Annotated in this window: 43 protein-coding genes (1 of these 43 running past the window's edge); 15 read left to right on the top strand and 28 right to left on the bottom strand. The window is 38.1% G+C overall.

Annotation, left to right across the window (positions count from 1 at the left end):
• The 10 genes from cydB to sdhC form a co-directional block, all read right to left on the bottom strand.
• Positions 1-249: the start of a cytochrome d ubiquinol oxidase subunit II gene (gene cydB / locus DK866_RS18005; RefSeq protein ID WP_109410021.1), read on the bottom strand. The gene continues 909 nt to the left of window position 1, outside the view; only the first 249 of its 1,158 coding nucleotides appear in the window; it begins with the start codon at positions 247-249; the stop codon falls past the left edge of the window.
• A 14-nt stretch (positions 250-263) separates the two neighbouring features.
• The gene (cydA, locus tag DK866_RS18000) at positions 264-1,832 is read right to left on the bottom strand and encodes a cytochrome ubiquinol oxidase subunit I (protein WP_088493411.1); all 1,569 of its coding nucleotides are present in this window, start codon (positions 1,830-1,832) and stop codon (positions 264-266) included.
• 1,474 nt (positions 1,833-3,306) lie between these two features.
• Positions 3,307-4,176: a succinate--CoA ligase subunit alpha gene (gene sucD / locus DK866_RS17995; RefSeq protein ID WP_072070202.1), complete on the bottom strand. Its 870-nt coding sequence runs from the start codon at positions 4,174-4,176 to the stop codon at positions 3,307-3,309.
• On the bottom strand, positions 4,176-5,342 hold the full coding sequence (sucC, locus tag DK866_RS17990) for an ADP-forming succinate--CoA ligase subunit beta (RefSeq protein WP_072070203.1): 1,167 nt from the start codon (positions 5,340-5,342) through the stop codon (positions 4,176-4,178). Before sucC ends, sucD begins: the two co-directional genes overlap by 1 nt.
• Before the next feature lie 161 nt (positions 5,343-5,503).
• Positions 5,504-6,709 (bottom strand): 2-oxoglutarate dehydrogenase complex dihydrolipoyllysine-residue succinyltransferase, encoded by a 1,206-nt coding sequence (gene odhB / locus DK866_RS17985; RefSeq protein ID WP_109410020.1) that lies wholly within the window; start codon positions 6,707-6,709, stop codon positions 5,504-5,506.
• Positions 6,710-6,722: 13 nt separating this feature from the next.
• Positions 6,723-9,527: a 2-oxoglutarate dehydrogenase E1 component gene (gene sucA, locus DK866_RS17980; protein ID WP_109410019.1), complete on the bottom strand. Its 2,805-nt coding sequence runs from the start codon at positions 9,525-9,527 to the stop codon at positions 6,723-6,725.
• 243 nt (positions 9,528-9,770) lie between these two features.
• Positions 9,771-10,487 carry a succinate dehydrogenase iron-sulfur subunit gene (locus DK866_RS17975; RefSeq protein WP_006537662.1) on the bottom strand — a complete coding sequence of 239 codons (717 nt, stop codon included), beginning with the start codon at positions 10,485-10,487 and terminating at the stop codon, positions 9,771-9,773.
• A gap of 34 nt (positions 10,488-10,521) precedes the next feature.
• The gene (gene sdhA / locus DK866_RS17970) at positions 10,522-12,288 is read right to left on the bottom strand and encodes a succinate dehydrogenase flavoprotein subunit (RefSeq protein ID WP_109410018.1); all 1,767 of its coding nucleotides are present in this window, start codon (positions 12,286-12,288) and stop codon (positions 10,522-10,524) included.
• Entirely contained in the window at positions 12,288-12,632 is a 345-nt protein-coding gene (gene sdhD, locus DK866_RS17965; protein ID WP_006537664.1) for a succinate dehydrogenase membrane anchor subunit, read from the bottom strand. The genes sdhA and sdhD overlap by 1 nt, the downstream gene beginning before the upstream one ends.
• Positions 12,626-13,006 (bottom strand): succinate dehydrogenase cytochrome b556 subunit, encoded by a 381-nt coding sequence (gene sdhC / locus DK866_RS17960; RefSeq protein ID WP_162557032.1) that lies wholly within the window; start codon positions 13,004-13,006, stop codon positions 12,626-12,628. The genes sdhD and sdhC overlap by 7 nt, the downstream gene beginning before the upstream one ends.
• A 630-nt stretch (positions 13,007-13,636) precedes the next feature.
• Between sdhC and DK866_RS17955 the strand changes: the two genes are divergently transcribed.
• Positions 13,637-14,920: a citrate synthase gene (locus tag DK866_RS17955; RefSeq protein WP_109410016.1), complete on the top strand. Its 1,284-nt coding sequence runs from the start codon at positions 13,637-13,639 to the stop codon at positions 14,918-14,920.
• Between the two features lie 87 nt (positions 14,921-15,007).
• Here the strand turns inward: DK866_RS17955 and DK866_RS17950 are convergent, their stop codons facing one another.
• Positions 15,008-15,769 (bottom strand): AraC family transcriptional regulator, encoded by a 762-nt coding sequence (locus tag DK866_RS17950; protein WP_109410015.1) that lies wholly within the window; start codon positions 15,767-15,769, stop codon positions 15,008-15,010.
• 101 nt (positions 15,770-15,870) lie between these two features.
• On the opposite strand from DK866_RS17950, the gene DK866_RS17945 reads away from it, so the two are divergent.
• From DK866_RS17945 to DK866_RS17915, 7 genes are all read left to right on the top strand, one after another.
• Positions 15,871-17,001, top strand: coding sequence for a multidrug effflux MFS transporter (locus tag DK866_RS17945; RefSeq protein WP_109410014.1), 1,131 nt, complete (start codon positions 15,871-15,873; stop codon positions 16,999-17,001).
• Between the two features lie 110 nt (positions 17,002-17,111).
• Positions 17,112-19,730, top strand: coding sequence for a DUF4132 domain-containing protein (locus DK866_RS17940; protein ID WP_109410013.1), 2,619 nt, complete (start codon positions 17,112-17,114; stop codon positions 19,728-19,730).
• 397 nt (positions 19,731-20,127) lie between these two features.
• On the top strand, positions 20,128-23,856 hold the full coding sequence (locus DK866_RS17935) for a DUF4132 domain-containing protein (protein WP_109410012.1): 3,729 nt from the start codon (positions 20,128-20,130) through the stop codon (positions 23,854-23,856).
• 25 nt (positions 23,857-23,881) lie between these two features.
• Complete coding sequence (locus DK866_RS17930; RefSeq protein ID WP_109410011.1) at positions 23,882-24,991, top strand: ATP-binding protein; 1,110 nt, start codon at positions 23,882-23,884, stop codon at positions 24,989-24,991.
• Positions 24,992-25,089: 98 nt separating this feature from the next.
• Positions 25,090-27,672, top strand: a complete 2,583-nt coding sequence (locus DK866_RS17925; RefSeq protein WP_109410010.1) for a DUF5682 family protein — start codon at positions 25,090-25,092, stop codon at positions 27,670-27,672.
• On the top strand, positions 27,659-28,813 hold the full coding sequence (locus DK866_RS17920) for a VWA domain-containing protein (RefSeq protein ID WP_109410009.1): 1,155 nt from the start codon (positions 27,659-27,661) through the stop codon (positions 28,811-28,813). Before DK866_RS17925 ends, DK866_RS17920 begins: the two co-directional genes overlap by 14 nt.
• Positions 28,810-30,882: an SWIM zinc finger family protein gene (locus DK866_RS17915; protein WP_109410008.1), complete on the top strand. Its 2,073-nt coding sequence runs from the start codon at positions 28,810-28,812 to the stop codon at positions 30,880-30,882. Before DK866_RS17920 ends, DK866_RS17915 begins: the two co-directional genes overlap by 4 nt.
• A 72-nt stretch (positions 30,883-30,954) precedes the next feature.
• Here DK866_RS17915 and DK866_RS17910 read toward each other — a convergent pair whose 3' ends face one another.
• From DK866_RS17910 to seqA, 7 genes are all read right to left on the bottom strand, one after another.
• Entirely contained in the window at positions 30,955-31,698 is a 744-nt protein-coding gene (locus tag DK866_RS17910; protein ID WP_109410007.1) for a type 2 GTP cyclohydrolase I, read from the bottom strand.
• 226 nt (positions 31,699-31,924) lie between these two features.
• On the bottom strand, positions 31,925-32,131 hold the full coding sequence (locus tag DK866_RS17905; protein WP_072070216.1) for a YbfA family protein: 207 nt from the start codon (positions 32,129-32,131) through the stop codon (positions 31,925-31,927).
• 346 nt (positions 32,132-32,477) lie between these two features.
• On the bottom strand, positions 32,478-32,771 hold the full coding sequence (locus DK866_RS17900) for a type II toxin-antitoxin system RelE/ParE family toxin (protein WP_109410006.1): 294 nt from the start codon (positions 32,769-32,771) through the stop codon (positions 32,478-32,480).
• The gene (locus DK866_RS17895) at positions 32,764-33,006 is read right to left on the bottom strand and encodes a type II toxin-antitoxin system ParD family antitoxin (RefSeq protein ID WP_109410032.1); all 243 of its coding nucleotides are present in this window, start codon (positions 33,004-33,006) and stop codon (positions 32,764-32,766) included. The genes DK866_RS17900 and DK866_RS17895 overlap by 8 nt, the downstream gene beginning before the upstream one ends.
• Positions 33,007-33,161: 155 nt before the next feature.
• Positions 33,162-33,644, bottom strand: a complete 483-nt coding sequence (locus DK866_RS17890; RefSeq protein WP_109410005.1) for a DUF1456 family protein — start codon at positions 33,642-33,644, stop codon at positions 33,162-33,164.
• Positions 33,645-33,790: 146 nt separating this feature from the next.
• The gene (gene pgm, locus DK866_RS17885) at positions 33,791-35,431 is read right to left on the bottom strand and encodes a phosphoglucomutase (alpha-D-glucose-1,6-bisphosphate-dependent) (RefSeq protein ID WP_109410004.1); all 1,641 of its coding nucleotides are present in this window, start codon (positions 35,429-35,431) and stop codon (positions 33,791-33,793) included.
• A gap of 74 nt (positions 35,432-35,505) precedes the next feature.
• Positions 35,506-36,057: a replication initiation negative regulator SeqA gene (gene seqA / locus DK866_RS17880; protein WP_072070220.1), complete on the bottom strand. Its 552-nt coding sequence runs from the start codon at positions 36,055-36,057 to the stop codon at positions 35,506-35,508.
• Positions 36,058-36,517: 460 nt separating this feature from the next.
• On the opposite strand from seqA, the gene ybfF reads away from it, so the two are divergent.
• The 4 genes from ybfF to fur all read left to right on the top strand — a co-directional run bounded on the left by ybfF (position 36,518) and on the right by fur (position 39,247).
• Entirely contained in the window at positions 36,518-37,300 is a 783-nt protein-coding gene (gene ybfF / locus DK866_RS17875; RefSeq protein ID WP_109410003.1) for an esterase, read from the top strand.
• 203 nt (positions 37,301-37,503) lie between these two features.
• Entirely contained in the window at positions 37,504-37,812 is a 309-nt protein-coding gene (ybfE, locus tag DK866_RS17870) for a LexA regulated protein (RefSeq protein ID WP_109410031.1), read from the top strand.
• A 271-nt stretch (positions 37,813-38,083) separates the two neighbouring features.
• A complete protein-coding gene (fldA, locus tag DK866_RS17865) occupies positions 38,084-38,611 on the top strand; it encodes a flavodoxin FldA (protein WP_109410002.1) in 528 nt (175 codons plus the stop codon).
• Between the two features lie 189 nt (positions 38,612-38,800).
• Complete coding sequence (gene fur / locus DK866_RS17860; protein WP_006537692.1) at positions 38,801-39,247, top strand: ferric iron uptake transcriptional regulator; 447 nt, start codon at positions 38,801-38,803, stop codon at positions 39,245-39,247.
• An 83-nt stretch (positions 39,248-39,330) separates the two neighbouring features.
• Here the strand turns inward: fur and DK866_RS17855 are convergent, their stop codons facing one another.
• The 3 genes from DK866_RS17855 to glnS form a co-directional block, all read right to left on the bottom strand.
• The gene (locus DK866_RS17855; protein WP_109410001.1) at positions 39,331-40,173 is read right to left on the bottom strand and encodes a DUF817 domain-containing protein; all 843 of its coding nucleotides are present in this window, start codon (positions 40,171-40,173) and stop codon (positions 39,331-39,333) included.
• A gap of 482 nt (positions 40,174-40,655) precedes the next feature.
• Positions 40,656-42,050 (bottom strand): chitoporin ChiP, encoded by a 1,395-nt coding sequence (gene chiP / locus DK866_RS17850; protein ID WP_099075900.1) that lies wholly within the window; start codon positions 42,048-42,050, stop codon positions 40,656-40,658.
• Between the two features lie 641 nt (positions 42,051-42,691).
• Positions 42,692-44,359, bottom strand: coding sequence for a glutamine--tRNA ligase (glnS, locus tag DK866_RS17845; protein ID WP_109410000.1), 1,668 nt, complete (start codon positions 44,357-44,359; stop codon positions 42,692-42,694).
• Positions 44,360-44,668: 309 nt separating this feature from the next.
• On the opposite strand from glnS, the gene DK866_RS17840 reads away from it, so the two are divergent.
• The 3 genes from DK866_RS17840 to DK866_RS17830 are packed head-to-tail and all read left to right on the top strand — an operon-like array spanning position 44,669 to position 47,366.
• Positions 44,669-45,031, top strand: a complete 363-nt coding sequence (locus DK866_RS17840) for a GtrA family protein (RefSeq protein WP_109409999.1) — start codon at positions 44,669-44,671, stop codon at positions 45,029-45,031.
• Positions 45,031-45,951 carry a glycosyltransferase family 2 protein gene (locus DK866_RS17835; RefSeq protein WP_109409998.1) on the top strand — a complete coding sequence of 307 codons (921 nt, stop codon included), beginning with the start codon at positions 45,031-45,033 and terminating at the stop codon, positions 45,949-45,951. The genes DK866_RS17840 and DK866_RS17835 overlap by 1 nt, the downstream gene beginning before the upstream one ends.
• A complete protein-coding gene (locus tag DK866_RS17830; RefSeq protein ID WP_109409997.1) occupies positions 45,948-47,366 on the top strand; it encodes a glucosyltransferase domain-containing protein in 1,419 nt (472 codons plus the stop codon). The genes DK866_RS17835 and DK866_RS17830 overlap by 4 nt, the downstream gene beginning before the upstream one ends.
• Before the next feature lie 37 nt (positions 47,367-47,403).
• Here DK866_RS17830 and DK866_RS19885 read toward each other — a convergent pair whose 3' ends face one another.
• From DK866_RS19885 to DK866_RS17795, 7 genes are all read right to left on the bottom strand, one after another.
• Entirely contained in the window at positions 47,404-49,956 is a 2,553-nt protein-coding gene (locus tag DK866_RS19885) for a hypothetical protein (RefSeq protein ID WP_162557031.1), read from the bottom strand.
• A 57-nt stretch (positions 49,957-50,013) separates the two neighbouring features.
• Complete coding sequence (locus tag DK866_RS17820; protein WP_109409996.1) at positions 50,014-52,482, bottom strand: host specificity factor TipJ family phage tail protein; 2,469 nt, start codon at positions 52,480-52,482, stop codon at positions 50,014-50,016.
• Entirely contained in the window at positions 52,469-52,861 is a 393-nt protein-coding gene (locus tag DK866_RS17815) for an NlpC/P60 family protein (protein WP_109409995.1), read from the bottom strand. The genes DK866_RS17820 and DK866_RS17815 overlap by 14 nt, the downstream gene beginning before the upstream one ends.
• Positions 52,858-53,328: a DUF1833 family protein gene (locus DK866_RS17810; protein WP_004247776.1), complete on the bottom strand. Its 471-nt coding sequence runs from the start codon at positions 53,326-53,328 to the stop codon at positions 52,858-52,860. Before DK866_RS17810 ends, DK866_RS17815 begins: the two co-directional genes overlap by 4 nt.
• A complete protein-coding gene (locus DK866_RS17805; protein ID WP_109409994.1) occupies positions 53,328-53,804 on the bottom strand; it encodes a hypothetical protein in 477 nt (158 codons plus the stop codon). The genes DK866_RS17810 and DK866_RS17805 overlap by 1 nt, the downstream gene beginning before the upstream one ends.
• 3 nt (positions 53,805-53,807) lie before the next feature.
• Positions 53,808-57,206: a tape measure protein gene (locus DK866_RS17800; protein WP_109409993.1), complete on the bottom strand. Its 3,399-nt coding sequence runs from the start codon at positions 57,204-57,206 to the stop codon at positions 53,808-53,810.
• Between the two features lie 62 nt (positions 57,207-57,268).
• Positions 57,269-57,514, bottom strand: a complete 246-nt coding sequence (locus DK866_RS17795) for a hypothetical protein (RefSeq protein ID WP_162557030.1) — start codon at positions 57,512-57,514, stop codon at positions 57,269-57,271.
• Positions 57,515-57,671: the final 157 nt, after the last annotated feature.

Raw genomic sequence — 57,671 nt, 5'->3', positions numbered from 1 at the left:
GAATGCCGCAGCATAAACCATTGGCCATGCAGCGAATAGTGCACCACCTGCTGTGATTAACCATACTTGGTTACCATCCCAGTGAGGTGCAACAGAGTTAATCAAAATACGGCGTTCAGTGTCATCTTTCGCGATAACGCGCAATAACACACCGACACCCATATCAAAACCATCAGTGACTGCAAAGCCAATCAGTAAGATACCAATCAGTAGCCACCAAACAAATCGCAATACTTCATAATCAAACATAGTGGACTCCTGTGTTACTTACTTTGTGCAGAAGAAGCGTTCTTCTGTTCAAAGTGATAGCGACCCGTCTTCAGGCTACTCGGCCCAAGGCGACCAAATTTGAACATCAGGAACATTTCGGCAACTAAGAACAGAGTATACAGACCACAGATAAGACCCATAGATACTAGGATATCAGCCTGTGTCAATGAAGAAGTTGCTACAGCCGTAGGCAGGATTTCACCAATCGCCCATGGTTGACGTCCATATTCTGCAACAAACCAACCTGCTTCAACTGCGATCCATGGTAGTGGAATACTAAACAGTGCAGCACGCAGTAACCATTTGTAGTTACCAATACGGTTAGACAGAACAGTCCAGAAGGAAATCGCAACAACCAGTAACATCAAGAAGCCAGCGGCAACCATGATACGGAATGACCAGAACAGTGGTGCGACATTAGGAATAGTATCTTTTGCAGCAGATTTGATTTGCTCTTCTGTTGCATCAACAACCTTATCAGTATAACGCTTCAGTAATAAGCCATAGCCTAAATCTTGTTTAGCGTCATTAAATGCAGCACGAATAGCAGGATCAGTATTACCTGAACGCAGTTCGCTTAATAATTCGTAAGCTTTCATACCGTTACGAATACGAACTTCATGCTGACTCATCAGATCATTAAGACCTAATACAGGCGTATCGAAAGAACGCGTTGCAATAATCCCCATCACATAAGGAATTTGTAATGCAAACGAGTTTTCCATTTTTTCTTGATTAGGGAATGCAATCAGATTAAATGCAGCTGGAGCGGCTTCTGTATGCCATTCACCTTCAATTGCAGCCAGTTTGGTTTTTTGTACGTCACCCATTTCGTAACCAGATTCATCACCCAGTACGATAACAGATAATACAGCAGCAATACCAAAAGTAGCGGCAACTGCGAAAGAACGTTTTGCAAAACCGATGTCACGACCTTTGAGCAGGTAGTAAGAGCTGATACCCAGAACAAAGAATGCACCAGTACAGTAACCAGCAGCGACGGTGTGAACAAATTTAACTTGAGCGACAGGGTTTAAAACCAGATCAGCAAAACTCAACATTTCCATTCGCATGGTTTCAAAGTTGAAGTCTGCTGCGACAGGGTTTTGCATCCAACCATTCGCAACAAGTATCCACAGTGCAGAGAAGTTAGAACCGAAAGCAACTAACCAAGTTACCATCAAGTGCTGCTTCTTACCTAAGCGATCCCAGCCAAAGAAGAACAATCCGACGAAAGTTGATTCTAAGAAGAACGCCATCAGACCTTCGATTGCTAAAGGCGCACCGAAGATATCACCGACGTAATGAGAGAAATATGACCAGTTAGTACCAAATTGGAACTCCATGGTCAACCCAGTTGCGACACCCAGAGCAAAGTTAATACCGAATAACTTACCCCAGAACTTTGTCATATCTTTGTAAACTTGTTTACCCGACAGGACATATATCGTTTCCATGATTGCCAGCATAAACGCCATACCTAACGTTAACGGGACAAACAGGAAGTGATACATCGCTGTTAAGGCAAACTGTAACCGTGACAGTTCGACAATATCAAACATCTTGACTCCTTGCTCCTAGCAGGAAGACACCGACTTGCGGCAACCCGACTTTATTAAATTATAAAGCCTCATAACTACCAGCAATAAATGCCTCTAAAAACAACAACGAATATTAAAGACCAAAAACACAATACCTTACAAATAGTACGCTTATATTTACATATAATAAATATATTTTGCGTGACCCAGATTTGAATTCTGAGCTTAGGTCAACAATACGACTTTTAGGTTTGTAACAGCATATTTGATCGTGTGCCAATTTAAGCATATTCAGAAATTTTTGCCACAATTAATAACTTGACCCACATCAAAAAAACACTTTAATGTTAACTAGTTGCGAATAAATTACCCAATAGTTACCATTGTGTTAATGCAATGTTGTTTTTATTTTTAAGTGTAATTTATCTCCTTATATTTTCCATAATAAAATTAACTTTTTATTTTCATAAAAGCCCTAAAAATAAACACTTTTAGTTGTGTTTTATTAATTTTAATATCAAAATCATTTTTTTGCAGGTAAAAAATAAATATTTAAAAAAAATAATCTATTAATTAATAAGTTGAAATTTACAAAAGTGTAAATACAGAAAATGACATCTAGTTAATTTATCAAATAAAGATAAAATTAAAATCTAATAGTGATTATCTATTTTTAATATTAATAACTATTTATTTTGTTTCTTATTTCAGATAAGTAAACTGTAATTAATCTATGTTATATACCTAAAATACAAATCAATAATTCAATAAAATTAAAAATAACCTTTTAAATCAATTAAATAAGAAAGACATCAAACCAAGTTCACGAAAAAGGAAAACAATTTGTTTTTATTGTATTTTATTATTTTTGTGGAACATTTCTTACAACAATCATAAGTGTTTCATCATTACTCTTGATAGGTATAAAAGAGCCTAGTTTCAGCTTTAATCTCCTTTTTGATGCCCTATCATAATAAAAGAATATTTTCTCAGGCACGCTTCTTTACCTGCCCTCCTTTTCACTTATTCATTAACATGTTTAAAAAAAAATTTTTGTAGTAAAAATGTGCCTTACGGCGATGTTGAAGGGGGATTTAGGAACCATTATTACGATACTTATAGAAAAGGTATGATGATCACAACATAAAATAACTACTTACTTTTTTGTTAATCCATTTTTCATCTAAAAACATGCATTTAAAATGTTGTTTTTAACAACAAAGAATGGATACAAACAGTATTTATCGTTATTTTCAGTTTATGTAAAAAGCATATAAAAAGAAAAAAGAGCGATTTTGCATAGAGATCAATATTTAAAAAAATCAATTTAAAACAAGTAATTATAATTAATTTATATAGGATATTTAATGTGTTAATCACAATACTCGATATAGGCATTAATATTTAAATGAAGCTATATATAAAAATGCCAGCTCCTATTAAGAAACTGGCATTTAAGATAGTATCAATCTGAAATTATTAACAGTATTGTTACTTACTTGATCATTGATTTAATAGCTTCGCCAATATCGGCCAAGCTACGCACAGTTTTAACACCCGCAGCTTCAAGAGCAGCAAATTTCTCATCTGCTGTGCCTTTACCGCCCGCAATAATAGCTCCCGCATGTCCCATACGTTTACCTTTAGGGGCTGTCACACCGGCAATGTAACCTACAACTGGTTTAGTCACATGATCTTTGATATAAGCGGCTGCTTCTTCTTCTGCTGTACCACCAATTTCACCGATCATCACAATTGCTTCTGTTTGTGGATCTTCTTGGAATAGCTTCAGAATATCAATAAAGTTAGAACCTGGAATTGGGTCACCACCAATCCCAACACACGTTGATTGACCTAAGCCAACATCTGTTGTCTGTTTAACTGCTTCATAAGTTAATGTACCTGAACGAGATACAATGCCAACTTTACCTGGTAAATGAATATGGCCTGGCATAATGCCAATCTTACATTCACCCGGTGTGATTACACCAGGGCAGTTAGGGCCAATCATGCGTACACCCGCTTCATCTAATTTTACTTTTACTGTTAGCATATCCAAAGTAGGAATGCCTTCTGTAATAGTAATGATGAGTTTGATGCCCGCCTCAATCGCTTCTAAGATTGAATCTTTACAAAATGGCGCAGGTACATAAATAACTGTCGCAGTTGCACCTGTTGCCTCAACAGCTTCGCGTACAGTATTAAATACAGGAAGTCCTAAGTGCGTAGTGCCACCTTTACCTGGAGTAACACCACCAACCATTTGTGTACCATAAGCAATTGCTTGCTCAGAGTGGAATGTTCCTTGGCTACCAGTAAAACCTTGGCAAATTACTTTGGTGTTTTTATCGATTAAAATAGACATTATTTTGCCTCCGCTGCTGCAACAACTTGTTTCGCGGCATCAGTTAAGCTTTTAGCTGCGATAATATTTAATCCACTATCCGCTAATTTCTTGGTGCCTAACTCTGCATTGTTTCCTTCAAGACGAACAACCACAGGAACATTAACGCCAACTTCTTCAACTGCGCCAATAATACCGTCTGCGATTAAGTCACAACGAACAATACCGCCGAAAATGTTGACTAATACAGCACTGACATTTTCATCAGACAAAATAATTTTAAATGCTTCTGTTACACGCTCTTTTGTTGCACCACCACCTACATCGAGGAAGTTAGCGGGTTCGCCACCGTGAAGTTTAACAATATCCATAGTACCCATTGCTAAACCAGCACCATTGACCATACAGCCAATGTTGCCATCTAATGCAACATAGTTCAGTTCCCACTGTGCAGCTTGCGCTTCTCGCGGATCTTCTTGCGATGGATCATGCAGTTCACGCATTTCAGGCTGGCGATATAATGCATTGCTATCTACGCCTAATTTACCATCAAGACAAATCAGATCATCTTCTTTTGTGATAACCAGAGGGTTAATTTCAATTAGCGCAAGATCGCGCTCTAAGAAAATAGTAGCTAATCCCATAAAGATCTTAGCAAATTGGCTGACTTGCTTGCCTTTTAAACCTAGTTTAAAAGCAAGTTCTCTTCCCTGATAAGGCATAGGGCCTGTCAGTGGATCAATAATTGCGCGATGAATAAGTTCTGGCGTTTCTTCCGCCACTTTTTCAATTTCTACGCCGCCTTCAGTTGAAGCCATAAAGACAACGCGACGGGTACCACGGTCAATAACCGCACCAAGATAAAGCTCTTTAGCGATATCAGTTGCAGCTTCAACCAAAATCTGTGTAACAGGTTGACCGTTAGCGTCTGTTTGATAAGTCACTAAACGTTTGCCTAACCATTGTTCAGCAAATGCGCGGATCTCTTCTTTAGATTTAACGACTTTTACGCCGCCCGCTTTACCACGTCCACCCGCGTGAACCTGACATTTCACGACCCAAGGGCCTTGACCGATTTTTGATGCAGCTTCTTCTGCCTCGCGCGGCGTGGAGCAGGCGAAACCAGCAGGTGCTGGTAATCCATACCGTGTGAAAAGCTGTTTTGCCTGATACTCGTGTAAATTCATGATGTTCTATCCATAATCTTGTTGAAAGTCGGGCTTTCTTATTTTTTTGACTATAAGCCAGAGAAATCTGACTTCACGAACACACTGTACTTCTTTGATGCTTGTGTCTGTTGCTAAGTAGGCAGGAGGAGCATCTCCTGCCTAGAAGCGATATTTATTACCTATACATCAAGTAATAAACGGGCTGGATCTTCTAGCATCTCTTTAACGGTTACTAAGAAACCGACAGACTCACGACCATCAATTAAGCGGTGGTCATAAGACAGAGCCAGATACATCATTGGTAGAATAACAACCTGACCATCAACGGCCATTGGGCGATCTTTAATAGCATGCATCCCTAAAATGGCACTTTGTGGTGGGTTGATAATAGGCGTTGACATTAATGAACCGAAAACACCACCATTTGTAATAGTAAAGTTACCACCCGTTAAGTCTTCAACGGTTAACTTACCATCACGGCCTTTTACTGCTAATGCTTTAATGTTTTTCTCAATATCCGCCATGCTCATTGCATCTGCATCACGTAATACTGGTGTTACCAGACCACGAGGTGTTGATACCGCAATACTGATATCGAAATAGTTGTGATAAACCACATCAGTGCCATCAATAGAAGCATTCACTTCTGGGTAGCGTTTCAGTGCTTCAACAACCGCTTTAATATAGAAAGACATAAAGCCTAAACGGACACCGTGGCGTTTTTCGAAAGCTTCGCCATATTGAGCACGTAAATCTTTAATTGGTTGCATGTTGATTTCGTTAAACGTTGTCAACATTGCAGTAGTGTTTTTTGCTTCTAATAAACGTTCTGCAACACGTTTGCGTAAACGTGTCATTGGAACACGTTTTTCGCTACGATGAGATAACAGCGCTTGAGGCGCTTCTTCAACAGGTTTCGTTGCAGTTTTATTTGCAACATGGCCTTCGATATCTTGACGAGTTAAACGACCACCTACACCACTGCCTTTCACATCAGCAGGATTAACATCGTGCTCTGCAACTAAACGACGAGCTGTTGGACTTAATGCATCGTTATTGCCTTTTTCCGCAATATCAGCACTTTGACGTTGTGCTGGTGTACTATCTTGAGCTGGTTTCACATCAGCAGGAATACCGGTGCTATCACCTAAACGAATGCGACCAAGTAATTGGCGTGAACCAACGGTAGCGCCTTCATCTTCAAGAATACTTTCTAATACACCCGCTTCACTTGCAGGAACTTCTAAAACAACTTTATCTGTTTCGATTTCAACCAGCACTTCATCGCGTTGAATGCTATCACCAGGTTTTTTATGCCAAGTTGCGACCGATGCGTCAGCAACTGATTCAGGGAGATCCGGTACTAGAATGTCTACACTACTCATTTTCTATCCTTATTTATTCAACTTTCAGTGCGTCTTCAACCAGAGCTTTTTGTTGCTCCTGATGAACAGAGGTATAACCGACTGCTGGAGAGGCTGATGCCGGACGTCCTGCATAACGTAATGTTGCGCCCGTAGGGATTGCATCACGGAAATTATGCTGGCTGCAATACCAAGCCCCCTGATTTAAAGGCTCTTCTTGACACCAAACGAAATCTTTCACATGGGAGTAAGATGCCAGAATTTGCGCAATATCTTCGTGTGGGAATGGGTACAGTTGTTCAATACGAATAATGGCAACGTTGTTTTGCTCATTAGCACGACGTTGTTCTAATAAATCGTAGTAAACCTTACCTGAGCACATCACAACACGTTTTACATCAGCCGGTTTTAAATCATCCATTTCACCAATTACAGGTAAGAATTTACCGTTGGCTAACTCATCCAATGCAGAAACCGCTAATGGGTGACGTAACAGTGATTTTGGTGACATTACGATAAGTGGGCGACGCATACCACGTAATGCTTGACGGCGTAACATATGGTAAACCTGAGCTGGTGTTGATGGCACACAAACCTGCATATTTTGCTCTGCACACAGTTGCAGATAACGTTCTAAACGTGCAGAAGAGTGTTCAGGGCCTTGGCCTTCATAACCATGTGGTAGTAGCATCACTAAACCACACATACGACCCCATTTTTGCTCACCAGAGCTAATAAATTGGTCTATAACAACTTGAGCAACGTTTGCGAAGTCACCAAATTGCGCTTCCCAAATAGTCAATCCACGAGGCTCTGTTGTGGCATAACCATATTCAAATGCAAGAACAGCTTCTTCTGTTAATACAGAGTCCCAGACATTAAATTGCCCTTGAGCATTATGAATATTAGCCAATGGAACATAAACAGAACCATTAGTTTGATTATGAATAACGGCATGACGGTGGAAGAATGTACCACGACCAGCATCTTCACCAGAAAGGCGAATTGTGATCCCTTGGTCAACTAAAGTCGCATACGCTAATGTTTCCGCAGCACCCCAATCGAGCAATTTCTCACCTTCTGCCATGACAGCACGGTCAGCATAAATTTTCTCAACACGAGATTGCATCACGATTTCTGACGGAACAGTACTCACACGGCGTGCTAAATCTTGTAAACGTGTTTTCTCTACTTTATGTGGATACTCTTCATTCCATTCGTGATTTAAATACGGCTCCCATGTGTAAGAATGCAGCCCCATTGGGCGGTATTCTTCAACAACACAATCACCACGATCCAGTGCATCACGATAGAGATTAACCAGTTCAGTCACATCATTAGCATCAAGCAGTGATTGAGCAACCAGTTTATCTGCGTAAATTTTACGTGGTGTTGGGTGTTTCTTGATTTTTTGATACATCAGAGGCTGAGTCGCATTTGGCTCATCCGCTTCGTTATGGCCATGACGGCGATAACACACCAAATCAATCATTACGTCACGTTTAAAAGTATTACGGAAATCCAACGCAAGACGAGTCACAAACGCAACCGCTTCTGGATCATCAGCATTAACGTGGAAAATTGGTGCCTGAACCATTTTCACAATATCAGTACAGTATTGTGTTGAACGGGCATCTTTTGGATTTGACGTGGTGAAACCAACTTGGTTATTGATAACAATACGAACTGTACCGCCAACTTCATAACCACGCGCTTGCGACATATTCAAGGTTTCTTGAACAACACCTTGACCAGTTACCGCAGCATCACCATGAATTGTAATAGGAAGAACCATATTACTACGCGCTTCATCTAAACGATCACGACGAGCACGAACCGAACCGATAACAACTGGGCTAACAATCTCTAAGTGAGAAGGGTTAAAGGCTAATGCTAAGTGAACTTGAGCCCCTTCAGTTGCAAAATCGGATGAGAAACCTTGGTGATATTTAACGTCACCAGTTCCCAAATGCTCTTTATGTATCCCCGCAAATTCATCAAATAAATCAGCAGGTTTTTTACCGAGGATATTAACCAAAACGTTTAAACGTCCGCGGTGCGCCATACCAAGAACCACTTCACGAGTATCTTGTTTACCAGCATGACGGATTAAATCTTTTAACATAGGTACTAGTGCATCACCACCTTCTAAAGAGAAGCGTTTCGCACCAGGGAATTTCGCACCTAAATAGCGTTCTAAGCCTTCAGCAGCTGTTAGCTCTGTCAGGAAGCGTAATTTTTCTTCTTTTGTAAATTGGTCTGCAACATTAACTGATTCTAAACGTTGTTGGATCCAACGTTTCTCTTCAGTGTTAGTGATATGCATATATTCAGCACCGATTGAACCACAATAAATGCGTTTCAGGGCTTCGTATAAATCACTTAATTTCATGGTTTCTTTGCCAATGGCAAAAGAACCAACATTGAAAGTTTCTTCAAAGTCTTCTTTAGTCAGATTATGGAAAGCAGGATCTAAATCTGGAACAGATTCTTGTTTCCATAAACCAAGTGGGTCGAGGTTCGCATTTTGATGGCCTCGGAAACGAAAGGCATTGATGAGCTGCAAAACTTTGACTTGTTTTGAGTCCGTTGCCGGATCGCTTACCGAGGTATGGTATCGAGTGGATTCTTTTGCGAGGCGTCTGAAGTAGTCGCGGGTCTGAGAATGCGACTGCTCTATGCCTTGACTTGCGGGCAGTTGTTGAAAAATCTCTCTCCAACTTTCGTCAACAGAGTTTGGGTCAGTTAGGTAATCTTCATAGATATCTTCTATGTAAGACTGATTCTCTCCTGCTAGAAATGTTGATTCTAGCCAGTCCTTCATTGCGCCGTTCTGCATTATGATCCCTTAAGCTATACAGCTTTAGTTCGCCGTGGATAACTAATACCGTGATTAAACGGTGTCGATTGCAAGGTTCTCTCATGACCCGCTATCTCGCAGGTTCTTTAAATATGGAGCTTTAGCTCTCAAGGAACCTTTAAGCACTGTCTAACAGTGTTTAAAGGTGCCTTACTATTTACCGCAAACGTCTAACTTAGTTTTTCCATTAACCGCCCTAACTATTTTAGGGCGGTTATTATTTTATGCACTACGTTTTAACAACATCGACTTAATATGGCCAATTGCTTTTGTTGGATTGAGCCCTTTAGGACATACGCTGACACAGTTCATAATGCCATGACAACGGAATACGCTGAACGCATCGTTAAGATCATCAAGGCGAGATTCTGTTTCTGTATCACGACTATCAATCAAGAAACGATATGCAGCTAACAATCCAGCAGGCCCGATAAACTTATCTGGATTCCACCAGAATGACGGGCAAGAGGTTGAACAACAAGCACAAAGGATACAATCGTAAAGTCCATCAAGCTTTTCACGTTGTTCTGGTGACTGTAAGTTCTCACGAGCAGGAGGATTTTTGCCATTATTAATTAAATACGGACGAATTTTCTCATACTGTGTATAGAACTGAGTCATATCCACTATTAAATCACGAATTACTGGTAAACCGGGTAACGGTCTGATCACAATTTTCTTACTTCCTTTCTGTAAAGATGAAATAGGTGTGATACAAGCCAAACCATTTTTACCATTCATGTTCACGCCATCAGAGCCGCAAACACCTTCACGACAAGAACGACGGAACGATAAGGTAGGATCTTTTTCCTTTAATTGAATTAATGCATCCAACAGCATCATGTCACGCCCTTCAGGAACTTCGAGGGTGTAATCTTGCATATGCGGCGCATTATCAACGTCGGGATTGTAACGATAAATCGAAAATTCAAGTTTCATATTTAAGTCTCCGCAACTTCAATAACACCGCTAATTAATATGTACGCACTTTTGGTGGGAAGGCTTCACGCAGTTTTGGCTGCATATTGACTTCACGGCGTGTCATTGTTTCGGTTTGCGGTTGATATAATGTATGGCATAACCAGTTCGCATCATCACGCTCTGGGAAATCGAAACGGCTATGAGCACCACGACTTTCTGTACGGAAGTTTGCAGATACTGCAGTGGCATAAGCTGTTTCCATCAGGTTATCTAATTCTAAGCATTCAATACGCTGAGTATTAAACTCGCTTGAATTATCATCCAGTCGGGCATTTTGTAAGCGCTCACGAATAACTTTTAGTTCTTCTAAACCTTTTGCCATTGCATCGCCTTCACGGAATACTGAGAAGTTATGTTGCATACAAGATTGCAGTGCTTTACGGATCTCAACAGGATCTTCACCAGAACGATTGTTTTCCCAGCGATTTAAACGTGTTAATGCTGCTTCAACATCCGACTCGCTTGCATCACGCATCGTGCCTTGTTCCATCAGAGATTCTTTTAAGTGAACCCCTGCTGAACGACCAAATACAACGAGGTCTAACAGTGAGTTACCACCTAAACGGTTGGCGCCATGAACAGATACACAGGCAATTTCACCGACAGCAAACAGTCCAGGAATAACAACATCTTCGCCCTTCTCATTTACACGAATGGCTTGGCCTGTCACTTTTGTTGGAATACCACCCATCATATAGTGGCAAGTAGGAATAACCGGAATTGGCTCTTTGATAGGATCAACGTGTGCGAATGTACGAGACAGATCAAGAATACCCGGTAAACGTGATTCAAGGACTTCTTTACCAAGATGGTCGAGTTTCAATTTCGCATGAGGACCCCAAGGACCATCACAACCACGGCCTTCACGAATCTCAATCATGATTGAACGAGCCACTACGTCACGACCAGCAAGGTCTTTAGCGTTTGGTGCATAACGTTCCATAAAGCGTTCACCGTCTTTATTCAACAGATATCCGCCTTCACCACGACAACCTTCGGTCACTAACACACCCGCACCCGCAATACCGGTTGGGTGGAATTGCCACATTTCCATATCTTGCAGTGGAACACCTGCACGAACCGCCATGCCAACACCATCACCAGTGTTGATATGTGCATTTGTGGTAGATTGATAAATACGGCCCGCACCACCTGTGGCTAAAATAGTGGCATTAGCTTTGAAATAAACGACTTCACCCGTTTCGATGCAAATTGCAGTACACCCAACAATATCACCATCTTGGTTTTTCACGAGATCCAGTGAATACCACTCTGAAAAGATAGTTGTGTGATTTTTTAAATTTTGCTGATACAGGGTATGCAACAATGCGTGCCCAGTACGGTCAGCAGCGGCTGCAGTACGCGCAGCTTGTTCGCCACCGAAATTCTTAGACTGACCACCAAACGGACGTTGATAAATACGGCCATCATCTAAGCGAGAAAATGGAAGCCCCATATGTTCCAGCTCTAAAATTGCTTCAGGGCCAGTTTTACACATATATTCGATTGCATCTTGGTCACCGATATAATCGGAACCTTTTACTGTATCGTACATGTGCCATTCCCAGTTATCCTCATGAGTATTACCTAGCGCAACAGTAATACCGCCTTGAGCTGAAACAGTATGAGAACGAGTAGGAAAAACTTTAGAAATTAGTGCGCAAGACAAACCCATTTGGGAAATCTGTAAAGCAGCACGCATACCCGCGCCACCAGCACCAATAACAACGGCATCAAACTCTCTTACTGGCAGATTCATTACACACCCCACACCACAATTGTTCCATAAATAAGATAAACCAACAGCGCAACAACAATAATCAGTTGTAAAGTCAGGCGTAATGCCAGCGGTTTAATATAGTCCGTTAACACTTGCCACATGCCTATCCACGCGTGGATAAGAATAGAAAGCAACGTCAAGATGGTGAACACTTTGGTTAGGGATGAGCTAAAGAACCCACGCCATACTTCATAGGTAATTTCTGTGGTTGCAATAAAACCCACAAGATAAAGAACATATAAAACGATGATGATGGCTGAGGCACGCAGAAATAACCAATCCTGTATGCCAGTACGGCCTAAAGTAGAAGAATTACTTACCATACTAATACCCCCGCCAATATTGATAAAATTACTGTAATAACCATAGATGCAGCCGCTGAATTGCGACCTACAACTAAGGTTTCATCAATAAAGCCGAAGTCCATTAACATGTGACGAATACCACCACAAATATGGTATGCCAATGCCGTTAGGATGCCCCACAAAATAAATTTTGCGAAGAAGCCAGTCATTATTTCAGCAGCTTGCTGAAAACCTTCAGGAGAGGAGAGAGAGGTGCCAAGTAACCACAGTAAGATGCCAACTGCGACTAACATGATAACCCCAGAGACACGATGCAAGATCGATGCGATAGCAGGGAGTGGAAACTGTATCGTCTGTAAATCCAGATTGACAGGTCTTTGTTTTTTCACAATTTATGCCCACACAGCTTTTATAATTTTTCCTTCCTCCGGACCTGGATGGAAATCAAACAGCGAATGGGGTACAAAGGCACATTTTAAGTAAAATGTTAAATCCGTCTATTTTACAAAAATTGTGGATTCGTTACGCTGGTTCTCCATACAACAAAGGTTCCGGAGACCTGCGCGCAGTATAAGTGCTTCACAAACTTATTACAATTACCACACAACTTGTGTGCCAGACATTTGCCTCGAACAGTGAGAGGGATCACTATTTAATATATCTGATGCAAAAATGATTATCATTTTTGACACATGTACAACATTTTTATTACATTTACTGCATAATTTTAATGTTTATGTTTTTTTTGTGCGCAAACACGCTTCCAGAAACCTCAAACTTATGTAAAAGTGTTGTCAGTACTAATTCTAAGTGCATTGCATAAAAAAGCACCTAAAAAAACATAACATCAAAAGCTCCTTAACATAAGTGACACACTATAGACCTAGATATGACGGGCATAAAATAAAACCCGACTGGGTACCTTACATCAACTATAGTTTCACTATCGAAGTGCATCTTTATTCTTTATGGAGATACCCTCGACTTTGTTAGGAGACATATAAGCGCTAAGGAGATTATAAATGGCTGATAACAAAGCTAAGCTAACGATTGATGAAACATCTGTAGACTTGGACGTTCTATCCCCTACACTCGGTTCCAAAGTTATTGATATTCGTACTCTCGGCTCCAAAGGTTATTACACCTACGATCCCGGCTTTACCTCAACCGCCTCTTGTGAGTCAAAAATCACTTTTATTGATGGTGATAACGGTATCTTACTTCACCGTGGTTTCCCTATCGGGCAATTAGCGACTGAATCAACATACTTGGAAGTTTGTTATATCCTACTGTACGGTGAAGCTCCGACCCAAGAGCAATACGACAATTTTAAAACGACTGTCACTCGTCACACCATGATCCATGAACAAATCACCCGTCTGTTCAATGGTTTCCGCCGTGACTCTCACCCAATGGCTGTATTGTGTGGCGTAACAGGGGCTTTAGCTGCGTTCTATCATGATGCATTGGATGTCAGTAATCCGGTTCACCGCGATATCACGGCTTATCGCCTGTTATCCAAAATGCCAACCGTGGCGGCAATGTGTTACAAATACTCAATTGGTCAACCTTTTGTGTATCCAAAAAATGACCTATCTTATGCGGGTAACTTCTTGCATATGATGTTTGCAACACCATGCGAAGAGTATGTCGTCAATCCAGTACTTGAGCGTGCTATGGATAGAATTTTCATCCTTCATGCTGATCACGAACAAAATGCGTCAACATCTACAGTACGTACCGCAGGCTCTTCAGGTGCAAATCCATTTGCCTGTATTGCAGCGGGTATCGCGTCACTTTGGGGGCCAGCTCATGGCGGTGCGAACGAAGCGTGTTTACGTATGCTGGAAGAGATCAAAACAGTTGAACACATTCCTGAATTCATTAAACGTGCAAAAGACAAAAATGACTCCTTCCGTTTAATGGGCTTTGGTCACCGTGTTTACAAAAACTACGATCCTCGTGCAACAGTTATGCGTGAAACTTGTCATGAAGTGTTAAAAGAATTAAACCTCAATGACAGCCTACTTGAAGTGGCAATGGAATTAGAACGCATCGCATTAAACGACCCGTACTTTATTGAGAAAAAACTGTACCCTAACGTAGATTTCTACTCTGGTATTATCCTTAAAGCGTTAGGTATTCCATCCAATATGTTTACTGTTATTTTTGCGATTGCACGTACAATTGGCTGGATTGCTCACTGGAATGAAATGCACGAAGATGGTCTGAAAATTGCGCGTCCTCGTCAGCTTTATACTGGTTATAATGAGCGCGATTTTAAAAGTGAAATTAAAAAGAAATAATTGAGTTCTATTAATTATTTATCTTGATAAGCCCCGTTTTAAATCGGGGCTTTATAATTTTAGCTACTATTAGCGACTAAAAGTTAATCAGCTTTTTAAATATTCTTGTGGCGTCTGCCCTGTCATTTTCTTAAAAAATGTAATAAAGGCACTGTCACTAGCAAATCCTAATATCTGACTAATATCTATATAACGATGATGAGTAGCTAATAATTCAATGGCTTTCATTAATCGCCACTGTTGACGCCATTGTTGGTAACTTAAACCTGTTTCTTTATAAAATAAACGCGTGATCGTTTTTTCACTCGCTCCCACATATTTCGCCATTTCTTGTAACGGTGGAGGTAAATCATCAAACGATAAACGTTTTAATCGCCTATCTTTCGGCATAAATAAATGATTGGGTTGTCGTTGAGCCTGCATGATTTCGTCAAAGAAAACAGCTAATAGATTCGCATAACGCCCTTCTTCCCATTGCGTATCAAAATCAGCCACAGAAATACGCTCAAGAATTTCTCGCAAAAGAGGAGAAAGCGTAAATATCTCACTCTCACTTGGAAATTTATCATGATATTTATCGGAAATATAAACAGAACGATATCCCACAGAGGCATACATTTCGACTCGATGTTCCAATTTTGCAGGTATCCACGCAATTCTCATGGGAGGCAAAACAGAAACCCGAGAGGCTAAAGTAATTCGCATACATCCTGACTGCGTAAATAATAATTGTCCTCTATCATGAGAATGAAATCCTGAATCGTGCTTTCCCATTTCTGCTGCAATACCCACTACTGATGCAAGATGCTCTTCTGGCACAAAGTGGTCGTATTGATTAAGCCAAGCCATCACTTGTCCTATTTGAAAAATAATATGTCTTTATATTTATAACAAGACATTCATTATCTCTGTATTCTGTTCATCAAGATTTAAGGATGTAGGATAAAAAGATGAACAAAAAACTCTCTTTATGGTTAGCAATTGCGTTAATGATGTTTCCACAAATTGCAGAAACCATTTATAGCCCAGCACTTACTGATATTGCAAACGGCTTTTATGTCAGTGCAAACGAGGCTGGACAAACACTTTCGCTCTATTTCTTTGCATTTGCATTGGGGGTCATTATATGGGGTCGGTTATGTGATGTCATTGGTCGTCGTCCGACAATGTTAGCTGGGTTGTTTATTTATGCTATTGCTTGTCTTGGTGTTTTCATGACACAAGATTTTTCAGTATTACTTGGATTGCGCATGCTTTCCGCTTTTGGTGCTGCGGTAGGCTCGGTCGGCACACAAACCATTATGCGTGATGTCTATAATGGTGATGAGTTAGCAAAAGTATTCTCAGTTATGGGAGCCGCTATCGCATTAAGTCCAGCAATAGGTATGTTAAGTGGTTCATTATTAGTGAGTTATGCAGGCTACCAAGGTGTATTTAGTGGCCTGGCCCTTCTTGCTGTGATTTTACTGTTATGGAGCACTTTTTCTTTACCTGAAAGCCGTCCTGAAACAGTAAAAACAGCGCCGTTAGGAGAAACGGCAATAAAAATGCTTAAAGATAAGCAAATTGCTAAAACAGTATTATTAATTGCCTTTTTTAATATCAGCCTCTTTGCTTATTATCAGTTAGCACCTTTTATGTTTGATAAACAAGGTCATAGCGCAAGCACCTTTGGATATAGTGGCATTGTGTTAGCAATAGGTGTCGGTGTTGGCTCTTATATTAATAAAGCATTATTAAATCATCATTGGTCATGTGGAAAATTAGTTTTACTTGCCAGCTTTATTGCATTAGTCAGTGCTGTGGGTGTTTATTTTTTACGTGACCACATTAGCTTTATTATCCCGATGATGACGAGTGTTATTGCTTATGGCATTGCTATTCCAAATATCTTAGCCACGGCATTAGCACAGTATAAAGATCGTTTAGGCACTGCCGGGGCATTATTAGGCTTGTTCTACTATTTGTTAATTGGTGTCGGGCTTGCACTTGCTGGATGGGGGCAAAGCTTAGCAATCACTTTACTAATTTGTAGTCTAGGTTCATTGCTACTCTCTTTTTCTCGTCAAACGACAAAATAATAAATTCGAAAGAACTTCTTATATTCATAAGAGGTTCTTTTTATTTTGTGATATTTATATAAAATCAAAAGGAATAAACTGACTAATAAAAGAACAAATAAGGATAAAACATGCCAAATGGAATGAGTGCAACTCAAAAAAACCTTGAAAAGAAATTAGCTAAATTTAATAACGTAAATAACCTTTATCCCCTTGATGTACCTGAACTAACTAAACTTAAAGATACTTTTCTACCTGATAATACCTATGAGTACATAGTCCACTCATATAAAGAATTATTAAAAGAGATGAAACAAAAGGCAATTGACGAAAAAAATTGGAATAAACACTCTTCATTTGTTCATAAAGAAGCACAAGAGTCTTATGAAGCCTTATCTCACTATAATGAAACCAGCCTGAAAAATATTTTAAACCAGCTTAATTCACCTGAAGGTTCTCTCAATGAGTTAGATCGTGAAATTATTCAATACAAAAACATAATTACAAGCTTGCCTGAATTCACAATTTTTCATCTTATTCGCTCAATAGATGATTACCTTAAACCAAAAAACATAACGAGTTATGCAATTAATTATTATGATCCTAAGCATATTTTAGAACATATCGAATTGCGTCATATTGAAGAACTCTTAATTCAAAGAAATTACCCTAATGCAAAACGTATTATTGCCAGTTTTTTTCTTGGGCAATACGGTATAGAACATTTATCAAAATCAGAGCAAATTTGGCCTTTTTATTACCAAAACCCAGAATATATCGCAGAAGCCTTACAACTTATTCCCAATCAAGGTAATACTAATAATGACCAATTTAGCCTTGATAATGCACTTCGTGTATTAAAAACCTACCCCGTTATTCCATCACAATTTATTCCTAAAGTATTACAACTCGCTTTAGGCGATATACAAATTTATCGCTTTGATGCACAAGAGCTTATTGAAAAGCTCCCAGAGCCTCACTTATTTATTCAAGAAGGTCTGAATTTAAAGAAAAAAAATGCTCGAGTGATTGCAATTAATTGGTTAATTGAACTCAATAATCATGATGCTGTTCCTGCGTTAATCGCCTTATTAAAGACAGAAAATGACGAGGTTATTCGTACGCTTTTAATTACTGCCCTAGAACATTTTGGTGAAGATATTTCAGATTTTCTTGATCCCCTTACCTTACTTGCAGAAGCTGAAATTGGCTTAAAAAATAAGATCCCAGATAATTTATCTTGGTTTGATTTTAATGCTGTACCTCAATTGAGATGGAAAGATAATAAAGTTGTTGAGCCTAGAATTATTCAATGGTGGATAATATTAGCGGTAAAATTAAAACTTCCAACAGGTAATACGCTATTACATCGCTATATCAATTTACTTTCGTTGAAAAGCCAACAGACTCTTGCTCAGTTTTTGTTAGTTAAATTTATTACTCAAGATGTCGATACACCATCAAAAGATAAAATTTATCTAAGTTCAGGGCTATCTTATTCCGCACCTATGTCAGCAATTAAAGAAAAAGGGATGTTAGGGCTTATTTTTCCAATTGAAGGCTATATTGCTGTACCTTTATTGCGAAATTATATGCGTGACCATTATGAACGCCGAGCACAAATAGAAGCAATGATTGACGCTATTGGTGGAAGTAATGACCCAATTATTATCCAATTTTTACTTTCTATTTCTCGCCGTTATCGTGCAGCATCTATTCAAACTAAAGCTCGGCTATTAATTACCCAGATAGCACAACGTAATAATTGGACAGAAGATGAACTTGCAGATAGAACCATACCAACAGCAGGACTTGATGACTCAGGTGTACTAACTTTAGATTATGGTGAACGTACATTCACTGCAAAAATTAACGATAAATTGCAATTCGTCTTATTTAATCCTGAAGGCAAAGTGGTAAAAGCGTTGCCAGCACCTCGTGTTAATGATGACAGCGCACTGATTAAAGAGACAAAAAAATACTTCACAGCAAGTAAAAAAGAATTAAAGCAAATTATCGAATCACAAACGGTACGTTTATACGAATCAATGTGTACTCAGCGCCAATGGTTAAGTGCTGACTGGCAAGAATTTCTTCAAACTAATCCGATTATGCATAAATTAATGGAACGATTAATCTGGCAAGAGTTGAAAGATAATAAAGTCATTAATACTTTTCGTCCTGCGAATGATGGCGCTTTATTAAATATCGAAGATGAAGAAATTACATTACAAAGTGATTCATCTCTTCGTTTAGCACATTGTGTATTTTTAAATAAGGAAGAAAAATATGCATGGTTAGCACATTTTAAAGATTACAAAGTAACATTTTTATTTTCCCAATTAGATCATGACATACCAATATTAGAAGATAAACAAACTCAGATCGCAGAGAAAAAAGGTTGGTTAACTGATGCCTATACATTAAGAAGTGCAATGACAAAATTAGGTTATCAACGTGGTTCAGTAGAAGATGCTGGATTTTATAACTGTTATCACAAATATTTTTCTGGCTTAGATCTCAGTGTCATTATCAACTTTAGTGGTAACTGTGTACCTGAAGAAAATGTCACAGTCGCATTATTAGAGTTAGTTTTTGAAAAAGGCCGCCAAAGTGGATTCGATAGACATCAATTAGCTATCAAAAATATTCCACCTATTTTATTAGCAGAAAGCTATGCGGAATACTTAAAAGTCGCAGATGCTTGCACGGGCTTTTCTCCTGACTGGGAAAAGAAATTACCTTGGTAAACACTATTCATTGATGATTTTCTTATCCCGTACTAAATGAAAAGTACGGGATTGTTTCTAGCAATATTAAGTTTCGTTTTTTGCTGTTAATTCTCAATCAATTTAGCTAAGGGTTAATGCTTATTTTGTTAAACAGACAATTCTTAAATTTTTCAAATACCACAAAAAATGCCTTTATTATCACTTCTTCATTTTCAGCACTTTTTCCTGATATAGCGTTTTATATATTGCAGAATTGAATATTAATAAAGCTAGGGTAGCTTTTTTAGCGTTTATATCTATAAATTTAACAAATGATATATCTTGCCTTCGTTTCTAGCAGTGATAATCAAATTGTTCGTTTCGCTATTTCATGGTAAAAAAAACTGTTTATCCATACATAGCTTAAGGAACTGGCGTGATAAAAAAAATCTTAGACATTTTCCCTATTTTTGGGAAAAAAGACGTCGATATTACTGAGAAATATCTCCAAGAATCTCTTGTACTGCTTGCTATATTTGATGAAGGGTTACCTAAACGTGCATTAGATTATGTACTTACAGGCAAAAACCCTGAAATTCTTTTTGAATTAAATAAACTGGATGCAGCAAAAGCAGCCGTTTATTTTCATCGTGCAGGAACATTAGAATGGTGGTATGCCAGTAATGTTGATACAGGAAAATATAGTAAAGTTATCACCCAAGGTCTTAATGCCCGCCATAAGCTCTACTCTAAAGTTGGCGAAAGCTTTTCCTTAGAACAAGTCGCTCGTTATGCAAAAGTCATTGCAGCTGCATGCCAAGATATCAATATCAAAGTGACAACACCTGAAGTGCCAACTTGGGTTATTTACCTGTTAGTTGATGCGTTTTACACCACTTATGATAATGCACGTAATCTTAATTTAGAGCATCGTAAATATTGGAGTATGGAATTTATCGCTAATATGGTCGAAGCAGAGGCCAATATTTCAGGCGAAAATGCATTATTTGCAGTATTCGATAGAAAAGATATCTCTGAATATTACGCTTCTAATCTTAAACGTATTTATGAACTTCATGATTTAAAAGATTATCTACTTTCACATCAAGAATTTATTAGAACAGAATTAATCGAAAAACTGTCAGCAAATGGTTTAGTTGAGCTAATTAACTATCTAAATAAAAATACGATACTACGCGATACTTTTGCAGATATTATTGTTTTACTTGCCACCAGCAGTTTAAAAACAGTAAAAAAAGCCGCAGAACCTATTTTGAATACCTTACCGGCTGAAATTGTAAAAGAAAATTTAACTCATGTTTTAATGAATGGTACACCAAAACAACGTACACAAGCGGCTGATTTATTTGCTCGCCAAGGTGAAAACCGTGATGTACTTGAAGAAGCGTTAAAACATGAAACCTCAAAAGCAGTCATCAAGAGCATTGAAAGTGCCCTACAACGTTTTAGCGTTGTTGATAATGCAAACACTGTTGATGCCATCGAAGCGCCTGATTTTACACCATTAGAAGATACGCCATTACCTGATAGTGCCCGTGATATTATGGTCAATAACTTCAATGAGATGTTAGCTAAAGCGAAAGAAAATGCTGAACGCGAAATTGAAGAAAATAAAACATCGAAACACTCTTATAATTGGGCACAACGTCATTATAAAGATTTATCTAAGATTGATGAAAAACAATGTCGTGCATTAGTTGATAAACTCAACAGTGGGCAAGGCACTATTCAGTCGAATGAAATCCAAATTATTAAACACAAAAATCGTATTCCTAATTTGCCAGAATACACATTCTTCCATGCTATGCGGGTGATAACTAACAATCGCCAACATGCCGATCACTTCTCCTCTCACTACTTTAATGGTGATATTCCTGAGCGTTTATTTAGTGATATTGAATTACGACAAGTTGAAAATGTATTAGAAAGATGTAGCTTCAAACGCGCAGCCCGTGTCACAGCGGCACTATGCTTAGAATCTTATCAAGATGGTTTACGCCGTTTTCGTAAACCAGAACAAGTTTGGCCATTCTTCTCTCAGCATACTGATTATATTGCTGAAGCTCTAAACTTAATGCCAAACCAAAGCGAACATCGCTATCGTCAATTTGAAACATCACAAGGTATTGAAGTATTAGGTCGTTTCCCAACAATTCCTGCACAATTTATTCCGCGTATCATGGAATTGGCATTAGGTGAAAATAAAACACACCGCGTTTCTGCACAAAAATTATTAGAAACACTGCCTAATATTCATTTAAGTGCACAAGAAGGATTAACCTCTAGTAAACAAGAGATCCGTGTTACAGCCATTGAATGGCTAGCTCGCTTAAATAATCCGGATTCCTTACCTGCGCTTAATACCTTATTGAAAAAAGAGAAACGCGAAGTAGTACGAGCCTCTTTACTCACTGCATTAGAGCAATTAGGTGAAGACATTTCGAGCTACTTATCGCCAAAAACGTTATTAGCAGAAGCTGAAAAAGGCCTTAAAGCCAAAGCACCAGCAAGTCTCGCTTGGTTTAATTTTGAGGCAATCCCTGCATTAACATGGGAAAACAAGAAAGCGGTTGATCCCGCGATTATTCGTTGGTGGATTATTCTGGCAGTAAAATTAAAAATGCCAGGAGGCAACGCGCTATTACAACGTTATATCGGCCTGCTTTCTACAGATAGCCAACATAAACTTTCTAGCTTTATTCTACATACCTTCGTTGCTCAAGACATTAAAGGGCCATCACTGGAAGAAGCGATGGTAGAAGCGCAACGTGAAGCGCCGGGACGTTTAAGTAATTATCAAAATTGGGCTAAACGTTATCCTGAATATTATGCTAAATATGAAAACTTCACATTAGAACAAGTGGTTGAAGAGATTAAAAACGAGGTATTACGTCGTTATTTAGGCTCAGCAATCAGTGATAAAGGTATGCTTGCGCTTATCTGTGGTATTGAAGGTCATGTTGCGGTATCTGTACTACGCAACTATATGCGCGATCATTATCAGCGTCGTGCTCAGATTGAAGCGATGATTGATGCTGTTGCTTCAAGCAATGATCCTATTATCATCCAGCTTCTTCTTTCGCTATCTCGTCGCTATCGCACTGCATCTGTTCAGGAAAAAGCCCGTAATTTAGTTACGCAAATCGCAGAGCGTAATGGCTGGAGTGCAGATGAATTAGCCGATAGAACTATTCCAACCGCAGGTTTTGATGATACTGGAACACTAGTGCTGGAATATGGTGAACGTATTTTCACTGCAAAAATGGATGCCAAACAAAAACTTGTTCTGTTTAATCCAGAAGGTAAAGAGGTTAAAGCGTTGCCTGCTGCGCGCAAAAATGATGATGCAGAGCTGATTAAAGAAGCAAAAAAACTTTTCACTTCAAGTAAAAAAGAACTTAAACAAGTTATTGAATTACAAAGTGTGCGTTTATATGAAGCTATGTGTGCTCAACGTCAATGGTTAAGTGCAGATTGGCAAGAATATATTTTAGCTCACCCAATTATGCATAAATTAATCGAACAATTAGTTTGGCAGGAAGTTAAAGATGGCGAAGTGATCAATACGTTCCGCCCTTCTGATGATGGCGCATTACTTAACCTTGAAGATGACGAAGTCACTTTACAAAACGATTCATTTATTCAATTAGCCCACGCGGCATTAGTTAATGAAGATGAACGTAAAGCATGGATCGCGCATTTTAAAGATTACAAAGTGAAGTTCTTATTCTCACAAATGGAACATAAAATCCCAGAGTTAGATCTAACGCAAACAGAAGTTGAAGACCGAAAAGGCTGGATCACAGACACCTTCACTTTACGCGGTATTTTAACCAAAATGGGTTATCAGCGTGGCCCAGCAGAAGATGGAGGCTCGTTCTCCCACTATTACAAATTCTTCTCTAGTTTAAACTACTACGTCAACATCGGTTTCAGTGGTAGCTATGTGCCAGAGGAAAACATTCCTGCCGTCTTATTCGATTTAAGTTTTGAGAAAAATCAGCAAGATTACTGGGATCGCAATAATGTTGAGCTAAAAGAAGTTCCGCCAATTTTATTAGCTGAAAGCTATGCTGATTATCTAAAAATCGCTGAAGCTTGTGCAGGATTCGATCCTGAATGGGAAAAGAAAACACCTTGGTAATAATTAGGGATAACTAGGAAAGAATATGGCTAAAAAAGCACCCGCAGAACAACAAGCAATCAGGGAAAGTGCTGAGGTTCGATTTGCTCAAGAGTTAGAGTGTTTAACAAAAGCAGATGTAAATAATCCTAAACCACAAGGATGGCTTCGCTCTCCTCGTGCTGTACGCCAATTTATTTTAGGTGATGATGCATTAGGTATCACACCTAAGTTTTTCGGCGACGATGCCTTGGTTGATCGCGCAATTGTCACATTATTAGGCAAGCAAGGTTTAATGCTAGTTGGTGAGCCAGGTACAGCAAAATCAATGCTCTCAGAGCTTTTTGCTGCCGCCATCAGCGGTGATTCAGGATTAACTATTCAAGGCACTGCGGGCACTACAGAAGATCACATCAAGTACTCATGGAACTATGCGTTGTTATTAGCAGAAGGCCCAACAGAGCGCGCTTTAGTGGGATCGCCGCTTTATCAAGGTATGTTACAAGGTAAAATTGTTCGTTTTGAAGAGATAACCCGTTGTCCCCCTGAAATTCAGGATGTACTGGTTTCTTTGATGTCAGAAAAACAGTTAATGATCCCCGAAATGGGTGATGGTGCGCGTATTAGTGCAAAACCTGGGTTTAACCTTATCGGTACAGCAAACTTACGTGATCGTGGTGTCCACGAAATGTCTGCCGCATTAAAACGTCGTTTTAATTTCGAAACGGTAAAACCCATTCGTGATCCAGCATTTGAAATCAGCTTAATTCAATCACAGCTAGAAAATGAATTAGGCTCTTTAGCTAATGAAGTGACAGTACCTGTTGATGTAGTGGAATTACTGGTAACCACATTCCAAGAATTACGTTCAGGTAATACACAAGATGGCGGTAATATCAAAACCCCTGATGCAGTTATGTCTACCGCAGAAGCGGTGAACATTGCTTATGCTTGTGCCTTAGAAGCACATTATTTAGGTGATGGCGTAATGAATGCTGGTGCGATTGCACGCCAATTAATCGGTGTTGTATTAAAAGATAATGCTGATGATATTAAACGTATTCGTTATTACATGGACAATGTAGCTAGAGAACGCGCAAGAAACAGTAAAGAGTGGAAAGCATTCTTTGATGCATCAAAAGAGTTTTGGCAATAACACGCTGAGATTAATTGCTACACAATAAATACGTTATTTATCAATTAAAGGCAGAGTTTACTGACTCTGCCTTTTCACCCAGAAAAGGGATCGACACGGTGACGCTACCTTCAATACCTTTGCCAGAAAGAATTGACCAAGCACGACTGAAATGGACGTCGTTACAGCAACAACATCTCTATTTTGCCCCTGTACGCCATCACAGCCCCGCTTGTGCTTATGCTGTTTTATCACTAATTGATTCGGTAAAGCCTGACTATATATTAATTGAAGGCCCTGATACCTTTAATTCTCTTATTCCAAGCCTGACTGATAAAAGCACCCTGCCTCCGGTGGCTATTATGGGGCAAGCAGAATATTTGCATAATGATGGTAACCAAGAAGAGCGAGAAAAATCACTGCACTCTGCCTATTTTCCATTTTGTGAATATTCTCCTGAATGGCAGGCATTACGAGGTGGTTTACGCATCAATGCAAAAACACGCTTTATCGATTTACCATGGGCGGCTCAAGTTAATAACGAAGAGTATAGTGATTCACAAAGTCGCAGCTTACAAAAAGAACGTTATTTAGCCCATAGCCAATTTATTGCACAATTAGCCAAAAAATGTCATTGCCGTGATCACGATGATGTTTGGGAGCATCTTTTTGAGCTACGCAACATTGAAGCTTTAGCTGATTGGCAAGCCCTCTTTAATGATACCTTTATTTGGTGTGCTCTTGCGCGTCTTGATTATGAGCCAGAAGTACTTGAATCAGAAGGTTCTTCGCAACGTGAAGCACATATGCTCACTCATATTAAAACCATCAAACAACAAGAGCCCAATGCCAAGATTTTAATTGTAACTGGAGGATTTCATACCCTTGCATTAATTGAAGGTCTAGCTGATTCACAATCTCAATCTTTCGCCATTTCTAGCACAGAGCAAAAGCAATTCACTAAAATGCAAAGAATGGCCGAAAAAGAACAAGCTTGGCTTATTCGTTACAGTTTTGACAGATTAGATGCACTTAATGGCTATGCTTCTGGTATGCCATCTCCGGCTTTTTATCAACAAGTTTGGCAAAGTTTGATGCAACAACATCATGATAAATTAGAAAATAATGCTCTTGCTAAACAGCCAACACAAATTTATCGCAATAAAATGGGGATCGCATTTTTAAGCTCAGTGGCTCAATCTATTAGAGAAAAACAATTTGATAATCCACCTAGTTATTTAGCCGTAAAACTGGCTGCCGAGCAAAGTTTACGCCTTGCTTTACTTAGAGATCATGCTGGTATGGGTCGCTATGATTTGCTTGATGGTTTACAAAGTGCCTTTATTAAAGGCAGTTTAGATGATAGCCAAAGCGAGTTATGGACAGAAATTAAAACCTGTTTTTCCGGCTATCTATTAGGCAAAATTCCATTAGGTACAGCAACACCACCGTTGGTAAATGAAACCTATGAACGTGCCAGAGGTTTTCGTTTTAAACTTGATGATACATTAGCAAAAACCACTAAATGTGATGTTTACCGCAACCCTCAACATCGCTTAAGAAGTCGTTTTTTACATTTACTGGCTTTCTTAGAAATTCACTTTGCACATCGAATCAATGGCCCTGACTTTCTTTCTGGTCATCAATTGGATTTATTGTTTGAAGAGTGGCAATACGCTTGGACACCCAATGTGGAAGGAGAGCTGATTTCATTATCAGAGAAAGGCTCACAACTTGAAGCTATCGCCTTAACTAAGTTGTTATCTATGGAAAAACAGCTTGAAGAACAAGGCCAAGGTCGCTCAAGTCAAAGTGCTGTCACTTTATTAACACAAGCAGCATTAATTGGCCTCCACCAGCGCATTCCATCACTCTTTAAACTATTAGATAGCTATATTCAGCAAGATTTTCGCCTTGAGTCATTAACTCAATGTGGACATAAATTGATCCATTTATGGCGAGGTCGTCAATACCTTGATATTACCGATGAGCTAGCACTGGAAAATCGACTACATCAAGTTATCCCTCAAGCATTTTTTTGCTTAGAACAACTCGCTCAAGGTGATGAACAACAACAAGAAAGCAATTTACAAGCTTTGCTCTCTTTACGTGAACTGATTGAATTTATGCCATCACTCAATAATCCTCATGATTACAAAAGCGATTTCTATCAGCAACTTAATCGCCTTGATGGTCAACTAGATGCAGTTCCTTTATTAAAAGGTGCTGTTGATGCATTGCGCTATTTAGGCTCATATATTGATGAAACTACGCTGACAAACGCATTAAATGCCACGTTTAGTACAGGAAGTTCTCCTGAACAAGCTATTGGTTATTTTGTCGGGATTATGCGAACAGCACCAGAGCTTGTGATCCGCTTACCTTTATTGGTTGATCACTTAAATACCTTGTTACAACAATGGGATGAAGAGCGTTTCATTCAGATCTTACCTGATCTGCGTTTTGCATTTAGCCAACTTAATCCCAAGCAAAATGCAGAGCTTGCACAATATATTGCCAACGATATTGGTTTAGATACACAAGCGTTATCATTATGGCAGTCAGAATTTAGTGCCAAACAAATGATTGAAGCCACTAAACTCAATCAAAAACTGCAACAGCGTATAACGGAGCAAGGCATAATTTCTTGGTTTGATACTAAGAAAGCAGAGAAAGGAGACAATGCCTATGAGTCAGCATAATGACGATATGCCTGAAGATAAAATACAACAAGCAAAACGCTGGCGCCTGATTTTAGGTCAATATGCGGATGATGCTCTTGGGCAAGCGACTTTTAATGCTGATGATTTAAAAGTTGAACGTACACTCGACTTTCTCTATCGCCGAGAATATCAGCGCCGAGGGCTTCGCCAAGAGCGAGGACGCCATGGTTCACTCGATGCATCGCAACTTACCGCGGTAAACTGGCTAAATCAAGCACGTAAGCTATTTCCTAATAGCACCTTTGAACGTATGCAATCACAAGCTATTGAACGTTATCAAATCAGTAGCTTTCTTAAAGATCCTAATACGTTAAAAGCAATGGAGCCCACAAAAGCGTTAGCCAAAACACTATTAAGCTTACGTGGACGAATGAGCGAAGAAACACGAGATGCTGTTAAAACTATTATTCGCAAAGTGGTTGAAGATATTTTACGTCAAATTCGTAATAATTTTCGCCAATCATTAACGGGACGTCGTAATCGCTTTAGACGCTCTTTGGTGCCTAATAGTCGCAACTTTGATTGGCGCGCAACTATTGCTGCAAATTTAAAACATTACGATACCCAAAATCGTCGCTTAGTCATTGAAACACCTTATTTTAACTCACGGATGCAACAACATTTTCCGTGGGATGTTATTCTCTGCGTTGACCAAAGTGCGTCAATGTCTAGTTCCATTATGTATGCAGCTGTTTGTGCCAGTATTTTAGCTTCATTGCCTGCCGTTAATGTCTCTTTAGTGGTTTTTGATACTCAAGTTGTCGATTTATCTCATTTAGCAGACGATCCTGTTGAGGTTTTAATGACCGTACAATTAGGGGGCGGTACTGATATTGCAGGTGCAATGCAATACTGTGAAAGTTTAGTCAAAAACCCTAAACGTACCGTTATTTCACTAATCAGTGACTTTGAAGAAGGTGGCTCATTAAACCGATTATTAGATTGCACACAACGTCTTAATAGCCAACAAGTTAAATTATTAGGGCTTGCGGCACTTGATGATGAAGCTCAACCTGTTTATGACTCTGCGATTGCACAAAAACTTGCGGACAGAGGTATGCAAGTTGCCGCCTTAACACCAGAACATTTCGCACAATGGCTAGCAGAGGTAATGCAATGAGTTGGCAAACCGTTTACTTTCATTACGATGAAGATGCGCTCACTGTATTTGCTAATGCAGGATTATTAAGACGCGCAAGAAAAGACGTTGATAACGAAAAAGTATCACTCACTGATGCCAATACAGGGCAATTCAGTAGTGATGGACAAAATGTTGTTTTACACGAAGCAGGTATTCAACAAGCCAGTTGCGATTGTTCTGCATCTGGTTGCTGTAAACATATTTTAGCCGCCGTTTTATGGCTACAAGCTAATAATAATGCTGATAATTCAAATATTAATAATAGTGATGAAATATCATCAGAAACCATTACTGAGCCTGTTGAAATCATCCCTCTGTTACCCACATTATTTGCTCTTGATCCAGAAGTATTAATCAAAAAAGCGGGTAAACCAGCCTGTCGGGCAGCAATTAAATTAATTGAGCAATGGGAAAATATAATATTCAATCTAGAAGACACAGGAATTCAGTTAAAAATTCAACTTCCTGATGTAAATGAACCTGTTATTTTCTTACAAGCGAGTGGTTACGATGGCATGTTATCACCATTTTCCGACTCACAGAAAAAAGCCTTTCATCTTGCTATCGTGGCTAAATTATTTGAGCAATACTCGAAACCTTGGGCGTGGCCAGAAGATTTAATGACGGCGCAATCTTCTAAACGTCCCCTGAATGATGAAGAAATAGCGCTAATTAATACCATTGAACAATTTATTTATGATTTATTACGCCAAGGGCTATCACATATTAGCTTAAGCAGTGCCACACAGTTGCACTTATTAAATATGTCCGCTCGAGCAGAAGGTTTACCTCGTTTAGCGTCTTATTTACGAACATTAAGCACTCAAGTCAAACTGTTGGCAGAAAGACATTTCACTATGGATGAAAGCAATGTCTTGCGTTTATTAGCCCATATTTCTGCCTATCTATTCCAATTATCTAATGCGACACCAGAACAGTTAAAAGTGTTACGAGGGCAACTTCGTCGTCAATATGATGATAAAAAAAATAGCCTTTCCCTTATTCCGGTTGGAGCAAATTGGTGGACAGCACAAAGTGGCGCATTAGGAGCAACGTTTACCTTTTGGGATAGCGAAGAAAAACAGTTATTACAAGCGACACAAGCGCGCCCTAATCAGCTCGATACCTTGTTTAATCGTTATGGTGTTTGGAACAGTTTGTCATTATGGAAACAAACTGCGGATAAATTAATGCGTCGTCCTTTTTTATTACAAGAGCCTCGTATTTCTGATGAAGGAAAACTCGCCACTATTGGTGATAGTTTTGCTCAAAATCAAGCAGACTTTCTTGATATGACGGAATACAACAATTTACAAACTGAGCTAGGCATCAATAATTGGCGAGATTTACCTGATTACTTTGCCCATCAAACAGAAGGGTTTCTTTCCCCTCTTGTTTTGCATATCAAAAACTATAAACCTTTAATTTGGTATGAAGTAGAGCAATGCATAATTTGGGAAGTGTCAGATAATCATGAGAATTCAGCATTCTTGCGCCTTTATTGGGAAGGAACAACACAAAATAATCTAGAAGAGTTGCGCTTTCTTACCAAAAAAGAGTTAGAAATTGTCGCAATCACAGTGCAACCCGTTCGACGTGATCTCAATATAGACTTGTTACCAACGACTATTTGGATCAAAACAGAAAAAGGCATTGAACTGTTTTATCTCGATTTTGACCAATTTCCACGTAAGAAAAAACAATCAGGCTTTATTAGTCGTATTCAAGAATATATGGCTAAACGTAAGCAACAAACAGCAATGCATCACAGTGAACCGACTCTAGCACAAAAGTTCTGTCGCCCTATTTTATCGGTATTAGAAGCTCAAGCGTGTACTGGACGAGAATTACTTTCAGAAATGCAAAAAGAGCAATTAGAAATAAGCAAACACACCGCAGATGATTTAGGAATGACATTAATAGCTGATCAATTAGCTTATTATTTGGCGTTAACTTCCCGCGACTCACGGGCGTTATTACAGTTAATTTGGCTATGCGATAATCTGCAACAATTACAAAGTCCGTTACCTATTCAACTTAACGAGTAATTGGTATTAGCGAAAAAAGCTATCTCTCAAATTAAAGAGAGATAGCTTTTAAGATGAGAATAAATAATGGGTTTATGCTGGATTATCAATATCAACAAATGTCACATCTAAATGATGTGTTTGAGCCAGCCATTCACCTAATGCTTTAATACCATAACGCTCTGTTGCATGATGCCCAGCAGCAAAGAAATGAACGCCCATTTCTCTTGCGATATGAATAGTCTGTTCTGAGACTTCACCTGTCACAAAAGCATCTACACCTTGCTCTGCAGCATCTTGAATAAAGCCTTGTCCGCCCCCTGTGCACCACGCAATACTGCGAATAGCGTCAGGTGCATTATCACCACAATGCAATACATTGCGTTGTAACGCTTTTTCTAAACGTGCTTTTAATTCAAGAGGTGTTAAAGGTAAATCAAACACGCCTTTAGGCACTAAAGGTAATATTTCCCCTTCAACTTTAACCCCCATTTTTAACGCTAATTGAGCATTATTTCCTAAGATTGGGTGCGCATCTAACGGCAAGTGATAACCAAAAAGATTAATGTCATTGCAAAGCAATGTCTTTAAGCGATTACGCTTCATTGAACGAATAACAACAGGCTCATTTTTCCAAAAATAACCATGGTGAACTAAAATCGCATCTGCATTTAATCGTACTGCTTCATCAAGTAATGCTTGGCTGGCGGTCACTCCCGTGACTATTTTTTGAATATGAGGGCGTCCTTCAACTTGAAGGCCATTAGGTGCATAATCTTGAAAGTTTTCAATGCTTAGTTTCTCATTAATCACTCGTTCCAGATCAGAGTTCTTCATTTCATTCATCTCCCTATCATCACGAATGCCACTATTTATATAACAATCTAATAAATAGCAATAGGTTAAAAGCATCCGTTTAAGTAAACCATTATTCTTTATTGTAACGTAAAATTTGCAGATTATTTGAAGTTAAGAAAAAACGAGAAGATAGCATTACAAAAATGCTTAAAAAAGAGGGGATAAAAATAACGCCTACTTATGTAAGCGTTATTTTGATGTTCTGTTATTTGTGGCTATTTAATGCCACTTCTGATTTTGCCAGCCAAACTGGTTTATCACTTGTTTTAGACCATACACGGTGTATATAGCTATAAAATTGTGCACGTTTAGGATGGAAAACCATAACAGGAAATGCCGCAACACCTAGCGCAACAGCACCAGTACGACGGGCCAAAACATGTTTTTTTGTATATTCGTTATAAGCTGGCATAGTGCTCTCCTGTATAGAGATTAATTTGATGTTGAAATTTTACCTCATTTGATGAAATTTTACTACTGATCAGACCACTAAATTCGTGCGAAAAATCACCTTTATTTTGCTTGATATGTAATTAAATTTCATAATAGAAACAAAAATGAAACATAATTGACATGATTATTAACAAAATGAGATCGGTATTTTTACTTAATGAAAGTTGTAGTAAATAATTTCGAGGATAAATTATCAAAAAAGAAAAAATCAAATAAGAGAAGATAAGTAGGATATTCAAGAATGCGGGCTTTAGTATTAATAATATACAACTGAAGAATACATTTAGCAGTGAGTAATGAAATACTTATTCAGGGAAATCAAGAAAATCCACATCCATTGAATGATGGATAAGGCGAGCGATAAATAAGGTACCATTTTTTGGTAGATAATAAATTGAGTGTTTTTTAAACTCAAGTCGTCTCATACCGTCACATACCCAATTACACTCTCGCCCAATCCAAGATGCTCGAGCAAGTAGCTCAAAAGTCTGTTGTAACTCATTATGATATTTTTTTGCCTGAGTTACACCAAATTGCTGAATGGTATAACGTGCAATTTGATAAATATCTTCTTCTGCTAATTTAGAGAGTTTATACATTTAAGTCCTTTTCAGCTCTTGCAAAAATATCATCCATGTTGTTTTCACTCTCTGGTGAATTCACACCATCTAGTACCATTTTACGAACTATTTTGACCCGTTCTTCTCTGATTTCCATCATACGTAAAGCATCTCTGATTACCTCAGAGGTATTTCCATAACGTCCTGAATTAATCATTTCACCAACAAAACCATTAAAATGTTCACCCAAAGTTACGCTAGTTACTCGTGCCATAAATCCTTCCCACATTGTATTACTTAGTAATACAACAGTAGCAATAAATTTATTAATTTGCCAGCTAATACCATAAAAAAACACCCCAATATTGAAAACCAATTTTGGGGTGTCATCAGTAAATAGAGAATTTTATAGCTTAAAATACCCTGAACTTATTTCTTAACTACTTTACCTTTACCGCGTAGGGTTTCGGTTAACCCTTTCAGGAAGTATCTCACAAGCTGATCGCCACAGTTACGGTAGTTTTTATGTCCTGGTTTACGAAATACAGCACTTAATTCAGGCTTAGAAACACGGAAGTCAGCAAGCTCATAAATCTTTAGAATATCCACATCTTTTAATTCAAAAGCGACACGCAGTTTTTTTAGGATAATATTATTTGTGATGCGCTTTTCAACTTCAGGTGCTGGGAAATTTTCATCTTTTCCGCGACGATAAAAAATTAAACCATCTAAAAAATGTCCCATCGCATTATCATCACACTCGACAAATTCAGGTTCATCGTCTTTTTTCAGCCAACTATTGACTAATTCTTTCGTGACGGTGTAATCAGCTAGTTTCATGATTTCAACAACATGTGCATCACTTAGATCCAGCATGTAACGTACGCTGCGTAAAACAAAATTATTTTGCATTGTATTGATTATCCACTCTATTTTTAATTCTAAATCAACCTCAATGATGGATATCAATGCTGTGATCTAAAAATATTCAATAATTAAAAAAATACACTCTACCTTTGGGTAGAGTGTATTCTATATAAATAGTTTATTGCACTAACTTATTTGTTAGCAAAAACATTATTTACTATTTCAATCGCTTCTTTTTCAATTAATTCACGGTGCTCAGGGCCTCGGAAGCTTTCACAGTAAATCTTATATGCTTCTTCAGTACCAGAAGGTCGAGCCGCAAACCAACCGTAATCAGTCATCACTTTTAAGCCACCAATAGATGCGCCATTACCTGATGCATGTGTTAAACGTGCAGTAATCGGATCGCCTGCTAATGTGCTTGCTGTCACCATTTCAGGTGATAAGCGAGACAACAGCGCTTTTTGTTCATGAGTTGCTGATGCTTGAATACGATTATAGCTTGGTGAACCAAAGCGTTGTGCTAATTCGTTGTAATGCTCTTGCGGATCTTTGCCTGTTACCGCTTTCATTTCAGCAGCTAACAGACATAAAATGATGCCGTCTTTATCGGTTGACCATGGTTTGCCATTAAAGCGTAAGAAAGATGCACCCGCGCTTTCCTCACCACCAAAGCCAAACTCACCACTAAATAAACCTTGAACAAACCATTTAAAGCCAACAGGTACTTCAACAAGTTCACGACCTAAATCTGCCACAACACGGTCAATCATTGCACTTGAAACCAATGTTTTACCCACTTTTACATCTTTAGCCCATTGTGGACGATGACGGAAAAGATAGTTAATTGCAGCCGCTAAGTAGTGGTTAGGATTCATTAAACCAGAAGGTGTCACAATACCATGGCGATCGTAATCAGGATCGTTAGCAAAAGCTAAATCGAATTTATCACGCAGTTGCAATAGACCTTCCATTGCCCAAGGTGATGAACAGTCCATCCGAATAACGCCATCATGATCGAGCGTCATAAAACGGAATGTCTGATCGACTTGATCGTTAACTAATTCAAGATCAAGACCATAATATTCACCAATGCGTTTCCAGTACTCGATACCAGAACCACCTAATGGATCAACACCTAATTTTAAGCCTGCTTTCTTAATAGCTTCCATATCAACAACGTCACCTAACGCTTTGACATAAGGCATAATTAAGTCTTGAGCTTCAATATAACCACTCGCCAAGGCTTCATCATAAGAAAGACGTTTGATCCCTGCTAAATTATTTTCAAGCAGTTCATTAGCACGTTTTTCAATAACAGAAGTTAAATCGGTATCAGCAGGCCCACCATTTGATGGGTTATATTTAATACCGCCATCTTCAGGTGGGTTATGTGATGGCGTGATCACAATACCATCAGCAATATCTTGATGTGCATTGTTGTAAGTCAAAATAGAAAAAGAGACTGCCGGTGTGGGTGTATAGCCATTATTTTCTTGAATAATCACTTTCACTTTATTAGCAGCGAGTACTTCTAAAACAGAAATAAATGCAGGCTCTGACAGTCCATGAGTATCTTTACCCACGTAACATGGCCCTGTTACTCCATTTTTTGCACGTACTTCAGCAATAGCTTGTGCAATTGCCAAAATATGGGCTTCATTGAAGCTATGGCGATTTGCACTTCCGCGATGGCCAGATGTACCGAACTTCACACGATGAGCATTAATGCTAGCTTGTGGTTTAAGTGAATAATATTGCGACGTTAATTGCGCCACATTAATCAGATCACTTTGGCGAGTATGCTGCCCTGCTCTTGGATGAATTGCCACAAATCTTCTCCTATTTGACATCACAAGCACGCTTTAAACAAAAGCCTTTGCAATGCATCAATTAACAATAGTGGTTAGATAGTTCCACACACCTTATCAATCTCATTCGCAGGGAATTGCATATCCTGCATGATGCTTTGTACCATTGTTCTTTTACGCTCTGTATTGGAGTTAGTAATAACCCAAAATGGCGTGCCTGAAATATGGCGCGGTTTTGTATGACGTCCACTATCGAGTAATGTTTGTTCATCACCAGCAAAATAGATGCGTGTTCGTCCATGTACTGTTTCAGCAGATTGAGTAAAAGTAGCACTATCTAGGCTATATAACGTAGAAAGGATCTGTAAAAAACGATCAACTGATTTTGTTTTTTCTGCATAGCTGTCAGATAACAACAGTTCTCGCATTTCACGGACCGGATTTTTTGCTGGTGTAATCGATTTAGGTTCAGCTTCCTGTTTAATAACAGGTGCTTGTACTGACTCAGTGACAACGACTGGCTGTACGGGCTGTTTGGCATCAAGCTTCAGTAGACGCCTTAAAATATCTGAAGCGCTTTCACCGATATGTCTAGTTTCGCTAGCAATATAGCGGTAAAGTTCGTCATCAATTTCTATCTTTTTCATTGCTACCCAGTACTGTTTTCAAAAAAAAGTAATTAGGATTATAAGATATAATCTTTAAAAACAAAATAGGTAAAATTTCAATAACTTAAAGAAGATCTATACAAGATCCAGCCATTTCAATGGCTAAGCTTGGTATTTATCCTATTGTTTATCTCGGTATCATCTTCTATTCTTTGAACTTATTCAAACAAAGCCTGCTTCAAATACCGCCTTCTCACACCACACCAACCATCAAATAATATAAAATTCTAAATATTTATTTTTGAGCAATGTCAAGATTTCAACTTTTTAAATAAGTTTAGAATAAATATCTAGATAATGCTATTTATCTAGTTTTTTATAAATTTACCTTATCAATTATTTCTGCTCTTAATCACTCACGCATATTATTACGATAAGTTGGCTTAGCACCTTGTGCATGTCATCATAGAAAAATCGCAATTATTTTTTGGTCATTAACATGAAACTCAATACATTATTAAATTATCAATTACATCAACCTGAAACAGCACCTGCATCCGATTTACCTATTGTTTTGATCCACGGTCTTTTTGGTGACTTAAATAATTTAGGCGTATTAGGGCGTGATCTACGCAAAGACCACACCGTGATCCAAATTGACGTGCGTAATCATGGGCATTCTCCTCATAGCGAAAGTATGAACTATCAAGATATGGCACAAGATGTACTTACATTACTTGATAGTTTACATATCTCAAATGCCATCATTATTGGGCACTCCATGGGGGGGAAAATAGCAATGGCAATGACAGCATTAGCACCAGAGCGAATTGCTCGCATTGTCGTAATAGATATGTCACCTGTAGCTTACAATGTCCGTCGCCACGATAACATTTTTGCGGCACTCGAAGCCGTCACTAAAGCTCAAGTTACACGACGTCAAGATGCAGTAGAAATTATGAGTCCCTTTATTAAAGAAGAGGGAGTTATTCAGTTTTTACTTAAATCATTTAAAAGTGGTGAATGGCTATTTAATTTATCTGCAATCAAAAATGCTTATTCAGACATTATTGGTTGGAAAGACGTTCCTGCTTGGAATTATCCGGTGCTATTTATTCGCGGTGGTTTATCACCTTACATATTAGATGAATATCGTAATGATATTGCACGCCAATTTCCGCAAGCTAGCGCTTTTGTCGTAGCAAATACTGGACACTGGGTACATTCAGAAAAGCCTAGCACTGTTATTAACGCTATTCGTCGTTTTTTATCCAAAGCTTAATTTATTGCCTAAAGTGACGCCATTAAGAAAGTAATAATTTAGCTGAATGTATAATTATTATACTTAATCACGCAATCTGTCGATAAAAAGACCAAATGACAATAGGTTAAACTCAGGAAGCAGTGGCAGGACGCCACTATGTGGGGTATTATTGGGCGTTTCGCAATTTAGTCATTGGTATACGCCCTTTCACAGCAAAATTTATGGCAAAAGAACAAACTGATCGCACCACACTGGATTTGTTCGCAGATGAACGCAGACCTGGGCGACCTAAAACAAACCCGCTTTCTCGGGATGAACAGCTTAGAATTAATAAACGCAACCAATTAAGACGAGACAGAGTCAATGGTTTACGTCGAGTTGAGTTGAAATTAAATGAGGACGCTGTGAATGCACTTAATGAGTTGGCGACTGCAAGAAATGTTAGCCGTAGCGAGCTTATTGAAGAAATATTACTAGAACAATTGGCGCAAAATCACGCCTTGAAAATACATCAAAATGAGAATAGCTAGCAGCTAAACCACACAAATTCGACAGAATTACACTGCTATTTTCGTCAAAATACGTTTTTTAGTTTTCTATTATGAAAACAAGATGTTTATTTTTCACTAGTAATTGTTCAAACACAGACAAATATACTCTAACTATTTTGAAGTGTGGCTAGATGGTAAGTAAAGGCGTTACTGGTACATACAAAGTATGTAATTAGTACGAATTAACGGAGCCAACAACGCAACAATTTGAAGTATAACGAATATAGAATAAAAGAGGTTATCTCACTTTATGGCAATCATAGGTATATTCTTCGGCAGTGATACCGGCAACACTGAAAATATTGCCAAAATGCTTCAAGAAAGACTGGGGGCTGATAATGCCGAAGTTCATGATATCGCAAAATCCAGTAAAGAAGATATCGAAGCATTTGATATTCTGTTACTAGGTATTCCTACTTGGTATTATGGTGAAGCACAATGCGATTGGGATGACTTTTTCCCAACACTAGAAGATATTAATTTTGACGGTAAGCTGGTTGCACTGTTCGGTTGTGGCGACCAAGAGGACTATGCAGAATACTTCTGTGATGCAATGGGCACAATCCGCGATATTATTGAACCTCGTGGTGCTGTCATTGTGGGTCACTGGCCAACAGAAGGTTACCATTTTGAAGCCTCTAAAGGGCTTGCAGATGATAATCACTTTATCGGCCTTGCGATTGACGAAGACCGTCAACCAGAATTAACCGAAGAGCGTGTTGATGCTTGGGTTGCTCAAATCAAAGAAGAAATGAGCCTAGATGAAATTCTGGGATAAATAAATACTCAATATTGAGAATGATAATTATTCAATGGTGTGCTAAGATAGTGTGATAGGTAGGGGTGTTTATTTTTAAATATCATGCCTATAATCAATAAGGTTATTTATTCACCCGAGTGTTAATGAATCAACCCTATTAGTGAGCACAAAAATTAAATTCACCATTAGCAACAGGATTAAATCCGCATGACCGACAATAATAAAGCGTTAAAAAATGCTGGGTTAAAAGTTACACTTCCTCGCTTAAAGATCTTGGAAGTGCTCCAGGATCCTGAGTGCCATCATGTCAGTGCTGAAGATCTCTATAAAAAACTCATCGATATCGGTGAAGAGATTGGTCTGGCAACCGTGTATCGCGTCTTAAACCAATTTGACGATGCTGGTATTGTTACCCGACATAATTTTGAAGGTGGTAAATCAGTATTTGAATTAACTCAACAACACCATCACGATCATTTAATTTGTCTTGATTGTGGTAAAGTTATCGAGTTTACAGATGATGCGATTGAAGTGCGCCAAAGAAACATCGCTGAACGTCATGGTATCAAGCTTTCCAATCATAGCCTTTATTTATATGGCCACTGTGCTGAAGGCAATTGTAAAGAAGATAGCCACGCACATGATGAGAAATAATTCATTCTGGATAATCTCTCAGTAAAAAAAAGGAACTGTCTACAGTTCCTTTTTTATTGCCTAAAATCCGAGGATAACTCTACTTAGTACTTAGCCACACTGATACTGTGTTTAATATGTTTTAAATGAACCACGATAGTAAATGTAACAATGACTAACAGTGACCAAGAGCCCCATTTTCCTGCATGTACAGCAGACCAAGCACCAATTTGGTTAGGATATTGCCATACGCCAAAAAATGTACCGAAATTCTCAGCAAGCCAAATAAAGAAACCTATCAGAACAAAAGCCAATAATAGTGGCATTTTTCGCTCTGTATCATAAGGCGTAAAATAAACCACACTACGGGCATAAAGACCTAAAATAAAGGCAGTTAAATACCAGCGATAATCACCGATAAAGTGATGAGAAAAGAAATTAATATAGATAGCGAGCGCAACCAAAGTTGCCATCCAATAAGGTGGATAATGTTCAATTCGTACTTTTAAAAAACGCCATGCTTGAATTAAATAACTTCCTACCGCGGAATACATAAACCCTGTAAATAAAGGGACTTCCCACAATTTAGTGTAAGCAAAATCAGGGTATTTCCACGATCCAATTGCCGCTGATGTTTTAAATAATTCCATCACAAAACCAACAATATGGAAAAAACAGATCGCTTTTAATTCATCCCATGTTTCGAGTTTTCCCCATACCATCCATAATTGGAAAGCAATAGCGAGAATAAGTAAAACGTCATAACGAGGTATCCCTAATATTCCTTTACTTGGTATTGCAAATAAAATAAAAAAGAAAAATCCCGCAAATAAACAAGAACGCGCTTCTTTCACACCAAAAAAAAGAAATTCAACAATAAATCGTTTTATACCTTTAAAAGGCTTCAATGGTGGTTCTAATAAAAAATCATCCAATCGCTTTAACATGTTTCTTCCTGAAAACGTGCATTATTAAATAGTATTCAATGCAGAATAATAAATTAAGGAGAGATAAAATGAATGAGAAGAAATTTGCCATAGAATGAAAAAACGCACAAGGATGAAAAGGACGAAAAAGAAAGGATTTAAAAATAAAGGTATTTACCCCCCACTACGATACCCACTCTGACTGCCTTTTAGGGTAAATACCTTACGCAAATTTTGCGAAATAACTGAAGCACAAGAGATAAACATAACCCACTCACATTTATCTCAGACGACATAACATGACATGACGACTTTACTTCTACTTTTTACTACTGCTGACTACTTCACTTTATTAACGAGGCTAATTTTTAAGAATAATATTTATTCTTTTTAATTTATCCCTACTCTTTCTATTAGTTATTTTTACTTATCGTAATCGTATTTAGCTTTTTATTTTTATTCAGGATAAAGTGCAATTAATACACTTTATCCTCACTCTGATATTAGAAAATAGTAAATGGCATAATTACGTTAAATTTAACGTCTTTTTCATCTTGGAAGATATTACCAAAACCACCTTCATAACTTGGGATATCGGAATGGTTATCATAACGGGTATAATGAAGCTTAAAGAGTGTCCCTTTAGCGCGACCTTCTTGAACCGTATACATAATATCCGCATTCCATGCACTTTCTCTGATGCGCTGACCTTGATCATAAATGGCTTTACCACTTGGCTTAGCATCCCATGCATAAACATAAGAGGTACCTACCGCCCAGCCAGATAGATCCCAATTTTTCAGGTCATACATTACACCCGCATAAAGTGCTTTTTCACCGTTGGCGTTAAAGTCAGAACGGCCATCCCACCACACATCAAGACGACCATTTGATGTCGCCCAACCCGGAGTCATACGTTGTAAGAAATAACCTTGATTACCTTCAGCTTTAACCCATGTTCCTTCTACTTTGAAGTCAAATACATTGTAGGTATAACCAAAAGTCAGTGCTTGTAACCATGCCAGCCCATCATAAACATCATTAACGCCACCACCGGTCACTTTATCTTTAGCACCGTAGAATTGGTAAGACGTTCTTAATGCATTGTCAGCAATTGGGAAATCATAAGAAACTTTACCAAAGTACTGATCGATATAACCATCGGCCTGACCAAATGCAGCTTCTAACACTAGGCTGTTTTTAAAATCATATTTGGCGCCGAAAGAGTGAAGATAGCTGATATTCGTTTCTAGATCAGCTTTACGGAAGTTATACATATTCCGATACCATGGTGCTTTGTATTCATCTGTCCACATATAGGAGAAAGATAATTCACCACTTTTATCGAAATCGAAGACTGCACCAGCTTCAGCACCACGGTAAGTTCCTGGTAAGAAGCTCCAATGTGGACGCAATAAACTTTGGCCTTTAGGTTGAATATACCCACCTTGTGCCCAGAAGTTGCCTAATTTGAATTTCGCAGCTGCTTTATAAACGCTCATACCACTGCGATCGCCAGTCCATTTTTCATCCCAGCGACTTTTTGCATCACTAAAACCGATTTCATTAGGTGCAGCAGGGCCACTATTATTCAATTCAGCTGCACCAAAGGCTGCTAAATCAATACCAATAAAATCACCTAGATAACCTGATGAGAAGTCTAGATTAGCGTTGAAAGTAGAATGGTGTAGGTTGGCTTTGTATTTACCGTAATCAGGACTATTTGGTGTTAACTCTTTTCTATCACGGTCACGTTGCCAATAAAAAAGACCACCTGTTAAGGTTGAGTCATCAATAAATCCTTCAGCATGAGACATTTTTGCAGGTAGTGCAGTTACAAGCAATGCGCCCATAACGGCAAGTGCCACCCTGCCTGGTTTAGCATGTTGCATAACCATAGCATTGTTTCCTCTTTGACTTTGACTAAAAAAGAAATAAGCACAATGCCTATTTCCAAATATAAAACCCCAAGTGGGGAAAAAACCTAAATTAGGTTAGAAACAGCATATTTTTCGCGACGCGAATTATCAACCAAAAAAAAAGAATTTTTATCAAAATATGACCAAGGGCACATAACTAAATGATCGTTTCATTTTCTTGCTTTTATAAGCTCTCATTAAAAATAAACATAACAAATTGATTTAATTTAATTTTTTAGACTAATCTTTAAACGATATTAGATTTCGTTTTTATTAAAAGGAATAATAAGTAGTGCTTATAAATAAGCTTTTTTAACGATGTAAAATATGTGCTTTCAATCACAATTTTCTTACTACAGTCTTATTGAATGAAATGTTATGAAAAAACGGAAGAATAAAGTGATAACAAGTTAATTATTTCAAATGAAATAAATAAAAAGTTATCGTTTGGAATGAAAAATTTGAGATTAATTGATCCTAAAAGAATAAATACTAAATATAAACAGATGAAAATTTGTACAAAATTAGAAAGAAAACAGATAAAAAAATGCTCGATAACTAATTACCGAGCATTCTATTAATTTTGGTGCTAACTATTGCGACTCAAAATAAGGTTTAAATTAACCTTGTTGAGAAATCTTAGCCCAAGTATCACGTAAGCCTACTGTGCGGTTAAACACTAACTTATCCGCTGTTGATAGCTTATCAGCACAGAAGTAGCCTTCACGCTCAAATTGATACGCTTTTTCGATAGCTGCATCTTTTAAGCTACGTTCAACAAAACCTTCACGAATAACTAAAGATTCAGGGTTAATTGTTGATAAGAAATCATCTTCTGCCGCTGGGTTTGGTACGCTAAAGAGACGGTCATACAGACGTATTTCAGCAGGAACAGCATGTGGAATACTTACCCAGTGAATAACACCTTTTACTTTACGGCCATCAGCAGGATCTTTATTTAAAGTCTCAGCATCATAAGTACAGTAAATGGTCGTAATTTCGCCTTGTTCGTCTTTTTCGACACGTTCTGCTTTAATCACATAAGCATTACGTAAACGTACTTCTTTACCTAGCACCAGACGTTTATATTGGCGGTTTGCTTCTTCTTTGAAGTCAGCACGATCAATATAAATTTCACGGCTAAATGGCACTTCACGCGTTCCCATTTCCGGTTTATTTGGGTGATTCGGCGCAGTTAAAATCTCTTCGCCTTCTGGCATATTTTCAATCACTAAACGAACTGGATCGATAACAGCCATTGCACGAGGTGCATTTTCGTTTAAATCATCACGAATACAAGATTCTAATGCTGCCATTTCAACATTATTTTCTTGTTTCGTTACACCAATACGTAAACAGAATTCACGAATAGAGTCAGCGGTATAACCACGACGACGTAAGCCTGAAATGGTTGGCATACGCGGATCATCCCAACCATTGACGATGTTTTCTGTCACAAGCTGATTCAGCTTACGCTTTGACATCACAGTATATTCAAGGTTAAGACGAGAGAATTCATATTGACGAGGATGACAAGGGATAGTGATATTATCCAGCACCCAATCATATAAACGACGGTTATCTTGGAATTCTAACGTACATAAAGAATGAGTGATATTTTCCAGAGCATCTGAGATACAGTGGGTAAAATCATACATTGGATAAATGCACCATTTATTTCCAGTTTGGTGGTGTTCAGCGAATTTAATACGATAAAGCACCGGATCACGCATAACGATAAAAGGTGATGCCATATCAATTTTCGCACGTAAACACGCTTTACCTTCTTCAAAGCCACCAGCACGCATTTTTTCAAACAGCGCTAAGTTCTCTTCTACGCTACGTGAGCGATAAGGGCTGTTTTTACCTGGCTCTTTTAATGTACCGCGATATTCACGAATTTCTTCAGCGCTCAACTCATCGACATAAGCTAAGCCTTTATTAATCAACTCAATCGCATATTGATAGAGTTGATCAAAATAATCTGAGGAGTAATGAACGCTACCTTCCCATTGGAAACCTAACCACTGAACATCTTTTTGAATTGAGTTGATGTACTCAATATCTTCTTTTACTGGATTGGTATCATCAAAACGTAAATTACATTTACCCTGGTAATCTTTAGCAATACCAAAATTCAGACAAATTGATTTCGCATGGCCGATATGAAGATAGCCATTAGGTTCAGGTGGGAAACGCGTATGCACGCTATCATGTTTCCCAGTTGCCAGATCTTCGTCAATTATTTGACGAATAAAGTTAGTTGGGCGGGCATCTGCCTCATTCATGGTCATTTTTTCCTCAAAGCAAAACGCATAATTAACCCACTATAATCCAATAAGTTTACTCAAATCAAGCTATTGTTTTAAAATCAACAATTTACAATTGAATTATTATGTAATTAACAAGAAAATACATGTCAAAACATGACAATACCAGACAAATAAATCAACGCATTACAGGTTTTAATGAGTGCATTTTATCATAAAAACACCCCGCCATAACATCCAAAAAACGTTTGGATGGATATCCACTACTGACCTAAATTTACATTAGTGCTAAACTCACCCATCAATTTTTATTATAGATAATTTAATATGCTCCAGTTATTTGCGCGATACTTTTCTGTTGGTGTTATTAACACGCTCCTGCATTGGGTGGTGTTCGGCATTTTGGTTTATTTAGTTTCCACAACACAGGCCACTGCGAACCTGATCGCATTCGTCATTGCTGTCACCTTCTCCTTCTTTGCTAATGCTAAGTTTACATTTAAAAAGAAAGCAACCGGTGGCCGATATATTGCATTCACAGTATTTATGGGTGTACTAAGTTACTTGACTGGATTTATAGCCGATAAACTCGATGCGATGCCAATAATTACCCTAGTTGCATTTTCAGCAATTAGCCTTGTTCTTGGTTTTTTCTACTCAAAATTATTTGTCTTTAAAGGAATAGAGTAATGAAAATTTCTTTAGTTGTTCCTGTTTTCAACGAAGAAGAAGCGATACCTATTTTTTATAAAACGGTTCGTGAAAATGAAGAACTAAAAAAATATGATGTTGAAATTATTTTTATTAATGATGGTAGTAAAGATTCAACTGAAAATATCATCAATGCGTTGTCGTTAGCTGATGAGCAAGTAGTAGCATTAAGTTTTACTAGAAACTTTGGTAAAGAACCTGCACTTTTTGCAGGATTAGATCATGCCACTGGTGAAGCTATAATCCCTATTGATGTTGACCTTCAAGACCCAATAGAAGTTATTCCACAATTAATAGAAAAATGGAAACAAGGCGCCGATGTTGTTTTAGCGAAAAGAACTGACCGCTCTACTGATGGTTGGTTGAAACGTAAAACAGCAGAATGGTTCTATAAACTGCATAACAAAATCAGTACGCCAAAGATTGAAGAAAACGTGGGTGACTTCCGCTTAATGTCTCGTGAAACGGTTGAGAATATTAAGTTGCTTCCTGAACGCAATCTATTTATGAAAGGCGTTCTATCTTGGGTTGGTGGAAAAGTAGATATCGTCAAATATTCTCGTGCTGAGCGTTCTGCTGGTGAATCAAAATTTAATGGTTGGAAGCTTTGGAATCTTGCATTAGAAGGAATCACCAGTTTTTCAACCTTTCCTCTGCGTATGTGGACCTATATTGGATTATTCGTTGGGGCGATTTCATTTATCTATGGTGGATGGATGATTATAGATAAAATGGTATGGGGAAATCCCGTGCCTGGTTACCCATCATTATTGGTTTCCATATTATTCCTTGGTGGAATTCAGCTTATTGGCATCGGTGTTCTTGGCGAATATATCGGAAGAATATATATAGAAAGTAAGGATAGACCTAGATATTTACTTAAAAAAGGTGAGAAATGAATAATAAACATCAAGGTGCATTATTGGCAATATTTATACCTATTTTTTTATTTTTTTTCCCTGTTATTATTTCTGGCGTCCATTATAGGGATGATTTAGAGCGCTCGTTCTCTGGTGGGTATGGCTGGACTGAATTAGGGAGACCTTTTGCCGATTGGATAATGAAGTTTATATCACTCAGTGACGATCTTTTAGTAGATACAACTCCATTTCCAGCCATGTTGTCAATAATTATATTAGTTGCTTCTGTTTATATTTATTGGAAAAAAGTGGATAAGAGTGAATGTATTTGGGTTGCCATCGCTCTATCTGCTATTGTCATAAATCCATTTTTTATTCAGAATATTTTATTTAAATTCGATGTTTTACCAATGTCTATGGCGATGGCGTTTGCTATCATTGCATCTGCCGTAGATATAACAAATAAAAAAAGCATAATAATAAGTATTATTTTATTAATATTATCATTATCACTTTATCAGTCTTGTACAAACATTTTTATTGGCTTAATTTCTATTTCTGCATTGTTTAAAATAAATAACAGCAATGAGACGATTAAAGATATTATAAAGAAATTAATTATTTTTTTCATTGGATATCTTATTTATTTTTCTTTAACTAAAATTTTCATAAGTGATCTATCATCAAGATCTGAAATAGTTACAATAGATTACAATGGTTTTTTATCAATAATAAAAAATATGAATGACTTTATATTTTTTACACTTTCTTTTATTAATAAAACTATTTCCATTATTTTATTAATACCAACCATGTGTTTTTTATTCTTATTATTGAAAATAGAAAAAAGAAACATTAAGATATCTATTTTAAATAAAATATTAATAGCTTTACTGTTAATTTCTTCAATATTCGGCCCATTACTTATATTAAAAACGCCAGCATTAATGCCAAGAACTCTATCAGGATTTGGTGCTATTATGGCAGCTATTTCTATTTCATCAATTTTACTATTTAACAATGCTATTTCAAAATTCCTTGTGATTATATCGTTAATTGTTCCAATATCACTAAGCTATTCTAGCAATCGTGCTGTTGAGGAACAAAGAAAGTTTGAAAACTCCATTTTTTACAGCATAAAGGATGATCTTAAATTATTTGATGAAAACAAAAGAGTTTATTTCTCAGGAAAGGTACCTTTATCACAGCGCTCTAAAATAGCATCTAATAATAATCGACTTGTAAGTTATATGATTAGTCCAGCATCAGAGTGGATAGCCACCCTCCAATTAAAAGCTATTGGTCAAAAAAACGTAAGTCACGGATATGGGGAAGAATCTAGAAATAAAGATATAATTAGTGATTATATCTCAAATTCTGGAAAGCCAATAATAATAAGAGATATGTATTGCATATATGATATTAATAATAATATATATGTAGATTTTAAATAAATCAAACAATGAAACCGCCCATACTGGGCGGTTTCTATTACGCTAAATATCCCATGAATATTGAATTTTTAGTTATATTGCTAATTCCACCATTAGCTAATGTTACCCCTGGTCTAATTGTATTTCCTTGAGCTGCAAGTATTCCTCCAAATTGTATCATCGATGTAATTGAGCTATGCCTAACAAATTGACTATTAAAAACCTTACAGTTTGATACTTGTGATTGAGAGCCATCTACAAAGTAAAATTTACAGTTATTAAATTCTATATTAGGCGTACTTAAAGATCCTGAATATGTACTAAAGTCTCTAATCTCACATCCTTCTGCTCTCACAATCCCATCATTTACACTATACATAATACTAACTCCTTCACAATTAATAAGTTTTATATTTGGTACTAACCTATTTTCGCCATTCTGATTAGAGGTGTTAGGATTTAATCCAATACTAGACCTACCCGGAACCCTTCTTCTTGAACAGGAACTTATTACATTAGATATTATAATAATGGAGTTGCCATTAATTGTATCAGCAGGTTTATTTGCAAATGTCAAACTATAATCTGGAAAAGAGACAGGTACAATATGATGCTTATCTGATGGCATTTTCATAAATTTAATATTTTCAATATTAATAAAATCAGGGAATAATGATCCCGTCACCAACCCACCAGAAAAACCAATTACTTCAAAATCAAAGTTGTATAAAAATAATGGTGCTTTAACTATTATGTTTGATACTGATATGCTATTAGCCCATGGTTTTTTATCAATAAACCCATAATCTCCAGATGAAGCAAACTTAATTAATGTTATTTTGTATGGATATTCATCCGTTCCACCGCTTAAATCAATACGCTCATCAATTTCCACTAAAATATTATCTGCAACAATATTTCCATAAAATACACCGCCGTAGTCCCATCTAGCATTTATAAGATCATAGCTACTTAAAGATACAAAATCCCCTCTTCCCGGTACTTTTCCTTTAATAAAGGTTGAGTTTTTTACTGATAACGTACCACCACCGACACCATACGTTACTCCATAAACTCCAAATGTAACATTATCAACAAATACGTTATGTAAAAATGAATGAACGTCAAACCTATTAATATGACTATTTTCCACATAAACGCCATTAACAACATTCATACCAATAGCGGGCATTCCGCCATCAATACCGAAATTTGTAATTGACATATTCGCGACAAAATCACCCCCTAATAAATAAGATGCGGAATTTCCTTCAAAACCAGAGCCAGACCATTTTGATAAATGTATATCACATACTTTATTTAAATAAATAATTGTCCGAGATTTATTTATTGAGGTATTATTTTTAAAATTAAACCCTACCAAATTACATTTATTTCTTTCGATAGAGAATGCTTGCAACTGGGGTGCATTAGATGAATCTATATTTATATCTTTAATCGTAATATATTTATTCGGTTGTTTCCTAAATAAAACGCTTCCTAAATCACCTCCCGCAATGGAGATATCTATCGGGTAATTTAATATGCCACCTTTAAAAACCTTAAATACTTCTCTTAATTTATAATAAACAGAATCTGTTGGATATCGCTTACCAAAATTTATATTGGTATCAAAACAAATGACACCTTCACTAAATTCATAACTGTTATTTTTTATTGTTGTCCTATCTGCATACAGAGTCCCTGGCTCCCAATCATTGGGAATGGTTTCCAGTGGCGTTAATGGGTCTAAGACACGGAATGCTGGAATAAACTCCCATTCAGGACGTAATTCAGATTGAATAAATAAAACATCAGCACCATTGAAATTCACATCTGTTGAGATGATGATTTCAGCAGTTGAGTTAACACTAAACGATTTAACTCCATAATAAATCGCCTCTTCACCAGAGTAATTGCAATATGCATGTAATTTTCTGACGTTATCTGTCATATCTCCATTTTCAGAAACTGAGAAATTTAACGCATAATTTGCAGGAAAGTACTCCAGCAATCCAACGCACAGCCAGTCACTATTAGGTGATGAGTTTGGCTCAACCGTAACTGGGTAATTCCCTGCAATATTGATATAATAAAAACCATCTGAATGGATTAATGCATCGTTAGCATTGTTGACTGTCCCTCCATTCTGAAAACTACCTTTCTTTTTATATCGGGTTAAAATCCCTCTCGCTATTAAATCCGCACCTGAAGATCTCTCTAGTTCATTCCGCAAGTTGGCGTCACCAACGCTAAGCCATTTCCCTACACCAATACCACCTGAGTTGTCTGGAGTTGAATCAACAGGAACTGATTTTGGCAACACTCCATCCCAGCGATAATACTCTCCCGTAGCTTCATCACGTAAAATTTGATTGGGCAATCTTATTTCCGCACCTTTCTGGAATGAGTCTAATGTGATATATCCAAATTGAGATATTGCTTGTTGAGCAACCCACCGCAACCCTTCGATTGTAAAATGCTCTTGCCCGAATCTATCGATATATTTGTTTTTCATTGACGTAACGAACTCGTCAATTTTACCTGAGTTAAATTTCAGGTCTTTCGCTGCTTCACTTGGAACTGGATTTTGTGTTGGAATTGTAGACATAATTTTTCCCAATAAAAAAGCCAGCACTTAGGCTGGCTATGGTTGAAATGAATTTAATTAAACGTTGTAATCTTTCTTTGCAGAAAAATACTCACTTGCTGTAATGCTATAAGTTCCATCTGCATTAGGCTTTTTGTCGCTTACAATCCATCTCATTGAGTCCATTTCAACGATATTGGATATAACGTAACGTGATGGCGATTGAACATTCATACCGTCATAGATATTTAGTTGGATATCAGGTACATCAGCGATAAACCCGTAAGCTGTATCGCTTCTCGGTGTGGCTTTAAATCTTTCCGTTGTATTACCTAGATGATCGGTAACACAAACAAACATCTCACCATCAAAAACAACTTTTTCATTTGTTGAAAATTGATTTCCGATCCTCTCAACTATATAACCTGCCTGTTGATTCTTATCGTATGTGTCAGCAACAATAACTAAGTCTCCAGGATAAACATAATCACCATCTGCGAGAGTTTGCACGCTGATGCTCATACGCTGATGTATTAACCTATCCATTTCCAACAGCGCCCTATCTATCGCCTGATGCTCATTGCGACATCCGTGGATGGTTATTTTGTTAGGGTTTTTAGCAGGTTTGTTAATTATCTTGTTATCTTCAATACGATATTTAAGGTAGGTTTTTTTGTTTGTTTTAGGGTTTACGTATTCGATTTCAACACCATCATTACCGCTCGGCATTGTCATATCATAAGAGAGTGAGAATCCGTTTCCTGTCGTGTTAGCTCTATTAAAGGTTCCAGATGGATATTGCTTTTCCTCCTCACGAGTAAATGTAAGTACACCGTTATCCCAAAATGAAATAACACGAGCAACATTGCATATTGTTTCTATGCGCTGACCAAGTGACACATCTTCATCATCAAACGTGTAATCAAAATATCCTAAACGCTTATCTGGAAGTGATTCATAGATTGAATACAAACCATATAAATCTATGGTACTTTCTGGTTGCCCTGCGGTGACTAACCATGTATGGGTAACGGCATCAGCAAATGATCGTGATGGTCGTAAAGTATAATCAACACTGCGGCTATTCGTGTCGTAACTAATAACATGTCTTGTTGCTAGTGCGTTGTATTTACGCTCTCTAGCACTGGTTGGACTTTCAGTTGCTCGCACGCTCACTCGAACCAGAGTGTCTTCACTATGAATTTCATTAATTCTTTCACGTACAATATGAGCTTCTTCAAGCTTCAGAATGCTGTGATCATTGCTGTTTTCCAATCTCGTCAGTTGAAAAGCATATCTGCCATATCCAGCTAATGGCGTGAACTTTCCCGTAAGATAGTATGTTTTCGTCTTTGGTGCAGATGGAAACCCTTTATCAAAAGACTCTCTTGTTCCTGATATCTCATTGTTATTCTCATCAACCTTCCAGAACTCAATTCTTGCGCTAGCCCAATCACCATCACCAAGTTGGGCGTTTAAATGCACCCATAACTCACCACCATCTAAGGGGGAAAAGAAAGGCCCTACTGTCAGGAACTGATTGTCATAGAGAATAAACTTTGATGTATTAACAATTGCATTAGGCGGTAAAGTTGACAAATCACCACCAGTTAAATTAGTGAAAAATAATTCGTAGTAATATTTTGGTGAAATAATAGCGCCATCATCACTTTCTTTCGCATCGGATAAATAGGAATCAACCTTAATATCCTTTGTAACAGAACCCTGTGGAGTATCATAAGTCACGTTAACAATAAGGCTTACTGATCGAGGCTTTACGATATCCATGAAGTATCGAAACTCATCTTGTTTCTCTATCTTTATGGCAGCCTCACCACCTTTAATTTCACCAGAAATAACATTATTAGCAGCAGCTTGATATTGTGGTATTTCGTCACTTTCATTCGGACCCGGTATTTCTTGTCCGTCAACATCAGGGAATTCGAAACCCTCGAATATCTGCGGAATCACTTCACCCGGTTGGAATATCTGATAACTAGCACCATCAAGAGCGATTAATTCAGACTCTGAATATTTCACATTTTCTATGGTGTAGTAACCGATACCAAAGTTCATCCACTCCGTGACCATCTTTTTATTATCGATGTATTCAAACATTGATTGCTGAATGAGATCAGGGAAGGCTCTAACTTGTCCGTGAATTTCAGGTCTGGCTTGATATGTTCTCGCTATATTGGTTTGACCTGTTAATCGGTTATTAGGGCTTTCCTTTGCGTTTATATCAGCAGCACTAAATGATGGAGCCTTAGGAGCTAGGAATGAAAATATCTTGGAGACAAACTTAAATACTGGGTTGAGAATGTCGCCAACAATCCCTTTCGGTTGATCGAATATTTGAATGTGATGAGATTCACTAACAATAAAGTTAAGGTTGTCATCGTCGTTAAGCTTTACGCCGTTAACATAGATATCAACGTCATGATGAAAGTTTTGCTCTTTTAACCAATCAAAAAAAAGAGAGCCGGCTTTTATCTCGACTCTCTCTTTCGGCATTCCAGCGACACGCTGAATTTCAATTATTGGCATATTTCATAAACTCCAACTTAGTGAACTTTCTCTCGAGCACAATCAATCTATCCATTCTCACAGAGCCGTTTTCACCCCGACTATGTAATACGTTACCATCGATAACCAAGCCAATGTGAGCGGGTTTTGAGCCTATATATCCTATAAATATTCCGTTATTTTCTGATTGATTTACTTTCTCCCAAAACTCAACTTCATTTTTATAGCAAGTCACAAAATCAGTTTCCGACTCATATCCAGCGTCATGGTGGATCTCAATACCTAGAACGTGACGATAATAGAGAACAACAAGCCCCCAACAATCCATAGCGTCAAATGTACAAGACCTGTTTTTCCATGGTTTACCAATGACCTTATTGATGAAATCTTGAGTTTTCATACCGCCTCCAAGCCCGGCCATTCTTGTGGCTCATAAATTCGCCCAATGTTTTTATTCAATGGGTTGCTCATAGATAGCGTGACAGTGACGCTTTCATGATCCATCGACACATCTTTCACAAATAATTTCCATCGAGTAATTGCTGTGCCTTTGTCTTTCTCATCAAATAAGCGATAAGTAGCCTCTATGGGTGTCATCCTATTGAATGATTTCCATAGTTTAAGTTTCTGTTTAAAGTCTTGTGCGACACGGCTGAATTTAACACTAGCATCAATGATGGGCGTTCGGCTTTGCTGGCTGTCCGATAGTTCGAAATTACACGGCTGATATTCAACCCCACCTAGAACCTTTGGGAAGACTTGATAAGAAACAAGATAGATATCACCAAATGACGGATGACTAAATTGCAGTGTCTCATAAAGTATTCTGTTTGGCCTTTGTGCCCGATACTCTCTTAGTGTAGGCATTACAGCTCCTTATACTTTGGTAGAGTCTCAGTAACGATAATGTCAAGCCAACTTCCAAATGATGGAGGAAACTCAACAATAATATCGTCGAATTCATCATCTGAATTATAAAGTTTCTTGCTAATAACTTGACCAGTCCATGTTACAGAAGATCCATTAATACTGGTTTGCACTGGATAGGAAACAAAATGCAATTCCTGCTCCTGCAACCCACTACCACCCAGATTAATTTTCATCCTGAACCAGCGATTGCAATTATCAAGATAGTTAGGACTTCGCAGCCATTGGGCAAACGCACGCTCCTGTTGAAGTGTAAATATCCAATTCACACTCCATACAGTTTTTAAGTCATCAGTGAGCTTCTGAAATATAGGTGCGCCTACCTGTGGCTGATCTGTCAAGAAACCAGTATCTAGCGTCATGCTTTTATCGGCTTTCTGCGCCAGAGGAAGCCAATCAGGGTAATTAATAACCATATATCAACCTCTTGCTCTCGCTGTTGCCGATGTGTTTCTTGTGATGGATTGAAGCATAGGGCCTTTGTTATCCATATCCATAATGAACGCCTGAATAGTTAGCGTATTTCCATCTTGTGATGTCTGTGCATCAAACTTGTGGCCACCAGATGAATAGTCATTAAAGACAACATTCACATTCATACCGCCACCTTGCATATCTTTATTGGAAATCACCTTTCCATTGTCACCGGGGATCATGTATTGACGACCGTTGTTAGCCTTGAATATCTCAGGCTTGCCACCTTCACCAACTCGATACATTGAACCAGCGTCAACAGGGCCACCATTTTTACGAGCGCCTGCAATTGCACCAACACCAAGCACAGCGATTGCGGCTAAACCTATTTTTGCTGCTGTCCCCATTGACGCGATTGATGCCATAATTGCCGCAGGTGTCCAAGCGGCCGTTGTTGTGGCAGCTGCTGCCGTGCTCACTGCCGTTTGCGTTCCGATAGCCGCCGTTTGCACCGCCGTTGTTGCTGCGATAGCTCCTTGTTGCGCAGCTGCGCCAAACCAAGCGGCTTTAGCTTGTTCAATTCCAGCCTGAACAAAGGTGTTAATTAGGCTATTCAAAACTGTATTACCAATTGATCTTAATGCGTCAGAAGCCTCCATTGAGCCGGTAATTATTCCCGTAAGTGCATTTGATGCGCTACCAGAGAATGCATCTAGTGCAGCTGCGGCAGCTTCGTTTCCTAATGATTGATTTCTCCAAAGCTCATACATAGCATCAGTTCTAGCTTGCTCATATTGGGTATTTGCGGCATTCATTAACTCTAAGCTTTGCTGCTCAGTTAAAACCTTTTGGTTTTCATACTCTTTTATAAGTGCAAGTTTCTGAGCGTGCTCGTTAGCTAATGCTTGAATGGGGTCTGCTTTCCCTTTGAGATCATCTTGAGGAGATACAACTTTTTTAGCCTTTATTTCGGCTATCTTTTGTTGGTATTCCGCTTCAATTTCAGCTTTACGCCTTGCTGCCTGTTCAGTGAGAGATACATCATCTTTTGTTATCCGCTCTAAGTCTGCCAACTGTTTATCGTGAGATTCTTTAGCCTTGGCAACTAAATCAAGCTCAAGTGCGGCTTTCTTATCTGCTAGATTACGCTCAATGTTGTATTTTTCTTCTGCTAGCTGCTCCGCTTTTTCAATCTGCTTAGGAGATGCAGTATCACCCAATGCTTTAACCGCGTCATACTTAGCCATTTCAAGAGATCCGTCTTTATAACCTTTGTTCAAAAGCTCAATTTCTTCTCTCTGGCGCTTTAGCGCTTCGTATGCTGCGTCTGTGGATTTGGTTGATTCCTTGGTTTTACTGTTGCGTTCTGATTCTGCATCCTTAGCCTCTTGAGCTGTAACTGCATACTGCTTTAACTTATTAATTTCCTTGTCATCTGTAATTCCATTATCTTCTGCGTAAAATTCAACCTGTATTTTTCTTTTTTCAATCTCACTTTTTGCGTTAGCTAATTTAGCTTCTCGCTCAAGTGATTTCTTTAGGTCAAGACCCTTCTCTGAAAGCTCGACAGTTAGCTGTGTTGAGTTAAAGCTTTCTTTTGCGGCTGTCGCTTCCTTTATTTGCTGGGTAATTCTACCAAATGCAGATTGCTCAATACCTAGAGTCATTGCGTTTTTTACACTAAGATCAATTGCTTCTTTTGTTTTTTCGTTATATTCCTTTTGTGCATCAGTAAGATATATCGTAATTAATCCAAAACGCTTTCTACTTGTCGCTAAATCACCTTCAAGCTTTGTGATTTCACGCAAGATCCTCGTAGTGTTCTTATCAATAAGCTCTGGCTGGTCTTTTAATGCCGTTTTTTGTAACTCAAGCTGCGCTCTTAATGCTGATAGTTGTTTTTCCTGCTCCTTCATCTCAAGAGTTAATAGCTCTTGTTTGTCTTTAGCATCCTGCGCATCACGAGCTATTTCTTGGTATGAAAGCTCCTTTAACTTATCTCTTAATTGGTCTATACCATCTGCAAAGTCTCTAGCGGCCTGCCTTGCTTGCTCTGTTTTTTGAGAGAAATAGATAAGCGCTGTGGCTGCTATCATGATAAAGCCAGCCGGCCCACCTATTAACCCAAGAGCGGATCTAAGTAATCCGATAGATTTAGTCCATGCCATACTCGCTAAATTCGCTCTTTCTTGTGATGCAGCGACAGCATTATTAGCCTGAACTAGTGCTAATTTAGCTGCTCTTTCTCTCTGTTGCGCAGCAGCTAACTCATTTGATAATAAAATACTTTTTTTGGATTGTTCGTTTTGATTTATATTGTTTTGTAGTCTAGCTCTATCAAGTTGAGCATTTCTTAAATCAGCCTGAGCCTTTCTTTGTGCTTGTATTGCTGCGTCTTGTTGAGCCCTTGCGCTTTCTTTCAGAGCCTTGCTTTGGTTTAGGGTTTGCACTGCGGAATTTTTCATTGATGTCGCTAAATTACCAAAATATCTTGCAGCTCCCAATGTTGCCAATCCGGCAATTGCCTGAGCGACTTCATCAAAATTATCAGACAGCACGGCAAACCCAGCAGAGACAGATCGAGTAATTCCTAGTGTCTGGTTCATCTCGCCATAATATGCTTTAGCGGAGTTCGTTAACTTTGTAAAACCATCTGCAATGGTGTTATCCATTGAGTCAGCAAGAGCGTTATTCTCTTCACGCGCCTTAATCATTGCATCAGCGAATAGTTTCATGGAAATGCCACCCTGCATTGCCATTTTCTTAACATCGTTTTCAGTGACTTTTACACCACCACGTAAACGAGATAATTCTTTAGCGATATCAGCAACAACAGAAGGCGTGGCATTTAAAACTGAGTGCCAATCATTGCCTTTTAGCGTACCGATAACCATAGCCCTATTAAGGGCGTTCATTGCGGATTCTGTTTGCTGTGCTCCTGTGGCGTTAGCTGTAAATGCAGAAGAAAGAGACTCAATGTAGTCAACTGTTTGAGTTGTGTTATAACCCAACTCTTTCATTGAAGTGGCAGAGCCAGCATATAGCTCTTGGGTTGTTTCAATCGCCTTACCGTTTCGGTTACTAACCTCTAAGAATCGTTGCTGTATCTCTGCATAGCGCTCAACATCACCTTCAACTGAATTAAGAGCCATTTTAATTCGTGCAGCCATTTGCCCCCACTCATCGACTGCGTTAATGATCGCACCAGCCGACAACGCAGAAGCTACAACACCAGCAACTTTTGATAGAGATAACATTGACTGCTCAGTGTTATTCGCCGCTCTAGATGTTCTGTTGAAACTGTCATCCATTCGATTTAGGCGTTGTTCTAATTGGCGTTGAGATGTAAGTAACTGACCGACATCCATTTGAACTTGATAAACGATTTCACCTACATCTGCCATTTCATGATCTCCAAAAATTAAAAACCCCGCCGATTGGCAGGGTTATGTTGATTTCATTACGCTTAATTGAATATATATTTGAGTTTTTTCATGTAATCTGATGCTTCATTAATATCACCAATTTTTTTCTTTGTTCTGTCTTCTGCGTTTATTAAACGAATAATATCAATAGACTCATTATCAATTGATATCTCATCTAAAGAATCATGTGAACTAATGTCTTTAATTGATATCCTATTAAATACGCATAGCGCATCACCAGCCAGATCTACGCCCATTTCATTTTTTGAAGTAAATGATTCATACACTCTCACTTTACTTCTATCATATTTATCATTAGCAATAGCTGATCTGCTTTAATCAAACAGGACACTTTAATAATGGAATATAATCCAATTATTGAGGTGTTAAATGAAAAAACGAACAAATAGATTTTATACTACTGAGTTTAAGCAAGAAGCGGTC

Origin of the sequence: Proteus genomosp. 4 str. ATCC 51469 (assembly GCF_003144375.1) — a bacterium.
GTDB lineage: Bacteria > Pseudomonadota > Gammaproteobacteria > Enterobacterales > Enterobacteriaceae > Proteus.
Note: the sequence above shows the minus strand (reverse complement) of the source record. Positions and strands in the feature narration are given on the sequence as shown.

Coding starts and splice junctions, on each gene's coding strand:
- cydA (WP_088493411.1), bottom strand. CDS start 1,832: ATGTTTGATATTGTCGAACTGTCACGGTTACAGTTTGCCTTAACAGCG.
- sucD (WP_072070202.1), bottom strand. CDS start 4,176: ATGTCTATTTTAATCGATAAAAACACCAAAGTAATTTGCCAAGGTTTT.
- sucC (WP_072070203.1), bottom strand. CDS start 5,342: ATGAATTTACACGAGTATCAGGCAAAACAGCTTTTCACACGGTATGGA.
- odhB (WP_109410020.1), bottom strand. CDS start 6,709: ATGAGTAGTGTAGACATTCTAGTACCGGATCTCCCTGAATCAGTTGCT.
- sucA (WP_109410019.1), bottom strand. CDS start 9,527: ATGCAGAACGGCGCAATGAAGGACTGGCTAGAATCAACATTTCTAGCA.
- DK866_RS17975 (WP_006537662.1), bottom strand. CDS start 10,487: ATGAAACTTGAATTTTCGATTTATCGTTACAATCCCGACGTTGATAAT.
- sdhA (WP_109410018.1), bottom strand. CDS start 12,288: ATGAATCTGCCAGTAAGAGAGTTTGATGCCGTTGTTATTGGTGCTGGT.
- sdhD (WP_006537664.1), bottom strand. CDS start 12,632: ATGGTAAGTAATTCTTCTACTTTAGGCCGTACTGGCATACAGGATTGG.
- DK866_RS17955 (WP_109410016.1), top strand. CDS start 13,637: ATGGCTGATAACAAAGCTAAGCTAACGATTGATGAAACATCTGTAGAC.
- DK866_RS17950 (WP_109410015.1), bottom strand. CDS start 15,769: ATGGCTTGGCTTAATCAATACGACCACTTTGTGCCAGAAGAGCATCTT.
- DK866_RS17945 (WP_109410014.1), top strand. CDS start 15,871: ATGAACAAAAAACTCTCTTTATGGTTAGCAATTGCGTTAATGATGTTT.
- DK866_RS17940 (WP_109410013.1), top strand. CDS start 17,112: ATGCCAAATGGAATGAGTGCAACTCAAAAAAACCTTGAAAAGAAATTA.
- DK866_RS17930 (WP_109410011.1), top strand. CDS start 23,882: ATGGCTAAAAAAGCACCCGCAGAACAACAAGCAATCAGGGAAAGTGCT.
- DK866_RS17920 (WP_109410009.1), top strand. CDS start 27,659: ATGAGTCAGCATAATGACGATATGCCTGAAGATAAAATACAACAAGCA.
- DK866_RS17915 (WP_109410008.1), top strand. CDS start 28,810: ATGAGTTGGCAAACCGTTTACTTTCATTACGATGAAGATGCGCTCACT.
- DK866_RS17910 (WP_109410007.1), bottom strand. CDS start 31,698: ATGAAGAACTCTGATCTGGAACGAGTGATTAATGAGAAACTAAGCATT.
- DK866_RS17905 (WP_072070216.1), bottom strand. CDS start 32,131: ATGCCAGCTTATAACGAATATACAAAAAAACATGTTTTGGCCCGTCGT.
- DK866_RS17900 (WP_109410006.1), bottom strand. CDS start 32,771: ATGTATAAACTCTCTAAATTAGCAGAAGAAGATATTTATCAAATTGCA.
- DK866_RS17895 (WP_109410032.1), bottom strand. CDS start 33,006: ATGGCACGAGTAACTAGCGTAACTTTGGGTGAACATTTTAATGGTTTT.
- DK866_RS17890 (WP_109410005.1), bottom strand. CDS start 33,644: ATGCAAAATAATTTTGTTTTACGCAGCGTACGTTACATGCTGGATCTA.
- seqA (WP_072070220.1), bottom strand. CDS start 36,057: ATGAAAAAGATAGAAATTGATGACGAACTTTACCGCTATATTGCTAGC.
- ybfF (WP_109410003.1), top strand. CDS start 36,518: ATGAAACTCAATACATTATTAAATTATCAATTACATCAACCTGAAACA.
- ybfE (WP_109410031.1), top strand. CDS start 37,504: ATGGCAAAAGAACAAACTGATCGCACCACACTGGATTTGTTCGCAGAT.
- fldA (WP_109410002.1), top strand. CDS start 38,084: ATGGCAATCATAGGTATATTCTTCGGCAGTGATACCGGCAACACTGAA.
- fur (WP_006537692.1), top strand. CDS start 38,801: ATGACCGACAATAATAAAGCGTTAAAAAATGCTGGGTTAAAAGTTACA.
- DK866_RS17855 (WP_109410001.1), bottom strand. CDS start 40,173: ATGTTAAAGCGATTGGATGATTTTTTATTAGAACCACCATTGAAGCCT.
- chiP (WP_099075900.1), bottom strand. CDS start 42,050: ATGGTTATGCAACATGCTAAACCAGGCAGGGTGGCACTTGCCGTTATG.
- glnS (WP_109410000.1), bottom strand. CDS start 44,359: ATGAATGAGGCAGATGCCCGCCCAACTAACTTTATTCGTCAAATAATT.
- DK866_RS17840 (WP_109409999.1), top strand. CDS start 44,669: ATGCTCCAGTTATTTGCGCGATACTTTTCTGTTGGTGTTATTAACACG.
- DK866_RS17835 (WP_109409998.1), top strand. CDS start 45,031: ATGAAAATTTCTTTAGTTGTTCCTGTTTTCAACGAAGAAGAAGCGATA.
- DK866_RS17830 (WP_109409997.1), top strand. CDS start 45,948: ATGAATAATAAACATCAAGGTGCATTATTGGCAATATTTATACCTATT.
- DK866_RS19885 (WP_162557031.1), bottom strand. CDS start 49,956: ATGTCTACAATTCCAACACAAAATCCAGTTCCAAGTGAAGCAGCGAAA.
- DK866_RS17820 (WP_109409996.1), bottom strand. CDS start 52,482: ATGCCAATAATTGAAATTCAGCGTGTCGCTGGAATGCCGAAAGAGAGA.
- DK866_RS17815 (WP_109409995.1), bottom strand. CDS start 52,861: ATGAAAACTCAAGATTTCATCAATAAGGTCATTGGTAAACCATGGAAA.
- DK866_RS17810 (WP_004247776.1), bottom strand. CDS start 53,328: ATGCCTACACTAAGAGAGTATCGGGCACAAAGGCCAAACAGAATACTT.
- DK866_RS17805 (WP_109409994.1), bottom strand. CDS start 53,804: ATGGTTATTAATTACCCTGATTGGCTTCCTCTGGCGCAGAAAGCCGAT.
- DK866_RS17800 (WP_109409993.1), bottom strand. CDS start 57,206: ATGGCAGATGTAGGTGAAATCGTTTATCAAGTTCAAATGGATGTCGGT.